Source organism: Actinomycetes bacterium (genome assembly GCA_022599915.1).
GTDB lineage: Bacteria > Actinomycetota > Actinomycetes > S36-B12.
Genome location: JAHZLH010000065.1, coordinates 1 through 57671 on the forward strand (window position 1 = coordinate 1; position 57671 = coordinate 57671).

Annotated in this window: 47 protein-coding genes and 2 tRNA genes (1 of these 49 running past the window's edge); 24 read left to right on the forward strand and 25 right to left on the reverse strand. The window is 60.6% G+C overall.

Annotated features, from left to right (window positions below; translation table 11 throughout):
* Positions 1–779 precede the first annotated feature (779 nt).
* Positions 780–1214, forward strand: a complete 435-nt coding sequence (locus K0U62_10300; GenBank protein ID MCH9801902.1) for a hypothetical protein — start codon at positions 780–782, stop codon at positions 1212–1214.
* Positions 1215–1546: 332 nt separating this feature from the next.
* Positions 1547–3286, forward strand: coding sequence for an FAD-binding oxidoreductase (locus K0U62_10305; GenBank protein MCH9801903.1), 1740 nt, complete (start codon positions 1547–1549; stop codon positions 3284–3286).
* Positions 3287–3336: 50 nt separating this feature from the next.
* Here K0U62_10305 and bcp read toward each other — a convergent pair whose 3' ends face one another.
* Positions 3337–3804 carry a thioredoxin-dependent thiol peroxidase gene (bcp, locus tag K0U62_10310; protein MCH9801904.1) on the reverse strand — a complete coding sequence of 156 codons (468 nt, stop codon included), beginning with the start codon at positions 3802–3804 and terminating at the stop codon, positions 3337–3339.
* Positions 3805–4031: 227 nt separating this feature from the next.
* On the opposite strand from bcp, the gene K0U62_10315 reads away from it, so the two are divergent.
* The 8 genes from K0U62_10315 (at position 4032) to K0U62_10350 (ending at position 11643) form a co-directional block, all read left to right on the forward strand.
* On the forward strand, positions 4032–4721 hold the full coding sequence (locus tag K0U62_10315; protein ID MCH9801905.1) for an energy-coupling factor ABC transporter permease: 690 nt from the start codon (positions 4032–4034) through the stop codon (positions 4719–4721).
* Positions 4718–5086 carry a PDGLE domain-containing protein gene (locus K0U62_10320; GenBank protein MCH9801906.1) on the forward strand — a complete coding sequence of 123 codons (369 nt, stop codon included), beginning with the start codon at positions 4718–4720 and terminating at the stop codon, positions 5084–5086. Before K0U62_10315 ends, K0U62_10320 begins: the two co-directional genes overlap by 4 nt.
* Positions 5079–5870, forward strand: a complete 792-nt coding sequence (cbiQ, locus tag K0U62_10325) for a cobalt ECF transporter T component CbiQ (protein MCH9801907.1) — start codon at positions 5079–5081, stop codon at positions 5868–5870. Before K0U62_10320 ends, cbiQ begins: the two co-directional genes overlap by 8 nt.
* A complete protein-coding gene (locus tag K0U62_10330; GenBank protein ID MCH9801908.1) occupies positions 5867–6610 on the forward strand; it encodes an energy-coupling factor ABC transporter ATP-binding protein in 744 nt (247 codons plus the stop codon). The genes cbiQ and K0U62_10330 overlap by 4 nt, the downstream gene beginning before the upstream one ends.
* Before the next feature lie 32 nt (positions 6611–6642).
* Positions 6643–7050, forward strand: coding sequence for a DUF3618 domain-containing protein (locus tag K0U62_10335; protein MCH9801909.1), 408 nt, complete (start codon positions 6643–6645; stop codon positions 7048–7050).
* Positions 7050–7379, forward strand: a complete 330-nt coding sequence (locus K0U62_10340) for a co-chaperone GroES (protein MCH9801910.1) — start codon at positions 7050–7052, stop codon at positions 7377–7379. The genes K0U62_10335 and K0U62_10340 overlap by 1 nt, the downstream gene beginning before the upstream one ends.
* A 120-nt stretch (positions 7380–7499) precedes the next feature.
* Positions 7500–9476, forward strand: a complete 1977-nt coding sequence (locus tag K0U62_10345; GenBank protein ID MCH9801911.1) for an acetoacetate--CoA ligase — start codon at positions 7500–7502, stop codon at positions 9474–9476.
* Positions 9477–9954: 478 nt separating this feature from the next.
* Positions 9955–11643 carry a hypothetical protein gene (locus K0U62_10350; GenBank protein MCH9801912.1) on the forward strand — a complete coding sequence of 563 codons (1689 nt, stop codon included), beginning with the start codon at positions 9955–9957 and terminating at the stop codon, positions 11641–11643.
* Positions 11644–11914: 271 nt separating this feature from the next.
* Here K0U62_10350 and K0U62_10355 read toward each other — a convergent pair.
* The 6 genes from K0U62_10355 to K0U62_10380 form a co-directional block, all read right to left on the reverse strand.
* A tRNA-Lys gene (locus K0U62_10355) sits at positions 11915–11987 on the reverse strand.
* Between the two features lie 227 nt (positions 11988–12214).
* Positions 12215–13096 (reverse strand): biotin-dependent carboxyltransferase family protein, encoded by an 882-nt coding sequence (locus K0U62_10360; GenBank protein MCH9801913.1) that lies wholly within the window; start codon positions 13094–13096, stop codon positions 12215–12217.
* On the reverse strand, positions 13096–14472 hold the full coding sequence (gene pxpA, locus K0U62_10365) for a 5-oxoprolinase subunit PxpA (GenBank protein ID MCH9801914.1): 1377 nt from the start codon (positions 14470–14472) through the stop codon (positions 13096–13098). The genes K0U62_10360 and pxpA overlap by 1 nt, the downstream gene beginning before the upstream one ends.
* 29 nt (positions 14473–14501) lie before the next feature.
* Positions 14502–14577 (reverse strand) — tRNA-His (locus K0U62_10370).
* Between the two features lie 116 nt (positions 14578–14693).
* Positions 14694–15305, reverse strand: coding sequence for an oligoribonuclease (gene orn / locus K0U62_10375; GenBank protein MCH9801915.1), 612 nt, complete (start codon positions 15303–15305; stop codon positions 14694–14696).
* A gap of 49 nt (positions 15306–15354) precedes the next feature.
* Complete coding sequence (locus tag K0U62_10380) at positions 15355–16224, reverse strand: universal stress protein (protein MCH9801916.1); 870 nt, start codon at positions 16222–16224, stop codon at positions 15355–15357.
* 162 nt (positions 16225–16386) lie between these two features.
* Between K0U62_10380 and K0U62_10385 the strand changes: the two genes are divergently transcribed.
* Positions 16387–17262, forward strand: a complete 876-nt coding sequence (locus tag K0U62_10385; protein ID MCH9801917.1) for a universal stress protein — start codon at positions 16387–16389, stop codon at positions 17260–17262.
* Positions 17263–17363: 101 nt separating this feature from the next.
* On the opposite strand, the gene glpK is transcribed toward K0U62_10385, so the two are convergent.
* Positions 17364–18848, reverse strand: a complete 1485-nt coding sequence (gene glpK, locus K0U62_10390; GenBank protein ID MCH9801918.1) for a glycerol kinase GlpK — start codon at positions 18846–18848, stop codon at positions 17364–17366.
* Positions 18849–18984: 136 nt separating this feature from the next.
* Here glpK and K0U62_10395 point away from each other — a divergent pair, with 136 nt between their 5' ends.
* Complete coding sequence (locus K0U62_10395) at positions 18985–19758, forward strand: DUF429 domain-containing protein (GenBank protein ID MCH9801919.1); 774 nt, start codon at positions 18985–18987, stop codon at positions 19756–19758.
* Between the two features lie 75 nt (positions 19759–19833).
* A complete protein-coding gene (locus K0U62_10400; GenBank protein ID MCH9801920.1) occupies positions 19834–20979 on the forward strand; it encodes a hypothetical protein in 1146 nt (381 codons plus the stop codon).
* A 5-nt stretch (positions 20980–20984) separates the two neighbouring features.
* Here the strand turns inward: K0U62_10400 and K0U62_10405 are convergent, their stop codons facing one another.
* The 5 genes from K0U62_10405 to K0U62_10425 form a co-directional block, all read right to left on the reverse strand.
* Positions 20985–22592, reverse strand: coding sequence for an alpha/beta hydrolase (locus tag K0U62_10405; GenBank protein MCH9801921.1), 1608 nt, complete (start codon positions 22590–22592; stop codon positions 20985–20987).
* A 51-nt stretch (positions 22593–22643) separates the two neighbouring features.
* Positions 22644–24344, reverse strand: coding sequence for a response regulator (locus K0U62_10410; GenBank protein ID MCH9801922.1), 1701 nt, complete (start codon positions 24342–24344; stop codon positions 22644–22646).
* Positions 24331–24876, reverse strand: coding sequence for a heme NO-binding domain-containing protein (locus tag K0U62_10415; protein ID MCH9801923.1), 546 nt, complete (start codon positions 24874–24876; stop codon positions 24331–24333). The genes K0U62_10410 and K0U62_10415 overlap by 14 nt, the downstream gene beginning before the upstream one ends.
* Before the next feature lie 252 nt (positions 24877–25128).
* Positions 25129–25467 carry a P-II family nitrogen regulator gene (locus K0U62_10420; GenBank protein MCH9801924.1) on the reverse strand — a complete coding sequence of 113 codons (339 nt, stop codon included), beginning with the start codon at positions 25465–25467 and terminating at the stop codon, positions 25129–25131.
* On the reverse strand, positions 25464–26786 hold the full coding sequence (locus K0U62_10425; protein ID MCH9801925.1) for an ammonium transporter: 1323 nt from the start codon (positions 26784–26786) through the stop codon (positions 25464–25466). Before K0U62_10425 ends, K0U62_10420 begins: the two co-directional genes overlap by 4 nt.
* 138 nt (positions 26787–26924) lie before the next feature.
* Between K0U62_10425 and K0U62_10430 the strand changes: the two genes are divergently transcribed.
* From K0U62_10430 to K0U62_10445, 4 genes are all read left to right on the forward strand, one after another.
* Entirely contained in the window at positions 26925–28412 is a 1488-nt protein-coding gene (locus K0U62_10430) for a cryptochrome/photolyase family protein (GenBank protein MCH9801926.1), read from the forward strand.
* A 63-nt stretch (positions 28413–28475) separates the two neighbouring features.
* Positions 28476–28901, forward strand: coding sequence for an SRPBCC family protein (locus K0U62_10435; protein ID MCH9801927.1), 426 nt, complete (start codon positions 28476–28478; stop codon positions 28899–28901).
* A gap of 116 nt (positions 28902–29017) precedes the next feature.
* Positions 29018–30175 (forward strand): acyl-CoA dehydrogenase family protein, encoded by a 1158-nt coding sequence (locus K0U62_10440; protein MCH9801928.1) that lies wholly within the window; start codon positions 29018–29020, stop codon positions 30173–30175.
* A 122-nt stretch (positions 30176–30297) separates the two neighbouring features.
* Positions 30298–34647 (forward strand): hypothetical protein, encoded by a 4350-nt coding sequence (locus tag K0U62_10445; GenBank protein ID MCH9801929.1) that lies wholly within the window; start codon positions 30298–30300, stop codon positions 34645–34647.
* Between the two features lie 56 nt (positions 34648–34703).
* Here the strand turns inward: K0U62_10445 and K0U62_10450 are convergent, their stop codons facing one another.
* Positions 34704–36071 carry an aspartate aminotransferase family protein gene (locus K0U62_10450; protein MCH9801930.1) on the reverse strand — a complete coding sequence of 456 codons (1368 nt, stop codon included), beginning with the start codon at positions 36069–36071 and terminating at the stop codon, positions 34704–34706.
* 60 nt (positions 36072–36131) lie between these two features.
* Entirely contained in the window at positions 36132–37820 is a 1689-nt protein-coding gene (locus tag K0U62_10455; GenBank protein ID MCH9801931.1) for a hypothetical protein, read from the reverse strand.
* 254 nt (positions 37821–38074) lie between these two features.
* On the opposite strand from K0U62_10455, the gene K0U62_10460 reads away from it, so the two are divergent.
* From K0U62_10460 to K0U62_10470, 3 genes are read left to right on the forward strand one after another with little or no spacing between them, the layout of a single operon-like run.
* Positions 38075–39268, forward strand: a complete 1194-nt coding sequence (locus K0U62_10460; GenBank protein MCH9801932.1) for an alkane 1-monooxygenase — start codon at positions 38075–38077, stop codon at positions 39266–39268.
* Positions 39265–39453 (forward strand): rubredoxin, encoded by a 189-nt coding sequence (locus K0U62_10465; GenBank protein ID MCH9801933.1) that lies wholly within the window; start codon positions 39265–39267, stop codon positions 39451–39453. Before K0U62_10460 ends, K0U62_10465 begins: the two co-directional genes overlap by 4 nt.
* A 7-nt stretch (positions 39454–39460) precedes the next feature.
* Positions 39461–40027: a TetR family transcriptional regulator gene (locus K0U62_10470; GenBank protein MCH9801934.1), complete on the forward strand. Its 567-nt coding sequence runs from the start codon at positions 39461–39463 to the stop codon at positions 40025–40027.
* Positions 40028–40066: 39 nt separating this feature from the next.
* Here K0U62_10470 and K0U62_10475 read toward each other — a convergent pair whose 3' ends face one another.
* The 5 genes from K0U62_10475 to K0U62_10495 form a co-directional block, all read right to left on the reverse strand.
* Complete coding sequence (locus K0U62_10475; protein ID MCH9801935.1) at positions 40067–41422, reverse strand: HAMP domain-containing histidine kinase; 1356 nt, start codon at positions 41420–41422, stop codon at positions 40067–40069.
* The gene (locus K0U62_10480; GenBank protein ID MCH9801936.1) at positions 41419–42093 is read right to left on the reverse strand and encodes a response regulator transcription factor; all 675 of its coding nucleotides are present in this window, start codon (positions 42091–42093) and stop codon (positions 41419–41421) included. Before K0U62_10480 ends, K0U62_10475 begins: the two co-directional genes overlap by 4 nt.
* Before the next feature lie 70 nt (positions 42094–42163).
* Positions 42164–43264 (reverse strand): hypothetical protein, encoded by a 1101-nt coding sequence (locus tag K0U62_10485; protein MCH9801937.1) that lies wholly within the window; start codon positions 43262–43264, stop codon positions 42164–42166.
* A gap of 108 nt (positions 43265–43372) precedes the next feature.
* Positions 43373–45175: a hypothetical protein gene (locus K0U62_10490; protein ID MCH9801938.1), complete on the reverse strand. Its 1803-nt coding sequence runs from the start codon at positions 45173–45175 to the stop codon at positions 43373–43375.
* A gap of 356 nt (positions 45176–45531) precedes the next feature.
* Entirely contained in the window at positions 45532–45972 is a 441-nt protein-coding gene (locus tag K0U62_10495; GenBank protein MCH9801939.1) for a hypothetical protein, read from the reverse strand.
* Between the two features lie 241 nt (positions 45973–46213).
* On the opposite strand from K0U62_10495, the gene K0U62_10500 reads away from it, so the two are divergent.
* Positions 46214–47548: a glycerophosphodiester phosphodiesterase family protein gene (locus tag K0U62_10500; protein MCH9801940.1), complete on the forward strand. Its 1335-nt coding sequence runs from the start codon at positions 46214–46216 to the stop codon at positions 47546–47548.
* A 74-nt stretch (positions 47549–47622) separates the two neighbouring features.
* Here the strand turns inward: K0U62_10500 and K0U62_10505 are convergent, their stop codons facing one another.
* Complete coding sequence (locus K0U62_10505) at positions 47623–48030, reverse strand: hypothetical protein (protein ID MCH9801941.1); 408 nt, start codon at positions 48028–48030, stop codon at positions 47623–47625.
* Positions 48027–49313: an LLM class flavin-dependent oxidoreductase gene (locus K0U62_10510; GenBank protein ID MCH9801942.1), complete on the reverse strand. Its 1287-nt coding sequence runs from the start codon at positions 49311–49313 to the stop codon at positions 48027–48029. Before K0U62_10510 ends, K0U62_10505 begins: the two co-directional genes overlap by 4 nt.
* A gap of 221 nt (positions 49314–49534) precedes the next feature.
* On the opposite strand from K0U62_10510, the gene K0U62_10515 reads away from it, so the two are divergent.
* The 3 genes from K0U62_10515 to K0U62_10525 all read left to right on the forward strand — a co-directional run bounded on the left by K0U62_10515 (position 49535) and on the right by K0U62_10525 (position 53812).
* The gene (locus K0U62_10515; protein ID MCH9801943.1) at positions 49535–49942 is read left to right on the forward strand and encodes a hypothetical protein; all 408 of its coding nucleotides are present in this window, start codon (positions 49535–49537) and stop codon (positions 49940–49942) included.
* Between the two features lie 178 nt (positions 49943–50120).
* Positions 50121–52403, forward strand: a complete 2283-nt coding sequence (locus tag K0U62_10520) for a TOMM precursor leader peptide-binding protein (GenBank protein MCH9801944.1) — start codon at positions 50121–50123, stop codon at positions 52401–52403.
* Between the two features lie 8 nt (positions 52404–52411).
* On the forward strand, positions 52412–53812 hold the full coding sequence (locus K0U62_10525) for a SagB family peptide dehydrogenase (protein ID MCH9801945.1): 1401 nt from the start codon (positions 52412–52414) through the stop codon (positions 53810–53812).
* A gap of 30 nt (positions 53813–53842) precedes the next feature.
* Here K0U62_10525 and K0U62_10530 read toward each other — a convergent pair whose 3' ends face one another.
* The 3 genes in view from K0U62_10530 to K0U62_10540 are tightly spaced (each overlapping or abutting the next) and all read right to left on the reverse strand, a layout consistent with a single transcriptional unit that may run on beyond the window.
* Positions 53843–54385 carry an ABC transporter ATP-binding protein gene (locus tag K0U62_10530; protein ID MCH9801946.1) on the reverse strand — a complete coding sequence of 181 codons (543 nt, stop codon included), beginning with the start codon at positions 54383–54385 and terminating at the stop codon, positions 53843–53845.
* Positions 54375–57317, reverse strand: coding sequence for an ATP-binding cassette domain-containing protein (locus K0U62_10535; protein MCH9801947.1), 2943 nt, complete (start codon positions 57315–57317; stop codon positions 54375–54377). The genes K0U62_10530 and K0U62_10535 overlap by 11 nt, the downstream gene beginning before the upstream one ends.
* A protein-coding gene (locus K0U62_10540) for a peptidase domain-containing ABC transporter (protein ID MCH9801948.1) crosses the window boundary here: on the reverse strand, positions 57259–57671 show its final stretch. 1828 nt of this gene lie beyond the right edge of the window; the window shows 413 of its 2241 coding nt (coding positions 1829–2241); its start codon lies beyond the right edge, outside the window; the stop codon is at positions 57259–57261. The genes K0U62_10535 and K0U62_10540 overlap by 59 nt, the downstream gene beginning before the upstream one ends.

A 57671-nucleotide genomic window follows, 5' to 3' on the forward strand; every position in this document is an offset into this window, starting at 1 on the left:
CGACTGGAAGAACAGCTACAACAAGACCCACCGCCACTCAAGGCTGGGCTACCTGACCCCCACCGAGTACGCTGACCAGTGCAAATGCACCCACCGACTCTCCGAGTGAGTGGATCACTTCAAGGGGTCCCGCCAACAGCACCCGCAAGGACTCCGGCGCCAGCGGTAGCAATCATGTACTTGCGCATGAAACATCCAATCTCCAACGGGTTGCCAAAGCACAACCGGTGTCAGTAGCCTCCTGGTATGGGTTTATCCGATTCTTCGCCTAAGGGGGTGTGAGCTAAAGCAGCGTCCTCGGATTCCTCATGGGTTTTGTCTGAGATGTTTTGTGATGCTGTTTGCCCGCGCTGCGTCTGCAGCGCTACTTCTTGGAGTTACAGGGATCGAAGGCGCACTTGGCCACTCTTCTGAGTCGGATCGGTGATCTGGTGTTTGACGGGTTGGATCAGACTGAGCGCGAAATCGGGTCGATGCCTTGCCACTGCATATTGAGGTATTAGGCTAGCGCCACTCCCCGCAAAATGACGACAACGTGACGCGAGCTCAGGACCTAGTGCACCCACCTCAGTTAACGGAGTGACTGTCTAAGGCTGATCTAGCTGCGGTATCTGCGTTGTCAGGAGCAATAGTCAAGGGGACTTACAACAGCGTCAAAGACCAGGACAAAGAACAAAAGTGAGTGTCATTTTCTTGCTGCAATGTGTCCGCAGAGGTTTAGGCCGCTCGAACCTGGATAGGAGTTGCATGTCCGACATCACAAGAAACGAGAAACCATCATGAAATCCCTAGATAAACGGTACCTAGCGGGGCTGGTCTGCATTCCTCTCTTGGCTCTAGGTGCATGTTCATCCGATGAAACCGCTGGTGAGCCAAACCGAGGTGAGACATACGACTCTGTTGAAGAGTTACGAGATGCAGCGATGACCGCAGGACTGGAATGCTCCGAATGGACGAGAATGAGCAACTCGGAGCCTGAACAAGTTGGGTTTTGCGGAGAGGTGAAAGAACTCTCAGCCGACAACATCGCACTGGGCACTTTCTCAACTGACGCTGCAATGCAACAGTTTATGGATAACACCGAAGGCATCTGTTCAGCTGCTCCGGAAACTGAGCCTTGCCCGCCAAGGCTGGTTGGACCCAACTGGATTCTCAGCGCTCCACAAGCAGAAGAGCTACAACCTGCACTCGGTGGAGTCCTGCAAGAAGGCTGATGCCTAGCGATTCGGAGCCAGAGCACCCACCTCAGTCGATGGGTGAATGTCTCTGTCTTCGGGGGTAGTTCCATTGACGGAGTGCACTGCACTTACATGCACACACAGTGGGTGTTACGGAAAGCAAGGACGAAAACGTCCGAAGACACAGGAACCTAAATCCTGCCCGTCTGCCACTTCCGCCACACCCGCGACTAGTTGACGCTGGTTAGGTCGGGTGGTGGCAGTTCCATCCGCGGGAAACCTTCTGGGCGATTCACTAGGGTGAGGTAAGCACTGGGGATCATGAAACTCCCCGGGCTGGCTTCCGATCCGCGATGTCTGGAGTAGACATGGAACTCACTCGCCGCGGTTTCTTGGCAGCATCCGCACTAACAGTTGGCACGACGGCGTTTTCGGCGTGCTCCAGTGAAGGCTCAACCCCCTCCGGCAGTTGGCCAGATGAGGCGGCGTGGCAGAGCCTGCGTGACCAAGTGGGAGATCGGCTCATCCAGCCGACTTCGCCGTTGGCTGCCTGCCAAACCGATCCAGATAGCGGCGAGTGCAAGAAAGAACTCAAGCAGGTGGAGAATCCGTTCTACCTGCAGACGGAGGCAGGAGCCACCCAAACGCAGGGGTGGTACGAGGCCTGGGACACCGTGGTCAGCCCCTACGCCATCGCAGTGGCGAGCACCGACGATGTGGTCGCCGGGGTGAACTTCGCTCGGGACAACGGAGTGAAGTTGGTGATCAAGGGTGCTGGTCACGACTATCTCGGCCGGAACCTTGCGCCCGATTCGCTGCTGCTCTGGACGCACAACATGGACGACATTACGGTCCATGACAAGTTCATACCTGAGGGTTCTGCCGGTAAGGGCAGCAAAGCGATCAGCGTTGGTGCCGGCGCTCGTTGGCTGAATGTATACCACGCCGCAACCAAGGCTGGGCTGTATGTCCAAGGTGGGGGCTGCACCACCGTCGGCGCTTCTGGTGGCTTTATTCAGGGCTCGGGATTTGGCAGTTTCTCGCGACGGTTTGGCACTGGTGCCGGTGGGGTGTTGGAGTTCGAGGTGGTCACTGCTGATGGCAGCGTCCTCGTGGCCAACGCGGATCAGAACTCCGACTTGTTCTGGGCGCTGCGAGGAGGTGGTGGTAGCACCTTTGGCGTCGTCGCCCGGACCACATTGCTCGCTCATCCCATCCCGCAGACCATGGGTCTGATCCGAGGCACTGTTAGCACCAAGAGTGACACGGTGTTCCAGCAACTGTTGGTCCGGATCGTGAAGTTGATGGAGCGCATGGCGACCTCGGATTGGGGGGAGCAAATCAACATCCGCGAGGGCAACACCATCGACTTCGGTGTGGTGTTCGTGGATAAGGATGAGGAATGGGCTCGCGGTCAATGGCGGGTCCTCACCGACTGGACCGACGACAACAGCGACGTCGTCGACACGGATCTCGACTTCCAGGTCTTCCCGTTTTCGGACCAATGGAATGCCGACTTCTGGGACAAGAATGATCCGGATTTCATCACGCACGACCCGACTCCCGGCTCACCCGATTGGTACTACTGGTGGACCAGCAACGGCGCGGAAGTGTCGTGGTACCTAACCGGCTATCAATCGCGGTGGCTGCCAGCTGACATGCTGCAGCGACCGACCAAGTTGGCGCAGTTGTTCTTCGACGTCTCCCGCGACAGCGGTTTCAGTATTCAGATGAACAAGGGGTTATATGGCCAATCCGAAGAATCGCGGAAGCGAGACAAGCAAACGTCGCTGCATCCTGGCGCGTTCGCCGCGGCAGCATTGATCATTATCGCGCGCGGCTCGCGGGGCACCTATCCGGAGATTCCCGGATCGGACCCAGATGATTCGACCTTTGCCGCGCAACGTGATCAAGTCAACGGCGCCATGGGCAAGTTCCGGGAAGCGATGCCTGGTGCTGGTTCCTATGCCAACGAAGCTGACTTCTTTGAAACCGATTGGCAAAACGAGTTTTGGGGGAGCAACTACCAGCGGTTACTCGACATCAAGCAGCAGTATGACCCAGACAATTTCTTCCAGGTGCATCACGGCGTCGGTAGCGAAGTCTGACCGGAACCCGAGGAGGCGCCGACCGAACGGCGCTTGCCGGTGCCGCGCTGCTAGAGATCGAGATCGCGGCGCAGTTTCGCCACATGTCCCTTGGCTCGCACGTTGTAGAAGGCGTGTTCGATAGTGCCATCGGCGGAGATGACGAACGTGGATCGAATCACGCCAACAACGGTCTTGCCGTACATCTTCTTCTCGCCGAAAGCGCCGTAGGCAGCCAGTACTTCCTTGTCTGGATCGGACAGCAGCGGAAAAGTCAGGCTTTCCTTATCGCGGAATTTCGCCAGTTTCTCCGGAGTGTCCGGGGACAGTCCAACCACGGAGATGCCCGCGGCCTGCAGTGAATCCAGCGAGTCACGAAAGTCGCAGGCTTGATTGGTGCATCCGGGAGTCATTGCCGCTGGGTAGACGTACAGGATCACAGTGCGGCCCGCGAAGTCCGACAGCGACACCTGGTTGCCAGCATCATCGGTGAGGGTGAAAGTGGGGGCAGCGTCGCCGGGGCTAAGTCGTTCGCTCATGGTTGCCTCCTGGTCGGGGGGGTGTCGGGCCGGGCGGTCTCGCGTTGCCCGGTTGGAGAGTATCTGGGCAGTCCTGCTGTGATTTGTTCGGGGCGGTCGCGTGAGTTGGGCCGCCGCAACGCTTCATCGGCACTGGCTCAGTGCGGTAAGTTATTGCAAGGAGTTTGCAATAAGCGCTTAATGGTTAACGGGCCAACGGCCTCGTTGCTGGATCGTGAGGAGGCGGCATGCACGTGCCGGATGGCTTCATCGATGCGCCGGTGTCGCTTGCCGCCGGCGTGGTGGCCGCGGCGGGAGTGGGAGTGTGTTTGCGCGGGGCTCGTCGCAGTCTCGACGAAGCCACCGCTCCACTCGCTGGTCTCGTGGCAGTTTTCGTTTTTGCCGCTCAAATGATCAACTTCCCAGTTGGTGCCGGCACCAGCGGTCACCTGATGGGTGCAGCACTGGCTGCGATCCTGATTGGTCCCTACGCCGGGGTGCTGGCAATCACGGTGGTGCTGCTGGTGCAAGCATTACTGTTCGCCGATGGCGGCCTGACGGCCATCGGGCTGAACGTGGTGAATCTGGCGATCATTCCGGTCCTGCTGGCCTGGGTGGTCTTCCGGCTCTGGACTCGGGTGCTAGGTCAAGGCCGGCCAAGTATCGCCGGAGCAGCCTGGTTTGCCGGCATGCTGTCGGTGCTGGGGGCTGCTGCTGGTTTTGCCGTGGAGTTTGCCTTGGGTGGCACCGCACCGGTCGATCCGACCACGGTGGCGACGGCGATGCTCGGAGTTCACACCGTCCTCGGGGCGATCGAAGGTGTGGTCACAGCGCTCGTGGTGCTGGCCGTTGTTGGAGTTCGCCCCGATCTGGTAGCCGGGTTGCGGCGGAGCGGCTCCGGGACAGCACCCGCCCTACCGGAGCGAGTTGAAGCATGACTCGCGCGTTCAGCACGGATATGTCGGCACCCATGCGCCGGGCGGTGGCCCTGGTGCTCATCGTGGGCATGGGGGTGTCAGTACTGCTCGCCGCAGGTGTGTCCATGTACGCCAGTGACGAACCGGACGGGCTGGAACGGGTGGCATCCGATACCGGGATTGTGGAAACCGAGCAGGACTCCGCCACGGCTGATTCGCCGTTCGCCGACTACGGTGTCTCCGGATTGCAGGATCAGCAGTGGACGGTGGGGCTAGCCGGGGTGGTGGGAGTCTTGGTCACCTGCGGTATCGCATTCTTACTATTTCGGGCGTTAGCGCGCGGCAGCGGCGAACCCGATCAAGCTGACGGCAACCCTGATGGGTGACCATTCGCGTGGTCACGATCTGGGGGAGCGGCTCTATCTTCCTGGTGACACTGTGCTTCATCGGCTACCCGCCCACGTGAAAATCCTGTCGCTGCTGCTGACCATGCTGGTCGTGGTGGCCACGCCTGGGGAGCGCTACGGGGCTTTCGTTGGTTATGCCTTACTGGTCGCGGGGGTGGTCGTGGTCGCCCGGATTCCGTTGCGGACGCTGGGTACTCGGATGACGGTAGAGATCCCGTTCGTCGTTTTCGCCCTACTGATGCCCGTCATTGGCTCCGATCCGCGGGTCGTGGTCGGCCCGGTGAGTCTGTCCGAGCCGGGGCTATTGGCGGCATGGACGCTGCTAGCAAAGGCCACACTCGGAGTGGTGTGTGCCATTGTGTTGGCTGCCACGACCAGCACTACCGACCTCATCGCTGGCTTGCGTCGACTCCGATTGCCTGACCTGCTGGTGCAGATAGTTGCCAGCATGATCCGCTACATCCATGTGGTGTCGGCAGAGTTCTCCCGAATGTCTCGAGCCCGAGTGGCGCGTGGCTTCTCGGGTCGTGGTCCGAAGTCATGGCCAATCCTTGCCCGCAGCCTAGGGACGCTGTTCATCCGCTCCTACGAGCGAGGTGAGCGAGTGCATCTGGCCATGTTGGCTCGCGGCTACTCCGGGCAGATGCCGCAACTGCAGCCGCAGACAGCAGCGACAACCGCTCAGTATGCGATCGGTGCCATGCTGCCGATCGCTGCCGCAGCGCTGCTGGGGTCCAGCCTCTGGCTGGCGGTGATGTCGTGAGTAGCGCCCTGCAGATCAACGATCTGCACTTCGATTACCCCGACGGCACCTCGGCACTGCGCGGAGTTGATTTGGTGGTGCAGCCAGGTGAGCGGGTGGCAGTGCTGGGGCCTAATGGAGCTGGCAAGACCACACTGATGCTGCACAGTAACGGTTTGCTGCGCGCCCGGTCGGGCTCAATTCGGGTCGCGGGGCAACTGCTGGCCGACGAGTCGTTGGCGCAGATTCGCCAGCAAGTGGGGATGGTCTTTCAAGACCCCGACGATCAACTCTTCATGCCTACCGTCGCCGATGATGTGGCTTTCGGTCCCGCCAATGCCGGGCTATCGCAGGCAGAAATCACCACCCGAGTGGAAAAGGCGCTGACCGAGGTGGGCATGTGGGCGCAACGAGATCGCCCGCCACACCATCTGTCATTGGGGCAGCGGCGGCGAGTCGCGGTGGCTACCGTGTTGGCCATGGACCCGGAGTTACTGGTCCTTGATGAACCCAGTTCCAACATGGATCCCACTTCGCGGCGGGAACTTGCTGACATCCTGCTCAGTTCAGGTCGGACGTTGGCGATGGTCACCCACGATCTGCCCTATGCGGCGCAGATCTGCCCGCGGGCAGTCATCTTGAATGAGGGTCGGATCAAGGCTGACGGTCCGACGCTGCAACTTCTGGCTGATGAGCAGTTATTGCGAGAGAACCGACTGGAACTGCCATACGGGTTCGACCCGGCTGCGCTGACCGCGTAGGCTTCGCTACGACCCGCGAACTGGAGGATCGAGTGCCCGAGAAGACCACAGAAAAGCCGGAGCGCCGCTCTGTTGAAGACATCCAGGCTGACCTCGAAGAGACTAGGCAGCGACTGGCGGTGAATATCGCTCAACTCAAAGAGGAGATTAAGCCGGAAGCGCTGAAGGCCAAAGCCAAGGCTGCGGTGATGTCGGTGGCTGTAGATCCGCAGACTGGTCAGGTTCGGGTTGAGCGGGTAGCTATGGTGGCTGGTGTGGTCGTGGGTTTGATCGTGATCACCCAAGGACTGCGGTCCCGGGCGCACAAACGCCACATGCGACGCCTCGGTGAAGTGGTCTGGGTGCCGGTGCCGCGTGGCAGCGTGCGACCGGAGTTGATTCCGATGTCTCGTGACGCAGCCGAGTTGGCGCCATCGCCAGCCGCGATTACAGCGGGCTGATGGCGCCGGAACATAGCGGCGACCCGATCAAGTTGCTGCACGACCGCGTGCTCGTGCGTGGTGTCGGTCCTGATGGCGAACGCACATCCACTGGCGGCATCTTGATCCCCGCAACGGCCACCGTGGGCAGGCGCCTTATGTGGGCTGAAGTAGTGGGGACGGGACCAAACGTCCGGACGGTGGAACTCGGCGACCGGGTGCTCTTCGAACCGGAGGACCGGGCGAATGTGGAAATCCAGGGTGAGGAATACATTCTTATGCGGGAACGCGATGTTCACGCTGTAGCCAGTGAGCGCCATAGCGATTCCGACACCGGCCTCTACCTCTAGCCTGCTGCCCTTACCTGCGGCCACGATCGAAATCTGCAGTGGTAGCCAGACCTTTCGGGATCGCCAGAATCGCGCAGCTATCTTCCCAAATCGGGCCGCGGCAACGGGCAGAATGGCGGGATGACCACTCAGGGCGAACTACTGTGGCAGCCAAGTCCGGAATCCGTCCGCGAGAGCGCCCTGACGAGTTTTCGGGTGCAGTACGCACCGCATTGTTCTGACTCGAACACGCTGCAGCAGTGGTCAGTGGCCCAGCCAGCAGACTTTTGGCAGGCGGTCTGGGAATTCACTGGGGTCGTTGGTGAGCGAGGCGGCGGTTCGGCAGTCGAGAGTGACCCAAATGCGGGTATCCGCGGCACCCGCTTCTTCCCCGAGGCCTCGATCAATTACGCCGAGAATCTGTTGGCTGGTGGTGACAAGCCGGGAGCGGCGCCCGTTGCGGTGATCGCACGGGACGAGGCGGGTCATCGCCAAGAGCTCACCTGGCAGCAATTGCGACAGCAGGTGGCTTCGTGTCAACAGTGGTTGCAGGCGCAAGGGGTCGGCCCAGGAGATTGCGTAGCGGCTTGGGTGCCCAACAACTCGCAGGCATTGGTGGCGATGTTGGCTGCCAATGGGCTGGGGGCGGTGTTTACCAGTACGAGTCCCGACTTCGGTGCCACCGGGGCGCTAGATCGTTTCGCCCAGGTAAGGCCCAAGGTGCTGATCGCAGCGACTGGCTACTACTACGGCGGCAAACGGCACGACCGGCGGTCTGTGCTGGCGGAAATCGCCGCGGGCTTGCCCAGTGCGGTTGCGGTGGCGGTCGCCCAAGAGCTCGCAGAGCCGATGCCAGCGGACCTAGCCGTTGTTCCAGTCGCCGACTGGAACAACGTCATCAGTCAACCGGTAGGTGAGCCGCAGTTCCTGCGGCAGCCGATCGATACGTCGGGCTTCGTGCTGTATTCCTCCGGAACCACCGGAAAGCCGAAGTGCATTGTTCACAGCGCTGCGGGGGTGTTGCTGAAGCAGTTGAGCGAACACCAACTGCACTGCGACATTTCACCCGGAGATCGAGTTTTCTACTACACCACCTGTGGCTGGATGATGTGGAACTGGTTGGTGACGGCACTCGCATCGGGAGCCACCATCGTGCTCTTTGACGGTTCGCCGGTGCATCCCGATTCGGGCGCGCTGTGGCGGATGGCGGCCGAGGAACAGGTGACGTTGTTTGGCACCAGTGCCAAGTTCATCGATGGCTGCGCCAAGGCTGGTATCGAGCCGGGGGACGATCACAAACTCACCGCATTGCGCACCATTACCTCCACCGGATCGCCGCTGTCAGCTGAGGGGTTTGCCTACGTCTATCGCAGTATCAAGTCCGATGTGCACCTAGCCTCGATCAGCGGTGGGACCGACCTGTGCGGTTGTTTCGTGATTGGGAATCCGACGGTTCCGGTGCACGCCGGTGAGATTCAGGGTCCGGCATTGGGGTGTGCAGTGGATGTCTGGAGCGAAGCTGGCGAGTCACTACGGCATGACTCGGGGGTTCGGGGCGAGTTGATCTGTGCCTCTGCCTTCCCGTCAATGCCGTTGGCGTTCGCGGGCGACCCAGACGGCCGTAAGTACTCCGCTGCCTACTTCGAGCGATTCCCCGGACTGTGGGCTCACGGCGATTTCGCCTCATGGACACAACACGGCGGGCTAGTGATCCACGGGCGCTCCGATGCCACGCTGAACGCAGGTGGTGTGCGGATTGGCACGGCGGAAATCTATCGCCAAGTCGAACAGTTCCCGGAGGTGGTCGAGTCCTTGGCGATTGGGCAGGAATGGGACGACGACACCAGAATTGTGCTCTTTGTGCGGCTGGCGGCGGATGCGGAACTTGATGAGACGTTGGCTCGCAATATTCGCAGCCGACTACGAGTGGAATGTTCGCCGCGACATGTGCCAGCTCGAATTGTTGCGGTGACGGACCTACCGCGCACTCGGTCGGGGAAGTTAGCCGAACTAGCGGTTGCTGACGCAGTGCACGGCCGGGAAGTTCGCAATACCGGAGCCCTGGCAAACCCGGAATCGCTAGCGCTCTTCACGGACCTGATAGACCTGCGCAGTTAGCGCAACTGCGCCTGATTGAGATTCCTTCCGCTCGAAGAGGCCAGTCAGGTCGACAGTCGCTGGTGGGAGGAAATGGTATGGCCGCCGCATGGCTGCTGACTTGCGACTGGCGTAGTGGGAGTCCTCGACACCGGGTATCCCTGGTGGCGCTGAACGGTGCTCTAGACATCAACGTTTGGGTCTAGTGCTGTCTCGTGGTGGACAGTCGTAGGAGGCCAGCGGCACAGTTCGCGGCATGGTGGATGCTGCTGGGGGTCGGGGTTCAGAGGTCGGGGGTGTGGTGGGTGTCACAGATGTGGGGGTTTGGGGGTGGCGTGGTGTGGGGTATCAGGTTGGTGTTGCTGGAAAAGGTCCAGCGGCCGGGAGGACGGTCCTCTTGTACGTCTACGTAGGCGTTGGTGATCATACGAGCCGGGCATTGGTTGGTGTGGTGGTCAGTTCATCTGCGTGGGCTTGTGTGATGTGAAGGAGCATCATCATGAGTACTTCATCAACTCATTATTCATTTAGTGGCGTTGCCACTACCGCGACGACTATTGGTATGGCGGGGCTGCTGCTGTTGGGTGGTGCTGCTGCTGGCGCACCGGCGAAGGCTGCTGATGCCACACCGGCTGGTGATACTTCGGTCGCGGCAGCGGGTGCCCATCACAGCAAGGCTCAGGTGGCGTTGCATGCACCATCGGCCGCGACCAAGGGTGACAGCATCACGTTGAAGGGCAAGGTGAAGAAGACTCATCACCATAAGACCCGGGTCGTGATTCAGAAGAAGCACGGCAAGAAGTGGCAGAAGGTGGATGCGACTAAGACCACTAAGAAGGGCAAGTTCCACACTGCTGACGCGTTTGGTAAGAAGCACAAGGTGAAGCTGCGGGCCAAGGCAACCGGTCACGGGGTGAGTAACACCCAGATGGTGACGTTCACCAACCCCACACCACCACCACCACCCCCGCCCCCGGACAACGGCGGTGGTACCGGCGACGGCGGCGGCGATGTTCAGCCATCCCAACCGCAAGCCCAAAGCATCACCTGGGACACCGACCTGGGTGGCGATCATGCGGTTGGTGACTCGATGCCGTTGAAGGCTCACGCCCAAAGCGGTGAGACGGTCACCTACACGTCCAGCAACACCAACGCGGCAACCATCTCCGGTAACAAGTTGACGTTCAAGAAGTTTGGTGAAAGCACCACGATTACTGCGAAGGTTGCTGGGGACGCGAACTGGAAACCAGCCAGCACCGCCAAGACAGTCAAGGTTGACGCCAACAAAAGCGCCTCCAACGGCAATGAGTTGCAAGACGCCATCACTGAAGCCGGTAGCAACCCCACGGTCATCCAACTCAAGGGAACGGACTTTACCCACGCACCGCAGGACGGACATGGGGATGACGACGCGTTCATTGTGCCTGACGATGCGCAGGTGACCCTCATCGGGAAAGGCACCCTAGATGGACGGAACCAGATGCGCGTGATGGAGGTCGCCGGCAAACTCACGATCAGTGGCGACATCAAGATCACCGACGGCAGCGCCAGCGATGGTGCCGGTATCCTCAACAAGGGGGCGGTGACCCTCAACAGTGGCACCATCACCGACAACGGCGCCGACTACGGCGGTGGCATCTACAGCGTCCGAGGGACGGTGGCCCTCAACGGGGGCACCATCACCGGCAACACCGCCACAGCATGGGGTGGCGGCATCTACAACAGCGACGGGACAGTGACCCTCAACGGAGGCCAAGTCGGCAGCGACAAGCCACGAGACGGTAACACCGCCAAGCTTGGTGGCGGCATCTACAACATCGGCCCCAATGCCAAGGTGACCCTCAACGGCGGCAGCATCGAAAACAACCAAGCCGAGGACGAAGGTGGCGGCATCTACAACACGGGGTGGAATGATCGTCTTGGAGTCGTAACCATGCTTGGCGGCAGCATCACCGGCAACACCGCCGGGATCCATGGTGGCGGCATCTACAGCTACGGCCCCGTGACCCTCACCGGCGGCAAGATCACCAAGAACCACGCCGACTCCGAAGCTGGCGGTATCTTCATGAATGGGGGCGAGTTGAAGGTGAATGATCAGAAGATCACCAACGAAGACGCGGCGAAAATGTTCGTGTACGGCAACACAGCCACGTATAGTAAGAACATCGCGTTCCGACCCAAGCCGTAGACAGTACACACGACCAGTGGCGGGGTTCATCTTCGGATGGACCCCGCCACCGTCATGTCTAGACGTCACTAGCCGGGGTCGCCGTAGTCGATGCGGTTTGTGGCCACAAGTGGTAGCAGGACTCGGGTGGCTCAGCGTGTGAGGGCACAGTCAAGCAAGATGTCTGCTGACCATCGACTCAGCTAGTGGCGAGGTCGTAGGGAGAGCGCCGCGCAGCGCACAGCACTGTACGGAAATGTGAAACTCCCCCGTGTCTACGAGGGAGTGGATGTAGGCCGCCGGGGACTCGAACCCCGAACCCACGGATTAAGAGTCCGTTGCTCTGCCAGTTGAGCTAGCGACCCAGAGGAAGCGTACCACTCCACTGGATCCAGCAAATCCATCAGGAGTTCAACGGGAATACCGGCGCGGAAAATCTCCCTGCCGAAATCCTCTGCCGAATGCATGACGGTGACTCCTCTGGTCGACCCCCGTCGTCGTTTGACTAGTTACTTCATCGGCACTGGCGGAAAATAGTTGAGTCCATGCTCACCGACCGATGGTCAATCTGTGACCTGGATGGCGCGCCTAGTCACCCGGTTGGGGGAGAAATTGCATCCGGCAACAGCCGAACCGGCTGTCCCGGCACGAGTTGACCGCAACGATCGGTGTCATCGGCCGTAATCACACCGATAACCGGGTAGCCACCGGTCGTGGGGTGATCCGCTCCCAAGATGATCGGCTGACCATCGGGGGGCACTTCCACCGCACCACGAACCAAACCCTCGGACGGTAGCGAGCGATCTCGATATGCGGCGGCACGGGGCAGTGGGGTTCCCTGGAGCCGAACACCTACTCGGTCGATGCGAGGACTAACCTGCAGATCGCCACTGGCGAGTACCTGCCAGGCCGCCGGGTCGAACCAATCCGCGCGTGGTCCGGGGGTGAGGTGCAAGGTGACCACCTCCGTGGCCGGCGAGGGTACCGGGGCGCTGGCGACGATCGGGTCGCCGGCGATCGCGGTGCCGATGGGTAGTTGAGCGCCCGCGACTAGTGGGGGCGGCCCCAGGTGCGCCAGGGAATCCCAGGATCGTGACCCGAGCGTGGTGGCGACAGCAATCCCGCCGCGGACCGCTAAGTAGCTGCGCAGTCCGCTGGTCGGTGGTCCGATCGCGAGTTCTGCCCCTGGCAGCATTCGAAAAACACTGTTGCGGCCACTGGCGGCGGTGCCCGCGGTGACCGGCCCTTGCGCCCCGGTCACGGCCACTTCGATCGCTCGGTCAGTGGTCAGCCGCAGTCCACCGGTTAGCACCTCAAGCCCGGCGGCGTACTCGGCGTTACCCACCAGTCGGTTAGCCAGTGCCAGGGCTGATCGATCGAAAGCGCCAGCCGGACCTACGCCTATGGCGGCGTAGCCGGGTCGACCTTGGTCCTGCACGGTTGTGAATGGCCCGGGCGCGACGACGGTGAGCATCAGGTCACCGGCTCGAATCGGACGAGGTCTCCGGCACGGATCGTGGCTGGATCAGCCCGCTCGGGATCGAACATAACTGCGTCGGTGCTTCCCAATAAGTGCCATCCGCCGGGTGAGGAAGTGGGGTAGATCGCGGTATAGCGATCGGCAATGGCGACACTGCCCGCGGGAACCTGAGTCCGGGGGGTAGCCAATCGGGGTAGATGCAGTGCCGGATCAGAGCCACTCAGATAGGCAAAACCAGGGCTAAAGCCAGTGAAGTCGGCGATGTAGTTCGGCTGAGTGTGGCGGTCGATCAACGCCTCGGTCGATATTCCCACGGTTGTGGCCACTGCCGCCAGATCGGGGCCGTTGTATCGAACCGGGATCACATGCTGGCGGGGGACTGGCTGCGCCGTGGTTCCGGCTGCGAGGCCAACTGCTCGGGCAGCTGTCGCTGCGGACAACTGCCTAGGGTCGAATCTCACCAACATCGTGGTCGCCGCAGGAACGACCTCCCGAATCCCAGGAATCGTGACGCTCACCAATGCCGCCAGTTGCCGACGCTGCTCAGGGTCAGGAAGCAGCAGCAGAATTGCATCGGCGCCAACCTGGCGGTAACGGGGAATGGTTGCTGACTGGGTATCAGCAAAGGCGGCGACCGTCACGTTGGCTGCCAGGAGCGCTTTCCGCACCTGACCAGCCAACGTCACCGCGTCGGGACTGTCGGAATGAAGGCACAGGCTGTCGGCAGAAATGCGTAGCTGGCCCCCGGTCACGGTTTCGATCGGCGTGCGCCGCGCCAATGCCAACGCCCGGCGGGCCACGTCGGCTGGCGACGTGATCAGCGCATCGGGGAATCGCCGTGGCTGCAACGTGGCGTCGTCGGTGTAGCTCCGATCCACGAACGCCTCGGCGTAGCTGTGCAGACCGACCCGGTCAGCTGCGGTCACGAGTTGGCTATCGGGCAGGGTGAGCACCGGCAGTCGGTAGCCCTCCAGCGCGTCCGCCACGATCTGAGCAGTGATCGGGTCGGCGGCCGCTCGGTTGTACAGTGCGCCATGCAGTTTGACGTAGCGCACTTGCGTGTCTGCTTGCCGAGCAGCCACGGTCAGATCGTTCAACTGGTCGGTGAGAGCAGCAGCGAGATCGTCCGCTGTGATCTCCATATCGAGCCGGCCAAAGTTCTCCCGATCGGGATACGACAGATGAGCACCCATGGCGACTGCATGCGCAGCTGCGGTCCGGCATACCCGCACCATGGAAGCGGCGTCACCAGCGTGTCCACCAGCGGCCACATTGGCACTGCTGACGATATTCAGCAGATCAGCATCGATCTGTTCTCCTGCCGCACCTGGGAGTTCACCCAAGTCGGCGTTCAGATCAATAGTCGTCACAGCGCCAGCCTAGGGCGACGCTGCGCAGTTGGGGTGAGTGACGGGACTTGAACCCGCGACATCCTGGATCACAACCAGGTGCTCTACCGGCTGAGCTACACCCACCGTGGGCCACGGACGAACCGTGGCCTACCCAAGTGTAGCCGTCGTCGATCGCTACGGCGTGGCGGGAGGACGGCTGAGCGCGTGAAGAATCTCGGGGTAGGCAGCGTGGTCGCGGTCTAGTTGGTTGCAGTAGCGGCTTTCGGTGAACCGTCCATCAGGGTTTCGCGGTAGTAGCGCAGTTCGGCGATGGAATCCAAGATGTCGCCCATAGCCCGATGATTGCCGGTCTTTTCCGGAGCGGCGTAATAGACCTTCGGGTACCACCGCCGAGCGAGTTCTTTCAATGAAGAGACGTCGATGACCCGATAGTGCAGATGGTTGTCCAGATCGGGCATGTCTCGAGCGAGGAAACCCCGATCAACGTAGATCGTGGAGCCCGCGAGCGGAGCCTTGCGATTATCAGGCACGTGAGACCGGACATAACTCAAGACCTGGTCAGCGGCCGCAGCCAATGAAATGCCTTGCGGAATCTCGTTGATCAAACCCGAATTTTCGTGCATTTCCACAACTATCGGGGCCATCTGGGCGAGTGCTTCCTCGGGGGGTCGAATGACGACAGTGATGCCGTCATCCACCGGGGTGAGGTCCGCCTCGGTAACGATGCAAGCGATCTCCACCAACGCGTCCACTGCTAGGTCCAGGCCGGTCATTTCGCAGTCCACCCAGACGATGCGACCGTCAGGAGTCGGTTCCGATTTGCCGTCTTGAGTGGCAGGCGCAGATGACATGTCCCTCACCATATCGGGCTAGGACGACGGAGTCGGACTCGACAGCGAGTCAGCGGACGATGGCCACCGTGGCATGGGCGTGATGAGCGACACCATGACTGACCGATCCCAGCAACAACCCCAAGAAACCACCCCTACCGCGCGAACCCACTACGACCAGGGATGCGGACTCTGACGCCTCGACCAGTAGCTGTACCGGGTTGCCCTGTTGGTCGTCGAGCTGAATCTGCAGGTCGGGGTACCGCTCGTGCAGGCCCGACAGGGATTCGGCTACCGATCGGTAGTCACTCTCGCGTAGCTCCTGCAGCATTTCGGGGGAGGAAAAAGTGGGTACGCCGGTGATGACTCCCACCGGTGGTAGATCCCAGCCATGCAGGACTCGCAGCGTTCCACCGATTCGGTCTGCTTCAGCGGCCGCGAACTGCAAGGCCGATGTCGAGGCGTCCGAGCCATCGGCACCCACCACTACTTCCCGACTCGCTGGGTCGACAGAACGGCGCACCACCACTGTCGTACAGCGAGCATGACTAGCTACTTGCCGAGAGACGCTGCCGAGCAATAGTGAGGTGAAAGTTCCTCGGCCACGCGAACCGACCACCAGCATGTCGGCGTGTTGGGAGGACTCCACCAGCGCTCGAGCGGGACTCTCCCCAATCACATCACCGGTTGCGGCCAGCCCACGATCCTTAGCGATCTGCAGGGCACGCTCCATCAATTCATTGCCTAGATCCCGTTCCGCATCCAGCAGGGCCGGGTCCGCAGAGAGTTGTTCATTGCTGGTGAGATCCAGCGGTGGCAGCGCCCAAGCCACGACAATTCGCAAGTGCGCGCCGGAGTGTTGGACATGCCGGATCGCCCACTCCAACGCGTCGACAGATTCCGACGAGCCATCAAATCCGACAAGGACCGTTCCCGACATTTCGACCTCCCGGCGCAGCCGTTCCTAGTTCCCGCCACCAGCCTACTGTTATCCACCGTTGCAGTTGGGTAGGGCCGGTCACAGGAGTATCCTGAAAGAGAAGGGTGCAAGGCACCCGGCGGTGGAGTTGAGGTGCAGCCTTGTCCCGGTGGGAGGTGCATCATGTCAAGCCAAGTTGTTCTGGGATATGACCAGTCGCCGATTTCCGATCTAGCTCTGGAATGGGCGGTAGGAGCTGCAGTTGAGCGCGGCGAGCCGTTGCGGGTCGTCGTGTGCTGGCAGGTCCCTGCGATGTTCGTCGGTACCAGTGTTGGGGTCGGCGTCGCGCCTGAGTCCGTCACCGGAATGGAAGCAGAGGCAGCCGGAGTGCTGGCCGAGGCGCAGGCCAAGGCGTCGGGGATGGCGCTCGATCTCGAGGTTCACGGTGAGATTGTCGTCGGTAGTCCAGCGGCTACGTTGGTGGAGCAGTCGCGGCAGGCGTCGCTGGTGGTCGTGGGTTCACATGGCCGCGGTGGCTTCTCCGGTCTTTTGCTGGGAAGTGTGTCCCGCGAAGTCGCTACCCACGCGTCCTGCCCGGTCGCGGTGGTTCGTGAGCCAGCCACACCGGGGGCCAAAGAAATTGTGGTAGGTGTCGATGGCTCTGACCACGCGCTGCGGGCGTTGGACTTCGCCTTCGACTATGCCAGCCGCAAGTTTCTGCGGGTGCGGGTGCTACATGCCTGGGAGGTGCCACCATTAGCAGCGCTATCTTCCAGCCCCGAACTGACCGCGCACCAGTTGCTGCACGATCTAAAGGCGGCGGAAGCTCGGGCTACCGCGGAGGTGGTGGCGGGCCATTCAGACCGCTACCCCGATGTGGACGTGGTCGAGGAGATCGTCCACGGATCCACCATTGGCCAGTTGGTCACCGCCTCGGAGACTGCGGCAGCGGTTGTGGTCGGGTCGCGTGGCCGGGGTGGTTTCCTCGGACTGTTGCTCGGCTCAACCAGCCACGGGGTACTGCATTACGCCAAGTGCCCAGTAGTCGTTGTCCACTGAGCGAGTTCGCACCGCACTGCGCACCTCCGGAGTGATCGGATAACTGCTCGCTAGCGACAGGCGGCGGCGTCCCGTTAGGGCGTTGCCGCCAGTCGGATCAGTTAACTCTTCACCCATCCCAGGGTGCGCTCGACCGCTTCTTTCCACCTGCTGAACAGCGCTTCACGTTCCTTCTCCGACATCTTGGGCTTCCAGCGCTTGCCCTCTGCCCAGTTCTTGTGAATATCGTCTTCGCTCTTCCAGAAGCCGACGGCCAAGCCAGCCGCGTAGGCAGCCCCAAGCGCGGTGGTTTCGATGACTTCAGGACGGACGACATTCACACCGAGAATGTCGCTTTGGAATTGCATCAACATTTCGTTGACCACCATCCCGCCATCCACCTTGAGGCTGACTAAGTCGACTCCGGAATCAGCCTGCATCGCTTCGATTACTTCTCGCGACTGGTAGGCGGCCGCTTCCAATGCCGCCCGGGCGATGTGGCCGCGATTGATGAACCTGGTCAACCCGACGATCACCCCACGAGCATCACTGCGCCAGTAGGGGGCGTAGAGACCGGAAAAGGCGGGGACGAAGTAGCAGTCACCATTGTCAGGAACGCTCATGGCGAGTTCTTCTACCTCGGGGGCACTTTCGATGATTTCCAAGTTGTCCCGCAGCCACTGGATCAAACTGCCCGTCATGGCGATGGAGCCTTCCAGCGCAAACACCGTGTCCTGCTGACCTATCTTGTAGCAGACCGTGGTGAGCAAGCCGTTCTCGCTGATGACTCGTTCGGTGCCGGTGTTGAGCAGGATGAAACTGCCAGTCCCGTAGGTGTTCTTCGCTTCGCCGGGGGTGAGGCAGGCTTGCCCGAAGGTAGCGGCTTGCTGATCTCCCAGGATTCCGGCGATTGGTACACCTGCCATGGACGCAGGTGATTTCACCTTCCCGTAGACCTCAGAAGAGGACTTGATCTCAGGGAGCATCGACATGGGAACTCCGATGGCATCGCAGAGGTTTTCGTCCCACTGCAGCGTCTCCAGATCCATGAGCAAGGTACGGCTCGCGTTGGTGGGATCGGTGATGTGGGCCCCTTCGGTGAGGTTCCAGATCAGCCAGCTGTCGATGGTGCCGGCAATCAAATCGCCCGCTTCGGCGCGAACTCTGGCGCCGGGCACGTTGTCCAGAATCCAACGAATCTTTGGACCGCAGAAGTAGGTCGCGAGCGGCAAACCGGTCTGCGCCCGGAACCGATCCGGATCGCCGAGTTCGTCAATAATGCCTTTGGTGCGAGTGTCCTGCCAAACGATGGCGTTGTAGACCGGTTGACCACTTTGCCGGTCCCACACAATAGTTGTCTCGCGCTGTTGTGTGATCCCAATCGCCTCAACGTCCTTCACTGGAATCGCGGCTTCGGCTAACGCCGCACCCATCACTTTGCGGGTGTTACTCCAAATCTCCATCGGATCGTGTTCCACCCAGCCTGCCTGCGGAAAAATCTGCCGGTGCTCCACCTGGCTGCTGGCAATCGGCTTTCCGTCATGTCCAAACAAGATTGCTCGAGTTGATGTCGTGCCTTGATCCAAAGACATCACACATTTCGCCATAGTCGCTCAGCTCCTAGACCAGAAAGTTCGGCTGTCGAGTTCCGACTTCGACCGTAGCGATCCGAACCGGTTGAAGCATCTGCTTCGCTCACTTCGGCAGCGATGCGGCGTCCGCCCTGCGATGCCACAGTGGGGTATGCAGGTAATGGGCGTCGACTTGGCCGCGGCTGACAACAATACGGCGCTGGCAGTGCTGGAGCGGGTGGATAGTCGCTGGCGCCTCTGCAGCTTGAGCAGCCCGGTGACGGATGAACAGATCCTCGCTGTCATTAGCGCACTGCCAGTAGGCAGTCGAATCGGTTTCGATTGCCCCTTAGGTTGGCCCGCCTCGTTTGTTGATTTCATTGCCGACCACAGCACTTTGGCGCAGCGCCCGGTCCCGGCGAAAGCAGACTTGCTGAAACGTTGCACTGATCGACGCGTGGCGGAACTAGTAGCAGAGCAGACCAACCCCCCGATCCGGCTGACGCCGCTGAGTGTGTCCTCTGATCGGATTGCGGTGCCAGCCTGGCGAATGGCCCACTTGGAAAGGCAGTTGCTGGCTGGTGCAGCCCCTGATCGCTCCGGAACTGGTCTGATCGCAGAAGTGTATCCGGCTGCTGCGCTGGCAATGTGGCAGTTACCCCATCGGGGTTACAAAGGTCGGGATGGCCGAGCAGTACGGGAAAAAATCCTGGCTGGGATCACTCAACGGGCGGGCGACCTGCTGGGCTTCGGCGACTACGGTGAACAGTTGTTGGCCAGCGATCACTGTCTGGATGCGCTCCTCAGTGCGTTGGTCACCGTGGCGATTGCCGTGGATCAGTTGGCTGCCGACTCGATTCCACGCGGGAGTAATGAGCAAGAACTGGCGATGACCGAGGGGTGGATCCAGCTACCGGCTCCGGATCTAACTGCCGTATTGGGCTGAGCGGCGACCGGCAGCACGCCAGGGGCTTGCTCCGCAAGATCACTCCAGTGGTTTGCTCCGCAAGATCGTCGCCAGATGGCTAGCGTAGGGGACGTGAACGCTAAGCGGCTTGTCGTGATGTTGCTCGCTGCCGTTGGCGGGTTCATCTCCGCGGCGCTGATCTACATTGCGCTGACCAAATCGGTTGATTGGGTCTGGCATGACAAGGGTGATGGGTCGCTGTGGGGGGAAGCAGGACCGCCGATCTGGTTCGCCATCCTGATTCCCGTGGTTGCTGGCGTTGTGGTGCACGTGCTGCAGACCAGAGGTGCGCTGTCGCCAGGCCCGCTGGAGGGTCTGGCTCTGGAGATGATTTCCCCGCGGCATTACTTGTGGTTTCTGGGCGCGATCGTAGCCACGATGCTTGGTGGGCTAGCGCTGGGGCCAGAGAACGCGGTGCTGGTCACCGCTGGCTTCGTCTCAGCGTTGGCTGGTTCCCGGCTCACTGGCGACCAAGATCGGATCGTGAAGTGGACTGGATTCTGGGCACTGGCCGGTCTGTTCTTTGGGGCGTACTTGCTAGGCGGGATTTCGGTGGCTGGCGGGGCGGAGTTTTCCGCCCAGACGGTCTTGATCGGTCTCGTAGCAGCCGCGTTAACAGCCATTATCTTGCTGGTGGTTCGCTGGGCGGCAGTAAGAATCTTAGGTATCTCGGGCGGGCGACCGCTGTTGTGGCTCATCGTGACGGCCGGCGCGATGGCGGGTGGTATCGCAGTGATTTATCACCTGATCACTGGCGAGACGGTGTCGCTCGCTTTGACCAGCGGCGAGCAGATGGTTGGCGAACTGCTGGCGCTCGGATCATTGGGTGCGATAGCCCTCGCTACCTTGGCGAAATCTCTGGTCTACATCATCACGTTGAGCACTGGCTTCCGTGGTGGCGAGTACTTCCCCGCGATTTTCATCGGGGCCGGTTCCGGCGGCATCGCGGCCGATCTGTTGGGTGGCTCGCTGCTAGTCGGGGCGGTAGCAGGCATCTCAGCTGGGGTCGCCTACCTCGCTCATCCGCCGTGGTGGGGGGCGGTAATCCTAGGCCTCGCACTGGGCTTCCTATTCGGCGGTTGGGCAGCGGTACCCATCTCTATCGCTGCGGCACTGATTGGCTCGGTCGTGCCTCGTGTCGACCCCCCACAACAAGACAAACTGCCCGCGACGCAGACGAGTCCACCTGCGTCGGGCTAGCAGTTTCAGCCGCCGAAGCGCTCGACAAGAGCAGTGGTGTCCGGCGAAGTCCATCTTGGTGGTGGCAAGACCCTAGCCCATCCGGCCGCTTCGGTATAGCCGTAGACGTGACCGAAGCCCGCGGGAACACTTTGGCTGTCGATCATGTCGCCGCTGACGCCGACAAAGGTGATCAGCGGCCACCACGACAACTGCGCTAGCACGCCCGGTCCGCGAGGTTCGGTCAACCAGTCCGGCTGCGACCACAGCAGTTCCGGCGCCCACCACACCACCGGATCGGAAGCGTTCTGCAAGTAAGCGATTCGGGGTGAAGACCATGTGGTCGCAGGTTCATCGAGTGCGGTGGGCGTATTGGCCCAGCGCAGATTTCGTCCGTCGTCGTAGACCGGTTGAATCTCAGGAGAGTTCGGTTCTCGTTCGTTGGTGTAGCGGCTCCAAAACGGTGTGCCGTTGGGTGGACCAGCAAGTAGCGCGCCATCCACTTCGGCGGTCAGTTGATCCAGATCGGAAAAGGGTGCGGTGGCACCAAAAGCCCCCAGGCTCTCACCGAAGATCACGAGTTGCGGCCGATCGTCGACCGGCAACGTCGACCAGAAGTCATGGACGGTTCGGAATAGCGCTATCGCCTCGTCTTGTGCGGCTTGCTGATCCAGCAGGAAGGACAAGAAGCTGGGCAGGATGGAGTACTGGGTCGCGACGGTGGCGGTGTCGCCGTTGTACATGTACTCCAACGGCTGCACGGCGCTCTCGTCCACAGTTCCGGTTCCGGTGCTGGTGCCGACGGCCAGTACATCCCGATCAAAGGCGCCGAATCGCTGCAGTTCAGCCAGCGCCAACTCTGCACGTTGTTGCGGGGTTGGCGCGCTTTCAAATCCCACGAAGACGCGAATGGGCGGAATCGCAGCAGCGTCACTGAAGTCTGCAATCTGACCGGGGGTGGGAGCGTTGCTCACGAACTGCCGACCATCGGCACCCAGGTTCTCCCAGGTGACCGCCGAGTCAGACCCACCGGAAACTACAGCACTGGTCGGTGGCGGTTCATCAGTACCGACCGCGTTCATCTGTTGGAAGAGTGGGTTGAATGCGGCGACTATGCCGGTCAGGGCCCATCCGGTGACAAGAGGGACGAGCAGCAACATCACGACTGCCACAGTGATCCAATGAGCCACGACGGGGTTTGCCTTGGTTGCCAGCCATCGGTCTAATCCCAAGAACAGTCGACGGATGCCACGACCGATCAGGAGCAACAGCAGCGATAGCAATACTGCAACCAGCGCAGTCACCAACATCCAGGACAGGTCAGGTGACTCGATGCCGACGAGTTGCGTCAGTTCCTGTTGCCAATAAAGACCCAACCACAACCATGCCACCAGCCATAGCAGCGCGACGACGATGCCGATCCGACGTGTGATCACGCGAGCTCGCCAGTCGGGTTGTCGTCTCAATCGTCGGATCAGCCAGCCCAGTCCGGCACCACCTGCGTAGCCCAACGCAGCCATTAGTGCCAGCAACAGTCCCTGGATCACGGCTGTGCGAGGAACAAGCGACGGCATGGTTGACAGCGGTGCAAGCAGACTGGCGACTGTAGCTCCGGCAAAAGACAAAGGGCGCATCAGATCATTGTCCAGTCACTCGCAGCAGGCGCTGACGGTGGTCGTCACAATCTACTGAGCCACGAATCTCTTGACGACGTCGGCGAGATCAGCTCGAGTGAACGGCTTGGAAATGAAATCGTCCATGCCGGCGAGTTGACTGCGCAGTCGATCGGCGTCACTGGTGAGCGCCGTCAAGGCAATGATGGGAAGCGCGGCCGCTACGAAGCCAGCCTGACCAGCTCTGATTGCCCGAGTAGTTTCGTAGCCATCGAGCCGCGGCATACCGACATCCATGAGTACGAGTGCGTATTCGGTCGATCGGTTTAGCATGTCCAGCGCCTCCAGCCCGTCGGCGGCGGTGTCCACCTCAAATCCTAGCGAGCGAACAATCCCGCTGCCCAGATGACGGGCTACATCGGTGTCATCGACGAGGAGCGCCCGATTTCCCGTTCCCTGACGAGGCGGGGTGGACGGGGTTGCTGGGATTCGAGTAATGACGCCGTATTTGCCGCCACTGACGGACTCGCTGACAGATCCACCCGCTGCGGACACGATCTGTGACACCAAGGTGTGGCTACTGACTCGGTCGGCTTCAGTTGCGGTGACGGAGATGTTGAGGTTGCCGCCGGACAAACTCAGGATCACCCGAACGGGTCCTGAGGTGTTAGCCAACACCAAGGCCACCGAAGCCTCGAATCCGGCTACCACGGCGGATAGATCAAAGAGCAGTTCCTGTTCGGCGCTTACATCTGTCGTCAACATGATCTCGCGTTGGGAGGTCGCGAGCAGCTGCGAAAACTCTTGCAGCGAAGGTTCCAGTACTCGGGCTGGTTCGGCTTCGACTGCCACCACCTCTCCGGTGGTGTAGTCCATCAGGTCCATCAGGTCGTTGATGCGGGATGTCAGCCGATTTGTTGAGTCGGAGATGATTGCGCAGAGCGATTCCAGTTCAGAGCTCTTGTTAGCTGGTGCGGAATCAACGGCATTCCGGATGGCGTGCAACGGCGTCAGCAACTCGTGACTCAAGGTAGCCTGCAGCGACTCCCGGGAGCGTGCTGCCTCATGTGCTCGGCTTCGGGCTCGGAGCAAGTCTTGGGTACGTTCCTCGACTTGGGCCGCTAAGCGACGTTGCGTTGACTCTCGGTCTTTCGCTCGGTTCTCCCGGTCGATGACGGCACCCAACTGTTGGCCCATCATCCCGGCACGATCCGGGTAACTGTCATCTGGTTCGGATGCCGTGGGTGCGAGTAGGACGATACTGCCCATCACGCCATCTGCAGTGAGCAGTGGAAAGCCAGCCGCTGATCCCTCGTCCAGTTCTTCCCCGTCGACGGCGAGTTCCTCCTTGCTTAGATCTGATATCCACAGCGAATCGGCCAGCGCTAGCGAGGCGATGCCCGCTCGTTTGCTCTTGCCGGTCTGGTGCGCCGCAGTTCCCATGTTGGGGAGGCGGTCCGGATTGCCCACCCGATAGACAGCCTGCAGCTGAGGATCACCCTCCCCTTCCTCGACGTGCTGCAGCATGAACGCCACGCCGACATCCCAGGGTCCTAAATGCACCAGAATTGGCAATACCTCTCGCAGCGCATCGGAGGTGCTGTGGGCTTGGTTGGCAACGGCCGCGACTTGAGCGAGCAGATTCAAGTTGCGGTTGGAAAGATATAGCGAGCGAAGCGTTTTTTCGGCAATCTCTTCAGCCGCTTGCCGAGCTCGACGTTCTCTGTCTAGGCGGCGCCGCAACAGTTGGTCATTATCGTCAGGCGTGGTCATGCCACTCGATTCGGAGCATGCAACTGGAATCGCCGTTGTGCTGACATTTCGGTTGTGAGATGGAAATCGTCTCACCGAAGTAGTCAGCACAGCCGAACGTCAGTCCCTCAGCCAGGAAGCAGAGTTGTCGTTGGGATACGTATTCGATGTCCAGCGCACCGGTGCCACTGTCGTGCTGCTGAAATACTGGCACATCCGCTCCCGGGTAAAGTTTGCGAACTTCTGGGTGGATGACTTCGTTCAGTGACAGGACAAAATTCCGCGCCGAAGTGTGACCGGTAGCCATCTCCGGATAGCGCTGCATCAGCCAGGGAAAGCCGCGGCGTCCGACGAATCGGACGACATCCGCTGGGGGTAAATCGAGTTTTTCCGAGGCCGCTGTCACGATTGCACTCAACTCATCGACCGAGTAGTCCCCGAGGGCGGTATAGGCGCCGTCCAGTTCCGCGGCAGCGAGTAGTTCATCCCAGACGTCGGCACCAAACTCGTCCGCGACGGTGTGTTCAACGACGTTGAAGATGATCCCTTTCACGAGACTCCCGATCGCTGGTCAGCAGCGGGATTACTGCTGTGGGTCTACGTTATTGCCATCCGGTGTCGTAGTCACCCATCTGGCTTCACTAACCGAAAATGGGGGATCGCTGATGGTGACTGACTGCAACTGCGGACTACTCGGCATGGTGGGTATGGCCGTTGGCGAGTGCCTCGCCGATGCCGTCTCCGACGCCGACACTGTCGTCGGCGGATTCCAGTCGGCCGACGCGCCCGCTAGCAGCTTGTCGTGCTAAAGCGCTTCGTCGCCACGCTCACCGGTACGAACTCGTACCACGGTGTCGACTGGGGTCACCCAGACCTTGCCGTCGCCGATCTTCTCAGTGCGAGCGGCCTGCACGAGTGCGCGCACGAGATCGTCGGCATCTTCATCCTCAGCGAGAACCTCGAGTTTCACCTTGGGTACGAGGTTCACGACGTATTCAGCGCCTCGATAGACCTCGACGTGGCCGCCTTGCCGACCAAAGCCGCTGCACTCGGACACGGTCATACCGTTAACGCCGAGTTGTTCCAAGGCGGACTTCACGTCCTCTAACTTGAACGGTCGAATGATCGCCGTAATCAGTTTCATCGCTGCTGCTCCTCTGCGCCGGGGGTGTCGGGATGTTCCTGCTGGTAGTGGCTGAGCCCACTTTGACCCACGCCAGCAAAAGCGCCGGACGTGGTGTCGGTGAGCTCGTAGCCGGACTCCGCATGCTGATCGAGATCGATTCCACTGATCTCCACGTCGGGATCAACTCGAAAGCCGATCACCTTGTCCACCACCATGGCGATGAGCCAGGTGACGATGAAAACGTAGGCTATCGTCGCGAAGGAGGCGATCAGTTGCTTGTTCAGCAGCTCGAAGCCGCCACCTGCGAACAGCCCGTTGCCGCCGTCGGCATTGACTGCAGTGGTGGCAACTAGGCCGATGCCGATCATGCCGACCAGGCCACCGATGCCGTGGACACCCAGGACATCAAGGGAGTCGTCGTAGCCGAGTTTGTACTTCCATCCGACCGCCCAGGCGCAGATGGCACCAGCAGCAAGTCCGATGAGTAGGGCACCCATGGGATTGACGAAGCCACAGCTGGGGGTAATCGCTACTGCGCCAGAGATGGCACCGGACGCGATGCCCAACGTGGTGGGCTTGCCGTCACGAATCTTCTCCACCAAGACCCAGGCCAGCGCCGCAGCGGCGGTACACACCTGCGTATTGATCATTGCGGTGGCGGCCAAGTCACCAGCCGACAGCGCGGAACCGGCGTTGAAGCCGAACCAGCCGAACCACAGCATGCCGGCACCGAGTAGTACCAACGGCAGGTTGTGTGGCCGCATCGGGTCCCGACGCCAGCCAATCCGTTGTCCGACCACAATGGCCAGCGCCAGTGCGGAGAAACCGGAGTTGATCTCCACGACCGTTCCCCCGGCGAAGTCCAATGCCCCCAGTTGACTGCCGATCCAGCCGCCGCCCCAAGTCCAATGGGCCAGCGGGATGTAGACGAAGGTGGTCCACAAAACGATCACTGCGATCCAGGCAATGGTGCGGATTCGATCAGCCACCGCACCAGCGAGCAAGGCGCAGGTGATGATGCCGAAGGTCATCTGGAACATCACAAACGCGAGCGTCGGGATGGTGCCCTCTACTTCGCCCACGGTGTTGGCCATGCCGACGAAGTCGAAGTTACCGATCAGCCCCCCTGAATCGGGACCAAACGCCAAGGAGTACCCGTAGAGCACCCAAATGATGCTGACCAAGCCCAGCGCCAAGAAGCACATCATCATCATGTTGAGCACACTCTTGACGCGCACCATGCCGCCGTAGAACATCGCCAGCCCTGGTGTCATCAGCATGACGAGTGCAGCACTAATAAGAACCCAGGCGGTATCACCCGAATTGATTTCCTCCATTGGGACCCTCCAGATCGAGCGTCACTTTAGCCCGGCCGGTTGCCGTAAATACGGTTGGGGTGTCCGAATGAGGTACGGATCTCAGGTTGCCGGTGTCGGCGAAGTGCTCCGCGCGGCGATTCCCGCAACAATGCCTGTGTGTCGGCATCAACCTTGTGGCTCTTCGGGGATCAGTTGGGGGACCACTTCCTACCCGACGATCCGGGGCAAGAGATCGTCATCATCGAATCAGCTGCCGTATTTCGGCGCCGTCGCTATCACCGGGCCAAAGCCCAGTTGATCCTCAGCGCCATGCGCCACCGAGCGGTGGAACTTGGCGATCGGGTTCGTTACATCCGCGCCGACACCTATCAAGATGGCCTCGCCCAAGTGTCTGGTCCGATTCAAGTGCGTCACCCCACCTCATGGGCCGCACTGCGACTGGTGCAAAAGTTGAGCGATCGGGTGGAGGTAATGCCCGCTGCCGGGTTCGTTGCAACCCAGCAAGAGTTTCAAGAGTGGGCAGCAGGTCGCGGTAAGAAAAGACTGCTGATGGAGGACTTCTACCGCACGGCTCGGCGGCGGACTGGACTGCTAATGGATGGCGACCAACCAGTGGCAGGTCGATGGAATTTTGATGCCGATAATCGAGAGCCTCCGCCCAAAGGGGAGCAGCGGTTGGATTTGCCTGAACCAGCATGGCCAGTCGAAGACGATATCGATGACGAAGTACGCCACGACCTGCAGCAGTGGGAAGCGGCTGGGGTGTCCTTTGCGGGCACGGCAGGTCCGCGCAGGTTCGCCGCCACTGCCATTGAAGCCGAAGCAGTGCTCGCAGACTTCATCGAACATCGCCTAGGTCTGTTCGGCCGTTACGAAGACGCCATGATGGCTGACGACGACTGGATGGCGCACTCACTGTTGTCGGCACCGTTGAATCTGGGGCTATTGGATCCGCTGGCGGTGGCTCGACAAGTGGAAGCCGCCTATGTGTCGGGTGAGGCGCCGTTGGCGGCGGCGGAGGGATTTATCCGACAAGTCGTGGGTTGGCGGGATTACGTCTGGCATCTGTACTGGTATCTCGGCGAGGAGTACCGAGAGGGAAACTACTTCGGCGCCACGAAGGAGTTGCCGGACTGGTGGCAAGACTTGGATGCTGACTCCGTCGATGCGGCTTGTCTGTCCGACTCGTTGCGAAAGACCCGTGACTTTGGTTGGGCGCACCACATTGAGCGGCTGATGGTGCTGGGGAGTTGGGCACTTCAGCGTGGCTACGATCCGCTGGCGCTCAACGATTGGTTTCGGCGCAACTATGTCGATGGTTATGACTGGGTCATGGTTCCCAATGTGGTGGGCATGTCGCAGTACGCCGACGGCGGAGTCATGGCCACCAAGCCCTATACCTCGGGTGGGGCTTATATCAACCGGATGAGTAATCACTGTCGTGGTTGTCGCTATCGGCCTGGCAATCGACTGGGGGAGCAGGCGTGTCCCTTTACTGCTGGCTACTGGGATTTTCTGGCTCGCAATGCGGAAATTCTGGCGGGTAATGCTCGACTGAAACAGCCATTGGCCGGCTTGCGCCGATTGAGTGATCTGGTTGAGCTGCGTGAGCAAGAAGCTGCTCGCGGTGACGCTGCGCCGTAGCGAGATATTCGGCAAGATTTCGAATAGCAGGACACCGCACCAGCGGTGCGCTACTTTCTCGCCATGAGCGTTAAAGACTCCAAATCAGTAACTGTCAATGCATCAGCCGCGGACGTACTCGCCAAACTGGGGGACGTCGACAATCAGGACACCTGGTTCCCCGGCTGTATCGAGAGCGAAGTCCTCGAGACCGATGATCAGGGTCGCGTGAAGCGGGCCCGGCTCATCAACGATGCCAAGGTCACCAAGGACGAGTTCCAGCTCGACTACACCCACACCGACGACGGCATGGCGTGGACTCTCGTTGAGCCGACCAAGGTGCAAAAAAGCCAGGCCGGTTCCTGGACAGTCGTGGACAAGGGTGGCAAGTCCGAGTGCACGCTGGAACTGGAAATCGACACCAGCATGCCGCTGCCCGGCTTCATTCAGAAGAAGACGTTGAAAGACACCCTGAAGAACGCCACAAAGGCCCTCGGCGAACAGTTCTGAGTTAACTCACCATTCGGCTCGGCTGGGCCGATACTAGAGTTGCCCGATAGCCTGGTGGGGCCTGCCTGGGATAGTGGCGGGCCCTACCGGGAGGGTGACTGTTGACCAACCAGCCAATCGATCCTGCATCGCTTTACAACATTGACGCGGTGCTGTCCGAGCAAGAACGCCAAGCGCGGGAAGCAGCTCAGACATTCGTCTCCGAGTTCATCCGGCCAGACGTCGCCTCCTGGTATGACAGCGGTAACCCACCAGTACGAGACCTCGCCAAGCAACTTGGGTCGCGCGGCATATTGGGGATGCACCTCACCGGCTACGGTTGCGCCGGCGCTACTGCCACCGAATACGGACTCTCCTGTCTGGAGTTAGAAGCGGGTGACTCTGGAATCCGATCCCTGGTCAGCGTCCAGGGTTCACTGGCTATGCATGCTATTCACGCTTACGGTGCCGAAAGTTTGCGCCAACAGTGGCTGCCCGGTTTGGCCGCTGGCAATCTGATTGGGTCGTTTGCGCTGACAGAGCCTGACGTGGGGTCCAACCCGGCGGAGATGCGGACCGCCGCGCGACAGGACGGCAGCGACTGGGTGTTGACAGGCGAAAAAGCCTGGGTAACGAACGGACCAGTTGCCGACGTGATCGTCGTCTGGGCCAATAGTCCCGACGGCGTGCGGGGCTTCGCCGTCCCCGCTTCGACGACAGGAGTTGAACTCGTTGATGTTCCGGGGAAAATGTCGCTGCGGGCCTCCGCCACAGCGCACCTTCGCCTCACGAATGTGCGAGTGCCTGCGGACGCGCTGCTCGACGTTGTTGGGCTGCGTGGGCCGCTGTCGTGCCTGAATGAGGCGCGGTTCGGAATCGTCTTCGGTGCGCTAGGCGCGGCTCGGGATTGTCTGCAATCTGCGCTGGACTATTCACTCACCCGAAAACAGTTCGATAAGCCGATCGCCGGCTTTCAGTTGACCCAACAGAAGTTGGCCGACATGGCTGTAGCCCTGGGTAACGGCATGCTGCTGGCAGTGCACTTGGGGGGACTCAAGGAGCAGGGGGCGTTACGACCGCAGCAGATCAGCGCTGGCAAGTTGAACAGTGCCCGGACTGCCCTCGACATAGCGCGCAAGTCTCGAACCATTTTGGGAGCCAATGGCGTGACCGCAGCTCACCCGGTAATGCGCCATGCGAACAACTTGGAATCGGTGGTCACCTACGAGGGCACTGCGGAGATGCACACCCTCGTAGTGGGGCAGGCATTGACCGGAATTGCGGCATTTGAGTAGTTAGCCCGCCAGCGTGCGGGAAAAATGTGTGGTGGGAGTCACCGAAATTGTGTCCCCCGACCGTTTCTACGCCCTTACCATAGTCAAGTTGTGGCCTATGTGGTCGCAGGCAGGGGTGCGGCGTGGCAGGCACCCCGATTAGGGAGATGGGTATGGGTCGCTCTCGGCGCTGGACGCATGCCCTTGTAGCAATTGCGGTTGTTCTGCCGTCGATCGGAGTCGGCGCGTGGGCAGCGAATGCTGCAACCGGAACCGTCATCGGAGCGCCGGTGCTGCCGACTGCGCAAACAGCACAGACGCGGTCCGCAACACCCCAAAACGATCAGTTGATCATCGAGCGAGTTGGTAACGGGCCGCACGAGTGGGCCTATGTCATCGTCAATCCCACCCCTCACCCGCTGAAGGTCAACGCGACGATCAACTTTCGCCACGGCTTCGGGAACGGCGGAAGTTGTGGCTCGCGTACCGTTAATGCGACGGTCCCGGCGAATGGCCAATACAAATTGGACTTGAGCTGGGCGCCCGGTTGGTTTAGGAACTGCGCACCCAGCTACGGCAGGTCGTCGATAACGGTGACCGGCAATGGTTGGACGGTGACATTTCCACCGAGCAAGCCGAACCCGAACATCCCAACTTCGGTGCAAACCACGGTGCAAAACCAGGTGAAACGCAGTACACCAGCCGTAACCGTCATCAAAAAGGCCCAGAGTCAGACCAGCGACAAGTACGAGCCGGCAGCTGGGTGGCGGTTCACGGTTAATCCGCGTCCCACCAGCGGCAGTTACCGTTGGGTGGAGCCAAACAAGGGTGATGGTCCCGGGTCCAAGACGCGGCAAACTGGAGCTGCGGGGCAGACTCGATTCCAGTGGTCGCTCGATTCCCAGGTGACCTCGAATGTGTCGGTGTCGGAGCAAGTGAAGTCTGGCTACACCTTCTCCCGGGCGCAGTGCACCCGACGCGATAATGGCGTGCTGTCGAACGTGTCGCCGTTCCGTAATGGCACTGCGTCGTTCAACACTCGCACGCTGAACATCCCGGTCGGGCCCGACTCTGAGGTGACCTGCGAGTACTACAACAACTTCAACTATCAGCCGGGCATCAAGTTGACCAAGACCGCGGTGGACGATCCGGTTCGTGGCAATGCGTCTGGCTGGAATCAGATCTATCGGTTCACGGTCACCAACCCAGGTAATACGACGCTGTCAAACATCACCCTGTCGGATGCTCGGTGTACCCCGGGAACGCTAAAGCGCACCGGTGGCGACACCACCAACGACAACCTGCTGCAGACCGATGAAACCTGGACCTATACCTGCGCTCGGAAGATTCAGTACGCAACGTCGAATCAGAAGATTTCGGATACCAACCAAGCGGTAGTCCAAGGAGTCTCTCCAAATCGCAAGATTGTGGTCGACCGCGCGAACAAGACCGTTGACGTCAAGACACCGGCGCTGAGCTTGGTGAAGACTGCTGCGCTCCCTGACGGTAGCGCCATCGCCGACGGCCAGAAGGTGGCTGCCGGGACGATGATCACCTACGGATATGTCGCCACCAACGTGGGCAACGACACCATCCGCGATGTTCAAATCACTGACGACAAGTGCTCGCCGTTGAAGCGGACCGCCGGCAGCGGCAGTAGCCTGGCTCCTGGCGATAGTTGGACCTACACCTGCGACGCCCGGCTGCTACCGCCCAGTACCGAATCCAGCGTCACCAACGTGGCGACCGTGTCCGGCTTGTGGTCCAACCCCAACAACAAGACCCAGAACAACAGTCGAGTCACCGCCAGTGCGCGCAAGACCATCGGCGTCAACCGAGCTGCCATGATCACGGTGATCAAAGAGGTCAACCCGCTACCCGCGGCAGACCAGGACTTCGATTTCACGATCACCGGGAACGGTGCCGGGGTGGCCAGTGCTGATGCCGCCTTCACCCTGAACCCGGGCGCGACTCCGGCACAGTTCTCCCGGCAGATCTCTGTAACCCCCACACCAGGGAATAACGAATACGTCATCACAGAAGGGGCGCTACCGAGTGGCTGGACCTTCGATGAGGTGTTGTGTGACAAGACTGATGGAGTCGCGTACAACCAGCAGAGCGCGACGCTGTCCGACATAGCGATTGGCGACAATGTCACCTGCGTATTTACCAACCAGATTGAACCCAAACTCACGATCCGCAAGCAGGCGGTGGGCACTGACGGAAACCCGGACAACTCCTCGACCTTTACCTTCAGTCGAAACGGTGTTAGTGATTTCACCCTAAAGAATGGCGAATCCCAGGTGGTACAACCGGGGACCGAAAAGGTGAATGAAACTGCCACCAGCGTGGGCGACCCGAGTGACCACTGGAGCACTTCTATTTCTTGTACGGGAGTCGGCGCCGAACGAGTCACGGTAGATATGACAATCGCTGATCCCGAGGTAGACGGTTCCGGTTTGCTAGCGGGCGACGACGTTACCTGTCTGTTTGTGAATACCAGGAAGGACCCGCCGGAAGCCACGCTGACGATCACCAAGCACCTTGATCCGGTGGGAAGTGGCCCTGCCTTCGACTTTGAGCTCTCCGGCGGTCAATCCGAGTCCTTCTCACTGCAGCCAGATGCAACCGGTTCGGCATCGAAGACCGTGACGTTATCTCCGGCCAACGATCCAACGAAGTATGTGCTGAGCGAAACGGTGACTGCCGGATGGTCGCTCAAGGACAAGGGCATCGTCTGTAACGGTGCGACCGGGGTTCCTGGGCCTACCTACGATTTTTCGACGGCCACCGCGACCCTACACATCAATAGCGGCGACGCAGTCACCTGTCAGTTCACCAACCAAAAGAACGCCTCGCTAACTGTGGCGAAATCGGCTTCGTTTGATGCGGATGCGTCCATCCTGTTCCCGTTCGAGTGGAACGTGCCATCGCCGAAGTCCTTCTCGCTGGCCAATGGTGAGCTGGCGGGCGCACAGGTCGGTGTGGGCACCTATCAGGTACGGGAACAGTTGAGCTCTAGTTCCGTTCCGACGGATTGGTATCTAGCGGGTGATCCGGTGTGTACGGGGACTACTGCTACGCCCACTGCCCTCCCGTCACCGAATCCGGGGGTTGAGATTCAGATCGGCACCGGTGAAGATGCGCGGTGTGTGTTCACCAACTACTACGACTACCGACCGGCGATCCAGTTGGTGAAGACGGTCGATCAGCCGGTGATCCTGCAGGGCGGTTCGGCCACCTACACCTACGTAGTGACTAACACCGGCAACGAGAATATCGAGACCAGTGATCCGAACAGCATGGTCACCGACGACAAGTGTTCTTCGGTGACGCGGACCTCCGGCAGCGGCAACGTCCTGGCCAAGGGCCCGGATCTGGCGACGCCGGGGGAGTCGTGGACATTTACCTGTACTGCGACCGGCATCACCGACGACACCACCAACGTAGCCACCGCAACGATGACCGGGGTGACGAGTAAGAACACCGTGACCTCGACCGATAAGGCCTTCGTTGAGGTCCGCAAGCCGCAGGTGATCTTGACCAAACAGGCGAAGCGGACCTTGGTCTACACCGGCGCTGATGTGAAGTACGTCTACTGGTTGCAGAACAGCGGTCAGACCGACTTCGACGGTTCTGGCGCGAAACGCACCGAGTGGGTGGGGGACAACAAGTGCACGCCGCTGGCCTACAAGTCGGGTGACACTGGGAAGGATAAGACGCTGGCTGTCGGTGAGATTTGGAAGTTCACCTGTACCGACCAGATCGATCAGAAATTGACGAACCGGGCATCGGCGCAGCCAACGCCAGTTTTGGCGCAGACGCCAACGCCAACACCTGATCCCACCCAGACCACGACTCCTACTCCCAGCCCCACCCAGACCGGGACCCCCACGCCGTCGCCGACGCAAACTGGCACGCCGACCCCTACGCCGAGTCCCACCGGAACTCCGGTGAAGCCGGATAAGGTCAAGCAGACCGTGAAGGTCGTGAAGCGGGGCGGAATGACGGTGTCTAAGTCGGCATCTGCCGACAAGGTTCCCTCTGGCAGTTATGTCACCTACACCTACCGGGTGCGCAACACCGGAGATCTACCACTGGCCAAGGTCAAAGCATGGATCGCTGACGATAAGTGCGCCGAGATCTACTACGTCAGTGGAGACAGCAACAACAATAATCTGTTGGACGGCAAGCAGGCGGGCGGCAAGAGCAACGAGACCTGGGTGTTCGAGTGCACGTCTCGCCTCTACCAGACCACCACCAACAAGGTCACCGTCTACGGCCAGCCGAAGAACGGCCAGGGCAAGAAGGTCGGCCCGCCGGTGAGCAAGTCTGAGAAGAAAACTGTCACGGTGACCGGTTCCGGTGGTCAGACCCCCGCGACAACCGGTGGTTCGATCATGCTCGGGTTGCTGACCTCAATCGTGCTGATCGCCTCCGGAGCGACGTTGGTCTTGGTGGTGCGGGAACGTCGGTACCTGCGGGATTCCTAATCCCAGCGGATCGTCTGGGGAGGGCGATTGCTGCCCGACGGGGCAGGAGTCCTCGGTCAGGAACCGGTGTAGTACTTGTCGACGTCGCCGAACGCCTCGTCCAAGATGGCGAGCCCCTCTGATGCCTCTGCTTCGGTGACGACACACGGCGGAACCACATGTAGCCGGTTGAAGTTGGCGAATGGCAGCAAGCCACGCGACATGCAGCCTTTGGTGAGTGCCCCCATCGCTTCGCTGGTGCCGCCATAGGGGGCCAACGGTTCGCGGGTGCTCCGATCGGTCACCAGATCGAGCGCCCAGAACACCCCTAGCCCGCGGACCTCACCAATGACGGGATGCTTGTCCGCCAGCTCGGCCAGACCGGGACCGAGAACGTCATTGCCGATGGCAGCGGCGTTCTCGATGATCTTCTCTTCACGCATCGCGGTGATCGCTGCCAGCGATGATGCGCACGCCAGCGGGTGACCGCTGTAGGTGAGTCCACCGGGGAACACCCGTTCATCGAAGGTGGCGGCGATGTCGTCGCTAATGATCACACCACCGAGTGGGACGTAGCCGCTGTTGGAACCCTTCGCAAAAACAATCAGGTCGGGGGAGACGCCCCAGTGATCAATCGCCAACCAGGCTCCGGTGCGGCCAAAGCCAGCCATCACTTCGTCGGCGATGTAGATAATCCCGTACTTGTCGCATAAGTCCCGAACGCCTTGCAGGTAGCCGGGCGGTGGAATCAGCACGCCGGCAGTGCCCACGACGGATTCGATCATCACTGCGGCGACCGTCTTCGGGCCTTCGAACTGAATGACTTGCTCCAGATGGTCCAGGGCTCGCTGACATTCCTCTTCCTCAGTCTGGGCCCAAAACGACGAGCGATAGAGGTAGGGGCCAAAGAAGTGCACGTGACCGAACGAGAACTCGTTGGGCCAGCGGCGGGGGTCACCGGTGGCGTTGATGGCGGCACCGGTATTGCCGTGGTAACTGCGGTAGAAACTCAAGACCTTGTGTCGGCCGGTGTGAATCCGGGCCATCCGCACCGCATTCTCGGCAGCATCAGCGCCACCGTTGGTGAAGAAGACTTTGTTCAGCCCAGCTGGTGCTAGTTCCGTGATCGCCTTGGCGGTGCGGCCACGTACTAGCGAGGCGTGCTGCGGTGCCAGCGTCGCCTGCACGGCGGCCTGCTCCTGGATTGCCTGGATGACGGCAGGGTGTTGATGACCGATGTTGGTATTCACCAACTGGCTGGAGAAATCCAGGTACGAGGTGTCGTCGAAGTCCCATACTCGGGATCCTTCACCCCCGGCGAGGACGAGGGGTTTCAGGGCGCCTTGAGCGCTCCACGAATGAAAGACGTGTGAGCGATCGAGGTCGAAGGCTTCCGAATTGCTGCCTTCCGCCCGGGCATTTCCGTTGATTCCGCCATCAGTCATGCAGAAAGCCTATCTGTTCCGCAGAACCTGAGGGAACAGCAGCGGCGGGGTAATCGTGGGTCAGCGAACCCGCCAACCTCGTTGCCAGCGGTACTTGCCTGCGTCGGTCTTCACCACAACTTTCACGACAACCCGGCGATTGCCGCCAAGCGCCTTAACCGCTAGTCGGGTGTCATTCTTCTTCACCTTGGTCTGGTTGCGCTGTTGTCCCTTGACCTTGTGGCGGATCTTTACCTGTCCGTCGCTGGCGACCTGCCACACCAGTCGCTGCCACTTGCCCGCCGTGACGGCCTTGCGCTTGCTGCGGGCCCGCAGGCTGAGGGTCTCGTTATCGGGAAGGCCGGGACCGAGCTCCGCGGGCCGCGCTGGCTTACCGCCGCTGGCGTCGCCAGCGCCAGGTGCGCCACTGGTGGGGCTACCGTCGCCCGGGCCGCTGCTGCCGGGGCCCTCACTACCAGGATCTTCACCAACGGGATCTCCGCCACCAGGGCTACCGCCACCAGGATCCTCGCCGCTAGGCGGCTGAAGATCGGCGCGGCAGCCGCTGTCTGGCTGAATGGTGACCTGTAGTGCAGCGGCATCGTCGAAACGGACCAGCGGGTTGGGTTTGCCGTTGTTGCCGAAGTGGTCGCTGAACGGCATGCCGTAGATCGTGCTGTTGGCGTTGATCACTGATCCGTAGACATTCCAGGCGGTGAAGTTTTCCCCACCCGGTCGGGCTGCGGCGAAGGCCGTCGGCGGCGGATCGGCGGCGTAGGTGGCTGAGTCGTTGCCGTGGACGCCGCCCCAGTAGCCGTAGGAAAGTCCCGCGACCAGATCCCGGTAGATAGCGGCGTAGACGTCGTTTTGGCCGACGTTGGCGGGGCTGCCGCCCACCGTGTACGGGCCATTTTGGCTGTATCCGGCCTTGGCCAACTCAGTGCCGGAGGTGAACAGTGTCTGGTTGGCGCCGTCACCAGCGGTCCCAGTGAGTGTGATCGAGCCGTCGCCGGCGAAGGTCCCGGTGTAGTCGTAGGCCGGGGCACCTTCGGTGCCGTAGTAGCGACCCTGAATCCGGATCGTCTCGCCAGCAAGGGATTGCACGTAGTCGATCAGATCGGGGTAGGGGCCGGGGCGAGTCGCCGGGGCCACGATCCGTGCGAATCCGCCGTCGGTGGTTTGCCGCTCAGCACTCGCCGGTACGCCAGCTGCCGCCAGTTGTTGCCGAATCACGTCAGTGAAGCAGTCCAAGCCGCGGAAGCGCCCGGGAATCATGGTGCCGCCGTTGTCCACCGCGACCAGATCCAGTGGTATGCCGAACATCGCCACCGCCGACAGATTCCCAATCCCGACCGCCGGTGTGGTTTCTGGTGTGTAGGTCAGTTCGACAACGTCGAACCGTGTTGTAGATGTATCAGGGCTGGGTTCCGGGACGGCTGTCACCGGATTGTCGAAGGACAACCAGACCCGACCAGCGACCGCTCGATCGAGCCGGAAGTGCCGATGCCCGCGTGAGGAGAGTGGTAAGTCGGTGAGTCGAATAGGCCTAGCGTCCGAAATATCCGCAGAACCATTAGCGGCAGTGAACATGACGTACACGTCGCTGTCGGGTTGGCCGCTGTTATTGCGGATTTCGATGTCGATCCCGGTGGCGGTTGTTTGCGCTGCCCAAGCTGGTGAACTCAGTAGGGCGAAGACAACGGCCGCCGCTATCCCCAACACTGCGATGGCCTGATGAAGTGTCGTTGTGCGGTGCGCCAGTTGTGCCACGGCTTCACTCTCACCTCGTTGCTCGGTATATCCGAAGTCTTCGGCGTGCCCGTTGCTGGCTTTAATCGCGCATTCGAGTGAAGGGTCGTGGCGGGTCTGGCTTTGCAGGTGTTCTGCGCGCTCACCTATGAGCGCTAATGGTGCAGTGAAAGTTTTTTCGCAGCGGTATTGCTACCTAAGTTTACAGAAACTAGCATTGTGTAAAGTTTGGAGGCGCGGGCGGGGGGCTCGCCGACTCCGGCGAAGGAGGAAACATGGCACAGGCGGCGCCCGATACTGAGCTAGCGACCGAGCAGTGGACAGACAGGAAGCGGTACCTCTGGCTGTTCGGCCTGCTGATCCCAACCTTCCCATTCATGGGTGGCGGGTTGGCGGCCCTGACTGGCTGGGATGTTTTCTGGTACATCGGCCCAGTTCTCATTCTGATTGTGATTCCGTTGATCGATCTGGGATCTGGCTTGGATCGCGCTAATCCGCCGGATGACCTGATCAAGTCCCTGGAAGAGGACAAGTACTACCGCTGGGTGACCTACCTCTACCTGCCGTTGCAATATGTCGCACTGGTGTGGGCCTGCTGGCTGTGGTCGGGGGACTCGCTGTCGCTGTTCGCCGAAATCGGCCTGGCTCTGACGGTGGGCACCGTGGCCGGCGTGGGCATTAACACCGCACACGAGCTGGGTCACAAGCGCGAGAAGGTGGAGCGTTGGCTGGCCAAGATCGCATTGGCACAGTCCTTCTACGGGCATTTCTACATTGAGCACAATCGTGGCCATCACGTGAAGGTTGCGACACCCGAAGATCCGGCTAGTGCCCGGTTGGGCGAGAATTTGTACGCCTTCCTGCCGCGCACCATCGGCGGTAGCGTCCGTAGCGCTTGGCGGCTGGAGCAGCCCCGGTTCAAGCGTCGTAATGAGTCGCACTGGTCGATTCACAATGACGTGTTGAACGCCTGGCTGATGTCGCTGGTGCTGTGGGTAGCACTAGTCGCCGTTTTCGGGATCAGGATCCTGCCGTTCCTGGTGCTGCAAGCGCTGGTGGGAATCGTCTTGTTGGAGACCGTCAACTACCTAGAGCACTACGGGCTGCTGCGGCAGCGCGAGAAAACCGGTCGCTGGGAGCGAGTGATTCCGGCTCATAGTTGGAACAGCAACAACATCGCTACCAACGTTTTGCTCTATCACTTGCAGCGGCACAGTGACCACCACGCCAACCCTACGCGGCGCTACCAGGCGTTGCGGGACGACCAAGAAGCCCCGGTATTACCCACCGGCTACGCGGGCATGATCGTGTTGGCGTTGTTCCCGCCGATTTGGCGTCGGGTGATGGATCAGCGCGTCACAGATCATTACCAAGGTGATGTGACCAAGGCGAACATTCAGCCGTCCAAGCGCGAGAAGGTGCTAGCAACCTACGGTGTGCCGCAGGATGTGCCACCCTTGTCGGCATGAGCCGGTTTCAGTGCGATACCTGTGATTACATCTATGACGAAACCGTCGGTAACGACCACGAGGGTTTCCCAGCCGGAACCAAGTGGGAAGACGTCCCCGACGACTGGCCGTGTCCCGACTGCGGAGTCCGAGACAAGGTTGACTTCATCGCCCTCGACGCGGAAGTCGAGGAGCCGAAAGACTGACCTAGCATTGCGCCATTCGCTACGAGATCGCGTTCTCGATGCTGCTGTTGCGGAGGTTGCCGCCGCCGGATGGTCAGGCGTCACCATGGTTGCGGTGGGGGAACGGGCCGGAGTTTCTCGGCAATCGGTCTACAACGAGTTCGGCTCCCGATCGGGGTTGGCTGAAGTGCTCATTCAGCGGGAAACCGGCATCTTTTTGGCGGCCGTGGCGCAGGCATTCACGGAAGCGTCTAATTCAGTGGTGGGGGTAGTGGCGGCCACCCAAGCAGTTCTGGAACTAGGTGAAGAGAATGTGCTGCTGAAGGCGGCTGTCTCGTTCGAGCCCGACACCGGCAGTGAACTCTTGCCGCTATTGACCTCGCAGTCGCAGCCCATCATCGACGCTGCAACGGTATTAGTTGCTGGCTGGTTGGGCTCGCAAGCGGAACGACTTTCATCGGCTGCGGCTGACCCCAATTTTACTGCTGGCATCATCGTTCGGTTGGTACTCAGTTTTTTGATTCGCCCCGACGGCACGCCAGCTGAGATGGCTGATGCGGTAGGCACCGTGGCCGCCGGAATGCTTCGGCAGTAGTGACTGTGGACGTCGGTTCCTGCTACTGATCGGGGAACTTCACTTGGCAGCTGGGAACTTCACGTGGAAGACCGTGCCACCGCCTTCGCGGTCGGTGAGCCACAATTCAGCACCATGCGCCGCCGTCACATCCCGCACGATCGACAGTCCCAATCCGGAGCCAGGAACCCCGCGTGACTCCACTGGTCGATAGAACCGGTCGAAGATTTGTTCGCGATCTGCTGCGGGAACGCCAGGACCCCGATCAGCAACGCTGAGTTCACGATCGTGAACGTGAATATCGATCGCTGCGTCACTGTCGTCGAACTTGATCGCATTGTCGACCAGATTCCACACCGCACGCTCCAAAGCTGCCGCATCCGCCAACACGGTGGTGTCATCGGCATCGATGTTGATTCGCCGCCCAGTACGACGATTGGCGCGGGCTGCTACTCGTTCCACCACATCCGCCAGTACGATCAACTGGTGCTCGGCGCTGCTGCTGACTCCGGCGGCCGCTTCCAAAAGTTCAGTCACCAAAGTCGCCAGTTCTGCCGACTCGCCCTGTAGGTCGGCGACGACCCGTTGCTGGACTTCGGGATTGAGTTCGGTAAATCGCTTGAGCAGGGCGACGTTGGTGCGAATCGAGGTCAATGGCGTCCGCAGTTCGTGACCGGCATCCTGCACGAGCCGCTGTTGCTCCGCCTGAGATCGAGCTAATCGGGCCAGCATGGTGTTGAAGGCATTTGCCAGTTGACCTACCTCATCCGTGCCGGCCCCGGGAACCGTCACGTCCAGTCGACCCGTTTCACTCACCTGCACTGCTGCTGTGGTGAGCGTTTCTAGTCGACCGGCGATCCTGCGGGCCAACAGCCAGCCGATCAGCGCTGCCACCAAGGACAGTGCAATGGCCAGCCCGGTCATGATGAGCGCCAGTGAACGCAGCACGGCAGCCTGCTCGCTCCCGTCTCGGCCGACCATCAGGGCCGCTTGACCGTTGCCATTCGTAGTGGTGACGATTCGGTAGGGGACACCATCGATGTCTTGGGTGCGGGCGATATAGATCGAGCGTGGTTCGCTTGCCAACTCGACGTCGACCGGAGTGGGCGCGAGCGATGGATCGCCGCGTAGCGGTAAGTAGGTGCCGTCACTATCAACTTTCGTTACCAACAAGCTCCGATCCTGGGGCGGTAACCTTTCGCCACCTGGTCGACCTGGTCTGTCACGACCAGATCCCGGCAGCAGCTCACCCTCTCGCGGGCCACCGAGAATTCGTTGTCCCGCAGCTAGCAATGCCTCGTCGACTTCGGACGTGATGCGGGAGGCCACCGCAAAGTACCCCAGTGCGCCCATCAGCAACGCCACCACGGCAGCCAGTGCCGCAAAGGTAATTGCTAGTCGGGCCCGCAGTGTCATGACGCCCGCAAGCTGTAGCCGACGCCGCGGACTGAGCGGATGAGTTCGTCTCCCGGTGCGGAAAGTTTGCGTCGCAGATAGCCCACGTAGACCGCGAGGTTCTTGGATTCCGATCCGAAGTCGTAGCCCCAAATCCGCTCATAGATCGTCGAACGTTCCAGTACGATGCCGGCGTTGCGCATGAGCAGTTCCAGCAAGTCAAACTCTGTTTTGGACAGTTCGATTTCAGTGGCGCCCTGCCAGACCCGGCGAGAGTTGGGCGATAGCCGCAACTCACCGACGCGAAGGTCCGCGGAATCGTTGCTGGCGGTGGAGCGTCGCAACAGCGCACGCAGGCGAGCCAGTACTTCGTCTAAGTCGTAGGGCTTGGTGACGTAGTCGTCGGCGCCAGCGTCTAGTCCCGCTACTCGATCGGCAGTCTCGACCCGGGCGGTGAGCATCAGAATCGGAATTCTGTCGCCCTCGGCCCGCAGCAGTTGGCAGACGCCCAATCCATCGATACCTGGCATCATCACGTCGAGCACCATGATGTCCACCGGGTCGGTCCGGTAGGACGCGAGTGCTGATACCCCATCGGTCGCGGTCACGACCTCATACCCCTCAAGTTGCAGTGCGGCGGCCAGCGAATCTCGGATCGCTCGGTCATCGTCTGCGAGTAGCACTCGGTTCATAGTGTCAGTCTTTCAAAGCAGCAGGGGCACCGGTGGGATTACCGGTGCCCCAGAGTTCAATCACTGCTTACTAGGCGGTTGTCGTCTGCTCTGCTGAGTCTTCAGAGTCGGGAGATCCACCAGGACCACCGGGGCCACCTGGACCACCAAATCCTCCGGGCCCACCCGGACCGCGGTGGTGCCGACCCTCACCTCGCTCCGGGAGTTCCTCGGTGTCGAGGACCTTGAACTGCTTATTCAGCTTCACCAGCACACCGCCGTCATCAGTACGGACGATCACGTAATAGCGGTTCCCCTTCTGGACCGCGCGCATAGCAGTCCCATCAACCGCTGCCGTTGCCGCCGACTCAGCTTTCCGCTCGGTATTGCCGGTGAGTGGCTTGCCTGGTCCACGCTTCGCCTTCATGATCTTCTGCACAGCAAACTCGCTATCCAATAAGACGACTCGTTTCTTGCCCGACTGCATTTTCACAAAGACTGCATAGCCACCATCGGTTTTGCTGAACACCTGCTTCGGCTCGCCGTTCGGCAGCGCTTCTTGTGCAGCGGCTTTGGCCTGCTCCGCGGCTTCACCGGTGACCGGCTCGCCCTTGGGCCCCCTGCGGTCAGGCAGATCCTTGACCTCTTCCACCGCGTAGTTCTCATCCAGCAACACCACGACTCGGTTACCGTCGTCATTGGTCATCCCCACCGCGTAGCCGCCATCCGGTCGGGCAAAGACGTGGTGAGCGGTGCCCCCCGATACTTCGGCTTCTGCGGCCGCGGTGGCCTGTTCGGCGGCTTCACCGGTCACCGGCTCGCCCTTGGGGCCGTGGCCGCGACGATCGCCCAACTCCTTGACCTCTTCTGGTTCGAAGTTGTCCGTCAGCAACACGACGACGCGTTGGCCGTCGGCGTTGGTCATACCCACGGCGTAGCCGCCGTCGGGTCGGGCGAAGACGTGGTGAGCAGTACCCCCCGGCACCGCGTCTGTCGCGGCAGTCTTGGCTTGTTCGGCGGTTTCACCGGTGACCGGTTCACCCTTGGGTCCGTGCGGTCCTCGGTGCTGTCGCTCCGACTGCGCACTCTGGCTACCGTCCTGCGCGTTGGCCAGGCCAATCCCGCCCATCGCCGCTGCCGTGAGGGCAATAGCACCAGCGCCGACGCCCAAGGCTGCAATCTTGTTATTCATCTCGATTCCTCCAGGTTTCCCTTTGGTTGTCGAGTTCACTGTTCACCCGCTGATTCAGAGAGCGTCGTGATCAGGGTAAGGGTCAGGAAAGAATCCAGACTTTCTCGATCAGCCGTTTGCAGGTCGCTTCGGAATCCCAGGGGCGGGCAGATTGTCATAGACCCGATTCAATCGAGGCGATCCCAGCCCGGTGGCTAGGTCGTAGCCCTTGCCAGCCTCACAGCAGCCTTGATCGTAAAGATCGTTGTTTCCTTGGGTGATGTCGCGGATGCTGTCAGATCCCGACCCCAGTGAGTACAGCAGCGGTGAGACTAGCCCTAGCGGTGGTCGGCCCTTGCGTTGCTCATTGCCCGCCATCGTGGCGACCGCGGCAGCCAAGAAGGGCGTGGCGGCACTGGTGCCACCAACCGGTTGGACAACAAGTTGTGAGTTGATTGCGGTCCACAGCGGCCAGCCGGGGGAAAGGCCAGCGTGGAGTGCCACGTCGGGAAGGCTGCGGGTTTTACCCGGGATTCCGGCTTTCTTCTGCCACCACGGCTTGTTCACCACCAGAGACTTGCCACCGCCACCGCTGAGGTTTGCCGGGCCGAGCGGTGGTTGTAGCCCGGAGTCGTTCCACGCCCACTCCTTCTTCAGGGTGTTGTTCTTGCGTACCGTGAGTTGGCTACCCCCGACGGCGGTAATGCCCTGGGTCGCGGCTGGTAGATTTACCGAAAGTTGCGGGTCACCTTCGCCCGTGTCCTGGTCGACGCAATCGCTGGAGCCGCTATCTCCGGCTGCGGCGAAGACCGATACGCCGGCCAGGGACAGCCGAGTCGCTACCGATGCGGTGATCTCGAAGCCGGGGAGCCAACCCAAGTCCTGGGCGGCACTCAGTTCACACATACCGTAGGAGGAGGTAACGGCATCGGGCAGCTCGCCACCGTCAAAGGCGCTGGCGTAGAGCAGGAAAGAACGTGGGTCCACATTGACGGTCTGTACGACATCGACGGAACTCCCCTTGGGCAGCATCGCCTGGGCGACTTGGACATCGAGGTCACCCTCGGCTCCCTCAGGTATCTCCCCCTCGATACCGGGCAGAGTTGATCGAGTGAACCGGATGCTCGGCAGGTCGAAGCATTTGCGTGACGCCAGTAGCGCCTCATCGGAGAATCCTTCCCCTTGCGCGATAACCAAGAGGCGGGTTTCCCGCCCTACTTTTCGACCCGAGGGTATGTCGTCCAAGCCGTAGGCGGTTCGCAGTTGGTTGTAGGAGTAGGTGTAAGTGCTGGTCTGCTCGCCGATCTCACTCAGGCAGCCTTCGGGTGTCCCGCGATTCTTGCCAGTGAATGATTCCGGGCTTTGCGACTGTTGGCTGATCGGAGTAGGTTCGTAGGCGGCTTGGACATCGATGCCCGACCATTCCGTGATCAACGGTGCGATCCGATCCGGCGGCGTCAGAACGTAGGCGAACTCTGCCGCGCCACCGGGCAACGCAACGTTTTGAACCTCAACCTCGGCTCCGGTCCAGGCGGATAGCTGCTCCGCTGTGCCGGAGATACCGGCGAACACGCCGGTGCGATCCATCCGAAGTCGCAGCCCAAAGCTCTCGACGTCGTCGCGGAGTGCCTGAATCGTGTCTGGCTGCGCGCCGTATTGCTTGCGGATCTTTTTTCGGCTGGGGAAGTTCCGGTAGCTCTCGGAGTTCGGATTCGACACCTTGCGCAGGGCCTTGTTGGCGGCGCGTTCGTTACGGGCCAGTCCGACGTGGAAGGTGATGTCGTCGCTAGCGGTCGCGCGGAGTTCCGCCTCGGTTGCGTTGCGGTCTTCGGCGGTGGCGCCGGTGGCGCCCGAGATCAGCAACGCGGCGGCTACGAGGGCGAGCAGTGGTCCCCTTGCGGAACCGGAGCGTATGGCACTGAGGCGGATCATTCGAGTCCCTTCTACGAGCGAACATCTCTGTGCCTCTGAACCTAGCAGTGGACACCAGTCGACAGGCGCACAGTGGTGTTGTGGTTGCGGCTCATGCCGATCTGGTTGGACTAGTGGCGAAGGGCCGATCGCTCTCGAGGTGTTGCGGGAAGCCAAGCGGTAGACATGACGGCTCCGGAGGAGTGCCCGCTGAACAATCGGTGGCGGCTACGCCGTGAACCAAGGGATGCGCTACGTCGTGCAGTAACTCCTCAGTTCAGTCATTTCAGTGCAGTAATCGACGACAACAAAAAGCCCGGAGCCGGTCGCCCTCGCAAGAGAGCGCCCGCCCCGGGCTTGTCAGCGACTAGTGCCGATCAGCAACCGAGCTGGCTATTGATCGCATCGAGGTCTGACTCCAAAGTGTCCTGAGCCGTGGCCACTTGCGAAGCAGCTTCAGCCAAAGACAGATCCTGGTCATCCGAGATCGACTTGAGGGTGTCCTGGTACTTGTCGACGGCAGTGGTTACCTGCTGGGCAACGGCCTCGTTGCGCTCACCGAGAGCGTCCTTGAGCGACATCCACCCTTCGGCGATGGTGTTGGCGGTGTCCTGCGCCTGGCCGATGGTGACCTGTCCTTCGCCACTTGCGGCACTCTCGGCGCCACTGATGGCCGAATCGACCGTGGTGTTGAAGCCGGCTAGCGATTCACAGACCTGAGCATTGGCATCAGCAGTCTGCTCCTCTTCCGACGAGCTGCACGCGGTGAAGGTGAGAGCGGCCGCGAAAGCGACTGCTCCGATTGCGAACTTACGCATGAAATTCCTTTCGATGTTGTCGCGTCATCCTAGCGAGCGCAAGCAACCTGCCAGGTCGGACCCGATGAATCTCCGTGTGAAGCCCAGCGGACGAGCGGCGGCTAACTTCTGCTGCGGAGGTCCAGCGTAAGCGTCGGCCAGCAATCTTTTCGTTGCGCTGCTAACCGGTAGTTCCGGGTGACATAGTGGCGGCAGTGCTCCCGTCAGCCAGGCGGCGTGCGCTGTGGAGAAGGAGAACCCTATGCAAAAACGACTGCTCGCTTTGGTCGCTGCCGGTGGGCTAGGGCTGTCCGCCCTCGTCGCCGGCGGCGGTGCAACCGCCAGCGAATCGAGTGGCTCCGATGCTGGACCCGCCCTGTCGGCCAACATCGTCGAATGTCCCCGACTGATGGCCCATCGTGGTGGCGACGAAACACCGCCTAACACCAACGAGAACTCCATGGCCGCATTCGAGCGAGCCGCAGACATCGGCGTGTGGGGTATTGAAACCGACGTCTGGTTCACCAAGGACATGTATCCGGTGTTGATGCACGATGACACATTGGATCGCACTACGAACGCGCCCGCCGGTACCAAAGTTGGGGATATTACCTACGAGCAGTTAAAGCAGTACCGGTTGAACAACGGCGAAATGATTCCCACACTGAACCAATATCTGGACCTACTCAAGGAACGGGATATCTGGGGTTTTGTGGAGTACAAGGATGCGGATGATCCGACCAAGTACCAGGCCTACCTGACTGCGCTGCAAGATTCGGAGGCGAAGGTTTATGCGGCTGGCTTCTCGAAGGAACTGCTGAACTGGGTGCATCAGCAAGACCCCACGATGGATCTCATGTGGTTCGGCGAGTTGGACAAGCAGATTGGCTTCGTGCCGATGCCGATCAAACTGAACGAAGTGCCAGGGCAGCCCAAGGGTAATCCCGGTTTCTACAACATTTGGGTGCAGCGCTCCGATGTCACCGCAGCGACTCAGAAGGGTATGCGAGTCAATACCTGGTACAACACGTTGACCGGTGGCGATAACCCCACCGCCGCTGGCGAGTTCGATACGTCGGGAACTGGACTAACGCCTGAGGTGGAGAACATCATCGACTCGGTCTCTGAAAACCGGGGGATGCGTGGCCACGGCTGGGAGTACATGGCTCAGATCGGCACCTACTGGGTGACCACCGACTGGCCAGACTGGTACCGCGCCTGGGCGCAATCCCAGGAGGGCTCGGAAAATCCCTACTGCGTACCGCCAGCTCCGAAGGAGTCGATGGTGGAATGCGCCGAGGTGCCCAAGGCCAAGAAGATGAGGGTGGGCAAGACCTACACCATCGTGGAAAAGGGCTGCGAGAGCAGCGCCGGCAAGCCGGTGGCCCTCAAGGTCAACAAGAAGGCCGTCAAGAAAGACCGAGTCAAGGTTAAAGGCAAGCAGGACAACAAGATCAAGATCAAGGACATCGGGAAAGTCAAGATCAAGGTCAAGGCCGCCAAGTTGACCAACAGCTACAGCGGCAACGGCCTCGACGAGACCTGGACGGTCTACGACAAGTACCTGATGGAGAAGAATCGCAAGATCAAGAAGTAACGGCAACGCCGGGCGGAAACGCGCGGTTGCCCTATTGGTAGGTCCGCAGCCTTCGGGTTGCGGACCTACTTGCGTTAGCGTGCGGAATCGACGTCTTGTGTCCAGGTCTCATGGCTGACTGCGCCAGTGCAACTGGCACACGGGCAGCAACACGCGAGGCCGGACGCGTCCAGCCCCAACTGATCGTCAGCCGCCAGCACCTCCTCCGGCGCCTGCGGGATCGGAAATCGGTGAATCGCTTTCATGCCCCGGCCCACCGAATGCCAGTCGCCTGGGGAAGCCCCTGGGTCCTCGAAAAACTCCACCTCATATCGCTCGGGAAACATCAGCCCTTCGGCGTGCAGGATCGGGGTGGGGTCGGCGAGGAGTTGTTGCTTGAAGTCGCCGTCAATCCAGGCGCGGGCGATCAGTCGAGAAATGACCGACTCCCATTCGTCCCGGTACTCACTGAATTCATCGGTGGCGCTGCTCTCGGCCGTCACGGTGACACCGCCGCGCTGCGATCGGTCGCGGTTCGCAGCACCGGTGGTTCTGGGGCCTCCAGGCCGAACTCCGGCATCACCTTGGTGGCGAACAACTCCAGTTGTTCCAAAGTCTCACCGAGCGGCATAACTGCGTAGGGGAGATGCCACACCAGGTACTCGAACGGCACGGTGTTGAGTTGCTGCTCCAGGTTCCGCTTGACGTCGTCAACCGTCCCGCCGATGAGCAGCCCCACTTTCGTCAGCCGCTGCAATACCGACTCACCTGGTGCCGGGATCGGACCTTCTTCATCGGGGTACTTAAAGCCCTGCAAGTGGCCGAAGGCGCCGTACCAATCCCGCCAGGCAAGCACCTCGTAGCGCTCCATGGCTTCTTGCGCGGCGATCGCGGACTTGTGGATGCTGAATCCGCGCAACAGGCCCATATTCTGGCCGATCTCGAAATCAAAGCCCGCCTTTCCCGCCTCGTAGCGGTAGAGATCGGCGTACCACTTGGCCAGCATTACTGGCGCGAACATGGTGATCGGAATGAGACCCTGTGAGCCGGCCCAACGAACCGTGCTGGGGCTGACCGAAAATGGCTGGAACATCGGCGGATGTGGGTCTTGCAGTGGTGTCGGTACCACGGAAACACCTGTCAGCGTGCCGTCGTCGTCGACCTCGCCGGGCACCCCGTACTTCCGGGTCAGCGTATCGGCGGGCGGCCAATCGGGAATCCCCTCGTCGAAAGGGAAAGGGACTTCGTAGTGGCGGCTACGGTACTGCAGCAAGTCCTTTTCCCAGGCCAGCTTCATGATCCGGTAGTGCTCGAAGTACAACTCCTTGTTGCGCTCTTCGGCTGCCTCATCATTGCGATCCGAAGCCCCTACATTGAGGCGCTGACCCAAGACATTCATCCAGCGCTTCTGATAGCCGCGGGCAATACCCACGAACAACCGCCCGCCGATCATGTGGTCGATCATTGCGATCTTTTCCGCCAGCCGAATCGGATCCCTACTGGGTAAGACATAACCCAGTTGGCCGTGGCGCAGCCGTTGGGTGGCTTGGCCAAGAAAGAGGTTCCACAGGCCTGGATCTGGCGACATTTCCATCCCCTCGGAATGGAAATGGTGTTCGACGTGGGACAGTCCCCAATAGCCGAGTTCGTCCATGGCGACGGCAATATCGCGCATGCCGTGCATGACGTCTTGGAACACCTGCGGATCACGACCGATGGGGCGATGCTCGCGCATCTGCTCGTAGTCACCCATGGAAGGGTAAATCTGCACGATTACCTTGGGCATGCGGACTCGCCTCACTTTGTCTGTCGCAACTTGTCCAGCCTAGTCAGCAACGGCGCTTTTGCACGTTGCTCGGGATGATCTTCCGCGAGTTAGTGGGACTAGCCGTGGCAAGTCCTGGTAAACACTGTTCGATTTTCGTAGTTTTGAGCGAAACTGGGCGTATCGGTTGCGATAGGTGTCTGGGCGGCGATTAAATCAAAGGGAATGAACTGGAGGTTCACATGGCAACCTGGGAACGCGCCGGAGGCGCCGCCACTGACCACAAGGACGACTACGCCGGTGAAGTGAACGACGCGATGCACAAAGTGATCGCTCGAGCATGGCACGATGCGTCGTTCAAGCAGGAGCTGATTAGCGAGCCCTACAAGGCATTTGCCGATGAGGGGGTGCACTGGCCGGACCACTATAAGGTGGAGTTCTACGACGACCCTTCGGCAAAGGTCGGTGACTGGACCAACGTTGGTCGCGGTCAAAACGGCATGCTGAAGGTGCCAATTCCGCCCGCACCGGGTGGTGGCAAGGTCAGCGATGACGATCTTGCTGCGATCGGTGGTGCCGGAACGGACTGTTGCTGCTGCACAGGCTTGTGTACATGCACCGGTGCCGTCAGCCACGACACTTGGTACTGACCCGATAACCGCTTTTTCGAGGGTGGCGGCGCCGTACGGTGCCGCCACCCTCGATTGCGTTAGATCTCAGACGTCGGCGGTGCGAGGCCCGATTATTCAGCGTTATCTGTCGCAAGCCAGAACGATTGCTAAACCCGCGATAGCGTAAGACTGCTTCCTACTGCTGCAAGGAGAAGTAATGGCCATTGATGTGCCGAGGTTCCGCTCCGACTATCACGTGTCTTCGATCCCCGGTCAGGGAATCTTCCTGCTGACCGAGGCGCTGCCTATCGTGTTGAACGGTGAAATCTATGAGGCGATCTGTCCATTGATTGACGGCCAACGCACGGCTAGCGAGATCGCAGCAGAGTTATCGGACAGTGTGAGTGCGGCCGAGGTCTATTACGGTCTGGCGAAATTGGAAGAACGAGGATTCATCGAGGAAGTGGTGGCTGCACTCGATCCGGGGGTCGCTGCGTTTTGGCGAGGTGTTGGGCAAGATCCGGAACAGGCATTGGCACGGTTGGCAGAGCAACCAGTACAACTCGTCACGCTCGGCGCCATCGATCGGGAACATACAGAAAATGTGCTTGCAGCCGCCGGCGTCCATCTTGCCGAGGATGGTTCCCGCACCGTTGTCTTCGCTGATGACTATCGATACCCGGAACTCGATGACATCGACGCGAAAATGTTCGCTAATGAAGGGTCCTGGGCGCTGGTCAAGCCCACCGGTATCTACCCGTGGGTTGGGCCGTTCCTGCAACCGGCGAACGGTGGTTGCCTGCGCTGCCTGATTGATCGAATCAACATGAACTACATGGCGGACACGTTCGTGTTGGAGCAGTCGCGCATCACACCGGTGACGGCTCGTGCCTACAACCAGGCCGGTGTTGCGGCGGTCTCGAACTTGGCAGCAGTGGAACTAGCGAAATGGATCGTGTCGGGGGAAAGCCACCTCGTCAATGAGTTGGTATCGCTGTCGATGAACACCATGCGGTTGGACCGACACTCGCTGACTCCGCGACCGCAATGCCGCCGGTGTGGTGAGCCCGACTACCGGGAACGTCGCACCAAGTTCCGTGAGCCCACCTCGATCGACTTTCAGTCCCGGCCGCATTTGCATATCAGTGACGGCGGTCACCGTACTGCCACTGCCGAGGAGACGCTGGAGCGATATTCGCATCTAGTCAGTCCGATTACTGGTGTGGTGTCGCGATTGGAGAGCGTGGCGCAGCAAGACCACCCATTGGTGCATGCATATTCCGCCAGCCACAACTGGGCAACTCATCCAGACAGCCTGTCCTTCATGCGGCACACATTGCGCTCCCAAAGTGGTGGCAAAGGCACCTCGGAAATCCAGGCCAAAGTTGGCGCGATGGCCGAGGCGTTTGAGCGCTACAGCGGGGTGTTCCGGGCCGATGAAATCCGCAAGCGGGCGACGCTAGCGGAGATGGAGGCCGAGGGGCTGGAAATTCTGCTGCCGCAGGAGATTCTGCTGTTCAGTGATTCGCAATACCAGCGGCGGGCGGACATCAACGCTGAGGGAAATAGTTTCCAGATTGTGCCGGAACCGTTCAACCCCGAAATGCCTGCGGATTGGTCGCCAGTATGGGCCCCCACTTCAGATCGTTTCGTGTGGTTGCCGACGGGTCTGCTGTATTACTCGTACAGCAAGCTGGCGCCGCATGACACTCCCAACCGGCTGGCTTACTACGCCGATTCCAATGGCTGCGCAGCGGGAAACAGCAAAGAGGAGGCAGCTCTGCAAGGTCTGTTGGAACTCGTAGAGCGCGACGCAGTTGCCACCTGGTGGTACAACCAGGTGCAGCGCCCACAGGTAAATCTCGACGACCTCGATATTCCGTATCTGGCACAGTTGCGTGATTGGCTGGACTCCGAGGGTCGGGACCTGTGGGTGCTCGACATCACCAACGACATTGGTATTCCATCCTTTGCTGCGGTATCGCGGATTCGCGAACCTGCGGACGATGGCAGTGAAAAAATCGTGGTCGGCTTCGGTTCCCATCTGGATCCGCGAGTCGGAATCATGCGAGCAGTAACCGAGGTGAATCAATTCTTCGCGAGTCTGTTTGCCTTAGGTGAACAGGACTTGAGTCGTGCTTTCGACCCGGGTGCGGTGGATTGGTGGGAGAACGCTTCTACCAGTGAAAAGAAGTATCTGCTGCCGCTTGATCAACCAGGCGTGAGGTTCGAGGACATCCCGAACCTTGCCAGTGACGATCTACTTACCGAGTTGAACACTGCTATCGAGATGGTGGAAGCGCGTGGGTTGGAAGTGCTGTTGCTGGATCAGACTCGGCCTGATGTGGAGTTCCCGGTGATCAAAGCACTTGTGCCGGGGATGCGTCACTTCTGGTCCAGGCTGGCTCCGGGGCGACTCTTTGATGTGCCGGTGGAGTTGGGCTGGCTGCCAGAGCCGCTGGCTGAGGGTGAACTCAACAAAACGCCGATCTTCTTCTAGGGACGGGTATGCCGACGACTACTTTGCGATTCGCCGCAGGCAACGAACTCGTCGAAGCTGATGGGCAGGTGGTGCTGAACACTCCCCGTGGTCCGGTGCGCTTCAGTGATCTGTCGCAGACCCAGGCATTGGCCTTGAAGCTTCTGCAGCAGGGAGGAACGGAGCGCGATCTCGTCGACGCCATGCCGGAGGCGGAGGAGCAGATCTGGGCACGAATGATCGTCAATCGCCTGATCGGATTAGGGGTGGTCGTTAGAGAGTTGGCCGGACTTATTCGTATCGAAGTTATCGGTGATGGCTACCGCGGCAACGGCCGCATCCTGCCAGACGACCAAGAGTTCCAGTTGAGCAGATTCAGCTACCTGCATCGTGATGGCGACGCGCTGGTACTGGAGTCACCGCGCTCGCTCGTGCGAATCCTGATTCTGGATGCTGCGACAGTGATGCCAGTGCTCGGTGGGATCGGCGCTCCGACCACGGTGGCGCAACTGCGTTCGATCGATGACACTGCGGAGCCGCTAGTTCAAGCACTGTTTCAGGAAGGCTTCCTAGAGCCGACCGCACCACCACCGGCGGGCAACCTGGAGGCGGCAGCGTTGCAGGAGTGGTCCTTCCATGACCTGTTGTTTCACTCACGATCCCGCCAAGGCCGCCATCGTTATCCGTATGGCGCCAGTTACCGGTTTGAGGGAGTTCGCGAGCCACTGCCTGCGGTCGCGGAGGTACCGGAGGGCGCTGGGACGGTGTCGCTGCCACGTCCTGATCTGGATGAGTTGCGGCACAACGATCCCAGTTTCATCGATGTAGTGGAGCAGCGGCGCAGTTGGCGCAGCACCGGTCCGGAGCCGCTCACGCTGGCGCAACTCGGTGAGTTCCTGTTTCGTGCCGCCCGAGTGCGTGGCCGGAGGGGCACCGAACATGAGGAAATCAGCAATCGACCCTATCCCGGTGGTGGCGCCGACTACGAACTTGAGATTTACCTGCTGGTGAATCGGGTGACTGATGTTGAACGCGGGCTGTACCGCTATGACCCGCTAGGCCATCAACTGGTGCATGTCAGCGATTGGACGGATTTGGTGCAGGCGGTGGCGGTGGACACTTGCCGGAAAGCGCCACCAGGGGAAATCCCGGATGTGCAGTTCGCGATCACGGCCCGGATGATGCGGCTGACCTACAAGTACGACTCGATTCCCTACTCCGTGGCGCTGAAAGATGTTGGGGTACTGCTCCAGAACTTCTACCTGTGTGGCACTGCTATGGGATTGGCCCCGTGTGCGGTGGGTGGCGGCAATAGCGAGTTATTTGCGACTGCCGCTGGTCTGTCGCCGTTCGTAGAACCGCAGATCGGTGAGTTCCTGTTAAACACTCAAAACCCCGCTGAGAGTGGTGACGTTCCCGGTACCTGGTAGTTCGATCGCGCGCTAGTCGGCGGCGCCGTCCTAGCCACGCAGTCGTTCCATGGTGGCGTGCTGAATCGCGAGGAAGTCGATATCAGCCACGGGAGTATTCCGGCAGTTGCCATCAGTCACGACAACGGCGCTAGCTAGTGACCGCTCCACCCATCGATGTTCATGCGTCACCAGTACTGCCGTCATCCCCTCATCGGCTGCGGCCAGCAGCCGGTCGTGGATCGCGGCGGTGACCTCTGGTGCGATGGCTTTGGTGGGCTCATCCAGCAGGAGCGCGGCCGGCGATTGCTCGAGCAGGTGATCGATCTCGGCTAGCCGAGCGGCGCCGGTTCGAGACGACCAATCTTGACCATGGATCGGATAATCGCCGCCACAAAGTTCCCCGTTGACCTCTCCGGCTGTGGGCTGGATCTGCTCGGCGAGCACCTTCAGTAGGGTGCTTTTCCCCGCACCGGAGGCACCGATGATTGCGGTGACCGTGCCTTGCGAAATCTCCAGATTGACGTCGGTCAGCACCCGCTTGCGGTCAAGGTCAGCGGCGACGCCTTGCAGCGTCCAAGCGTTAGTGGTCACTGGCGTCGTCAGTGGCCGAGGATGAATCAGCGTCGGTGCTGTCGGTGCTGTCGGTGCTGTCGGACTGCGACTCGGGCGAGGGTTCGGCCTTGGCGTGCTTAGCGGCCTTGGTGCTCGACCCGTCCGCTGACTTGCTGCTGGTTTTCTTTGAGCCGGCTGACTGATCGGATGATGACTTCGCGTTCTCGGTGGTATCCCCGGCAGCAGACTTACTCTTATTCTTACTCGCGCTCTTCTTATGGTCACCGCCACCGCCACCGCTGGCAGCGCTGGTCGAGTCCTTCTGATGGGTGGCCTCGCCGGTTGTGCCAGCCGAGTCGTCGTCGGCGGGAGCAGCAGGAGGTGAATCACCACCTGCCGCCTCGGCTTGGTCCTCGTGGAAGCCGGTGAGATCTCGCTTAGCCAGTTTGGCGAACTCGCCCTTCTTGGCCATGAGTTCGGTGTAGGTGCCCTCTTCGACCACGCGACCGGCATCAATCACCAGGATTCGGTCAGCGCTCTCGATAGTGGAGAGACGGTGAGCAACAATGATTCGAGTCGCACCCAGTGCGTTCATCGCGGCGGTGACTTTCGCCTGTGCGACATTGTCCAGCGCACTGGTGGCCTCATCCATGATGATGATCGAGGGATTTCGCACCAACGCCCGAGCCAACAGAATGCGCTGCGCCTGACCGCCGGAAATCAGCGATGGATCGACCAGGGTGTGCATCCCCATCGGCATCGCCCGGATGTCATCAGCCAGCGCCGCTGATTCTGCAGCCTGCCACGCGGCCCCTTCGTCATAACCAGCGCCACCCATGATGTTCTGCATCATGGTTGCCCGCATGATCTGACCGTTCTGCACCACGACCCCCATCTGTCGGCGCACGAGATCTGGATCTAGGTCGGACAGCGGACGTTCGTCAAAGAGGATTTGGCCGTCCTCTGGTGAGTCAAAACCCAGCAACAACCGGATCGTGGTGGATTTTCCCGAGCCGGAGGGGCCGGTAAGGGCAACCATTTCGCCGGGCTTGACATGAAAGCTCAGGTTGTCCAGCACGATGGGGGTGTTCTTCTCGTACCGATAGCGGACCTTGGTGAGCTGAATGTCACCGGTCAATCGACCGGGATCGGACTTGTCGGAGGTTACCGCCGGGACGTCGTCCATGATCGGGCGCAATAGTCGGAAAATTGGTGCAGCCGAACCAATGGGGAGCAGGACTGAGGTCAGCGCGGTCAGTGCACCGAAACTCGCGCCGAACGCGCTGAGCAGCGCGAGGAAGGTTGCGGATGAGACGTCAGGGGTCCCCGGCCCGGATCGGGTCTTAATCATGAAAATGAACAGGGCGGTGGCGAAACTGGTGGCGAACAGTGTCCACCCTTGGACTTTTCCGAAGACATTGGTCATCCGCGAGATGGCCACAACCTGATCGCGGACCAGATCGAGATAGCGGCCCTGCATTCTGGTCGTGGCTCCCGCAAGACGCACCTTACTGATGCCCGACAGCACCTGGATGACCCAAGAGGTCGAGGTCAACTGTGCGGTGATGGATTGCCAGTACAGCTTTTGCACTGTCCGAACCGCAAAGATCCCGATGACCACGGTCACGATAATGACGACTAGCCCGGCCAGCCCGAGCGCAAAATCGTAGTAGAACATCAAACCGATGTTGACCAGGGCGAAGACCGCGGCGAGTACACCGCCGATCACCTGCACGTTGATGATCTGTTGGAAGGCGTCCACGGCCATGACTCGTACGGAGAGGTCACCGGAGGAGAACTTCTGGAAAAACGCCACCGGCATAGCGAGTACTCGATCCCAGAAGGCAGTCTGCACCCGCTCGATAGCGCGCTGGGAGATTCGAGACATGGCTCGGTACTGCACGAAGGAGAAGACCCCGGCGGCTAGCGCAGCCGCAGTCAGTGCCACCCCTGCCTGAACCAGCAGGTTGGTGTCTTGGTTGGGGACGATGGAGCCGAGGACAACGTTGGTCAGGATCGGAGTCAACAGGCCGATAACGGCCACGACCGCAGCCAGACCGATGGTCCACAGCCATTCCCGCCGCATACCTGAAACTGCCAGCCGGGCCACATCCCTGCTGGTCACTGGCCGATCGCGATCCAGGGTTGGGTAGAACTGCATCGCATTTTCGTTCAGGTCCGCAGCTCGGTCGGGTGTCAGCGGCGTACCCGGGTCGAGCGGGCCGGTGCGAAGGAGGTATCCCTTGCCGCCTGGGATCAACGCCACCGGGGTGCCGTCGTTCAGTGACTGGTCGAGAGCCAAGAAGGCGTGAGCTCGAGGCTGCTGCCAGTTCCCGGTCAGCTTCACCGGCCGGACCCTGATCCCGGAGGCATGAGCAATCCCTTGGAGTTGCTGCATCAGGTCGCTGTCTTTCGGGGTGCTCACCGGCCGACGAACGGTGAACCCTTCGAATTCACCGACCAGTCGAATCACCGCCGTGAGCGAGTCATCGGCGGGCTCGTCGAGATCCTCGGATGGATTCTTGATGGCCAATGCCGCTCGGCGGTAGGACCGATCCAGGTTCTTGGTGTCAGCTTGGTAGGCCTGCTGGCTGATGTTTCGTCGCTCGGTGAAGTAGGCAGTGACTGTTTGTTGGTAGAAGTCGGCAAGATCTGAGCCAGTCTGATAGTTCACCGCGGCCAGTGATTCCAGGTATTTGCTGGCATCAGGAGTACCGCTGATTGTTGTACGGCTGATGCTGGCACCGATACGCGGCACCACCAGCAAACTCGTGTGATCGGCTCCCGGCACTAGTGCAGGAGCAGTCAACGTCACCAACGGCACCAAGGTTCCGGAATCAGCTTTGACAAAGATGTCAGCAACTCCGGCATCGAGTGATGCGGCGGTTGTCGCATCGGTCAGCAGGATGGCATCACGTTCCGACATTGCCGCCATCACCCGCCTCAGCGACGAGTCGGAAATACTCGCCATGTGCCGCTAGGAGTTCCTCGTGGGTGCCCCGTTCCAAGACCACGCCACCGCGGCCCAAGACCACGATCTCGTCAGAGTCGCGAATCGTGGACAACCGGTGAGCGATGATCAGACATGTGAGTCCTGACGCTCGCAAGGCATCATCCACCAAGGCTTCCGAGGTGGTATCCAAAGCTGACGTGGCCTCATCCAAGATCATGATCCGGGGTCGGGTGGCTAGCGCCCGAGCGATCTCGAGCCGCTGACATTGGCCACCGGAGAAGTTACGGCCGTCCTCGGAAACGTGGGTGTTGATGCCACCGGTTCGCGCCAAGACATCGGGAAGTATTTGCGCGCCACGCAGCGCCTCGATCA

Coding starts and splice junctions, on each gene's coding strand:
- cbiQ (MCH9801907.1), top strand. CDS start 5,079: ATGGGTGACCATTCGCGTGGTCACGATCTGGGGGAGCGGCTCTATCTT.
- K0U62_10345 (MCH9801911.1), top strand. CDS start 7,500: ATGACCACTCAGGGCGAACTACTGTGGCAGCCAAGTCCGGAATCCGTC.
- K0U62_10395 (MCH9801919.1), top strand. CDS start 18,985: ATGCAGGTAATGGGCGTCGACTTGGCCGCGGCTGACAACAATACGGCG.
- K0U62_10520 (MCH9801944.1), top strand. CDS start 50,121: ATGGCCATTGATGTGCCGAGGTTCCGCTCCGACTATCACGTGTCTTCG.
- K0U62_10360 (MCH9801913.1), bottom strand. CDS start 13,096: ATGCTCACCGTCGTCGCGCCCGGGCCATTCACAACCGTGCAGGACCAA.
- K0U62_10460 (MCH9801932.1), top strand. CDS start 38,075: ATGGCACAGGCGGCGCCCGATACTGAGCTAGCGACCGAGCAGTGGACA.
- K0U62_10500 (MCH9801940.1), top strand. CDS start 46,214: ATGCAAAAACGACTGCTCGCTTTGGTCGCTGCCGGTGGGCTAGGGCTG.
- K0U62_10425 (MCH9801925.1), bottom strand. CDS start 26,786: ATGGAGGAAATCAATTCGGGTGATACCGCCTGGGTTCTTATTAGTGCT.
- bcp (MCH9801904.1), bottom strand. CDS start 3,804: ATGAGCGAACGACTTAGCCCCGGCGACGCTGCCCCCACTTTCACCCTC.
- K0U62_10480 (MCH9801936.1), bottom strand. CDS start 42,093: ATGAACCGAGTGCTACTCGCAGACGATGACCGAGCGATCCGAGATTCG.
- K0U62_10350 (MCH9801912.1), top strand. CDS start 9,955: ATGAGTACTTCATCAACTCATTATTCATTTAGTGGCGTTGCCACTACC.
- K0U62_10535 (MCH9801947.1), bottom strand. CDS start 57,317: ATGGCGAGTATTTCCGACTCGTCGCTGAGGCGGGTGATGGCGGCAATG.
- K0U62_10315 (MCH9801905.1), top strand. CDS start 4,032: ATGCACGTGCCGGATGGCTTCATCGATGCGCCGGTGTCGCTTGCCGCC.
- K0U62_10420 (MCH9801924.1), bottom strand. CDS start 25,467: ATGAAACTGATTACGGCGATCATTCGACCGTTCAAGTTAGAGGACGTG.
- K0U62_10380 (MCH9801916.1), bottom strand. CDS start 16,224: ATGTCGGGAACGGTCCTTGTCGGATTTGATGGCTCGTCGGAATCTGTC.
- K0U62_10495 (MCH9801939.1), bottom strand. CDS start 45,972: ATGCGTAAGTTCGCAATCGGAGCAGTCGCTTTCGCGGCCGCTCTCACC.
- orn (MCH9801915.1), bottom strand. CDS start 15,305: ATGTCATCTGCGCCTGCCACTCAAGACGGCAAATCGGAACCGACTCCT.
- K0U62_10465 (MCH9801933.1), top strand. CDS start 39,265: ATGAGCCGGTTTCAGTGCGATACCTGTGATTACATCTATGACGAAACC.
- K0U62_10400 (MCH9801920.1), top strand. CDS start 19,834: ATGGCTAGCGTAGGGGACGTGAACGCTAAGCGGCTTGTCGTGATGTTG.
- K0U62_10485 (MCH9801937.1), bottom strand. CDS start 43,264: ATGAATAACAAGATTGCAGCCTTGGGCGTCGGCGCTGGTGCTATTGCC.
- K0U62_10475 (MCH9801935.1), bottom strand. CDS start 41,422: ATGACACTGCGGGCCCGACTAGCAATTACCTTTGCGGCACTGGCTGCC.
- K0U62_10525 (MCH9801945.1), top strand. CDS start 52,412: ATGCCGACGACTACTTTGCGATTCGCCGCAGGCAACGAACTCGTCGAA.
- glpK (MCH9801918.1), bottom strand. CDS start 18,848: ATGGCGAAATGTGTGATGTCTTTGGATCAAGGCACGACATCAACTCGA.
- K0U62_10515 (MCH9801943.1), top strand. CDS start 49,535: ATGGCAACCTGGGAACGCGCCGGAGGCGCCGCCACTGACCACAAGGAC.
- K0U62_10385 (MCH9801917.1), top strand. CDS start 16,387: ATGTCAAGCCAAGTTGTTCTGGGATATGACCAGTCGCCGATTTCCGAT.
- K0U62_10305 (MCH9801903.1), top strand. CDS start 1,547: ATGGAACTCACTCGCCGCGGTTTCTTGGCAGCATCCGCACTAACAGTT.
- K0U62_10435 (MCH9801927.1), top strand. CDS start 28,476: ATGAGCGTTAAAGACTCCAAATCAGTAACTGTCAATGCATCAGCCGCG.
- K0U62_10490 (MCH9801938.1), bottom strand. CDS start 45,175: ATGATCCGCCTCAGTGCCATACGCTCCGGTTCCGCAAGGGGACCACTG.
- K0U62_10320 (MCH9801906.1), top strand. CDS start 4,718: ATGACTCGCGCGTTCAGCACGGATATGTCGGCACCCATGCGCCGGGCG.
- K0U62_10405 (MCH9801921.1), bottom strand. CDS start 22,592: ATGCGCCCTTTGTCTTTTGCCGGAGCTACAGTCGCCAGTCTGCTTGCA.
- K0U62_10410 (MCH9801922.1), bottom strand. CDS start 24,344: ATGACCACGCCTGACGATAATGACCAACTGTTGCGGCGCCGCCTAGAC.
- K0U62_10340 (MCH9801910.1), top strand. CDS start 7,050: ATGGCGCCGGAACATAGCGGCGACCCGATCAAGTTGCTGCACGACCGC.
- K0U62_10510 (MCH9801942.1), bottom strand. CDS start 49,313: ATGCCCAAGGTAATCGTGCAGATTTACCCTTCCATGGGTGACTACGAG.
- K0U62_10450 (MCH9801930.1), bottom strand. CDS start 36,071: ATGACTGATGGCGGAATCAACGGAAATGCCCGGGCGGAAGGCAGCAAT.
- K0U62_10300 (MCH9801902.1), top strand. CDS start 780: ATGAAATCCCTAGATAAACGGTACCTAGCGGGGCTGGTCTGCATTCCT.